The 57,671-nt window shown below is 66.8% G+C and carries 30 protein-coding genes and 2 tRNA genes (2 of these 32 only partly in view); 14 read left to right on the top strand and 18 right to left on the bottom strand.

Going from position 1 to position 57,671, the window contains the following annotated elements:
• Positions 1 to 11,599, bottom strand: the 5' portion of a protein-coding gene (locus tag QGN32_RS21000) for a non-ribosomal peptide synthetase (RefSeq protein ID WP_442791742.1). 8,612 nt of this gene lie to the left of the window's left edge; only the first 11,599 of its 20,211 coding nucleotides appear in the window; the start codon lies at positions 11,597 to 11,599; the stop codon falls past the left edge of the window.
• Positions 11,586 to 26,903 carry a non-ribosomal peptide synthetase gene (locus tag QGN32_RS20995; protein WP_442791741.1) on the bottom strand — a complete coding sequence of 5,106 codons (15,318 nt, stop codon included), beginning with the start codon at positions 26,901 to 26,903 and terminating at the stop codon, positions 11,586 to 11,588. Before QGN32_RS20995 ends, QGN32_RS21000 begins: the two co-directional genes overlap by 14 nt.
• Positions 26,904 to 27,382: 479 nt before the next feature.
• On the opposite strand from QGN32_RS20995, the gene QGN32_RS20990 reads away from it, so the two are divergent.
• The 6 genes from QGN32_RS20990 to QGN32_RS20965 all read left to right on the top strand — a co-directional run bounded on the left by QGN32_RS20990 (position 27,383) and on the right by QGN32_RS20965 (position 34,262).
• Positions 27,383 to 28,294, top strand: a complete 912-nt coding sequence (locus QGN32_RS20990) for an ABC transporter ATP-binding protein (protein ID WP_326546173.1) — start codon at positions 27,383 to 27,385, stop codon at positions 28,292 to 28,294.
• The gene (locus tag QGN32_RS20985) at positions 28,291 to 29,922 is read left to right on the top strand and encodes an ABC transporter permease (protein ID WP_326546172.1); all 1,632 of its coding nucleotides are present in this window, start codon (positions 28,291 to 28,293) and stop codon (positions 29,920 to 29,922) included. Before QGN32_RS20990 ends, QGN32_RS20985 begins: the two co-directional genes overlap by 4 nt.
• Before the next feature lie 257 nt (positions 29,923 to 30,179).
• Entirely contained in the window at positions 30,180 to 30,365 is a 186-nt protein-coding gene (locus tag QGN32_RS20980) for a hypothetical protein (RefSeq protein ID WP_326546171.1), read from the top strand.
• A gap of 375 nt (positions 30,366 to 30,740) precedes the next feature.
• A complete protein-coding gene (locus QGN32_RS20975; RefSeq protein ID WP_326546170.1) occupies positions 30,741 to 31,988 on the top strand; it encodes a cytochrome P450 in 1,248 nt (415 codons plus the stop codon).
• Between the two features lie 55 nt (positions 31,989 to 32,043).
• Positions 32,044 to 32,853, top strand: coding sequence for a Type 1 glutamine amidotransferase-like domain-containing protein (locus tag QGN32_RS20970; RefSeq protein ID WP_326546169.1), 810 nt, complete (start codon positions 32,044 to 32,046; stop codon positions 32,851 to 32,853).
• Between the two features lie 332 nt (positions 32,854 to 33,185).
• Entirely contained in the window at positions 33,186 to 34,262 is a 1,077-nt protein-coding gene (locus QGN32_RS20965) for a hypothetical protein (RefSeq protein ID WP_326546168.1), read from the top strand.
• A 286-nt stretch (positions 34,263 to 34,548) separates the two neighbouring features.
• Here QGN32_RS20965 and QGN32_RS20960 read toward each other — a convergent pair whose 3' ends face one another.
• Positions 34,549 to 35,349, bottom strand: a complete 801-nt coding sequence (locus tag QGN32_RS20960; protein ID WP_326546167.1) for a mycofactocin-coupled SDR family oxidoreductase — start codon at positions 35,347 to 35,349, stop codon at positions 34,549 to 34,551.
• Positions 35,350 to 35,392: 43 nt separating this feature from the next.
• On the bottom strand, positions 35,393 to 36,199 hold the full coding sequence (locus QGN32_RS20955; protein WP_326546166.1) for a crotonase/enoyl-CoA hydratase family protein: 807 nt from the start codon (positions 36,197 to 36,199) through the stop codon (positions 35,393 to 35,395).
• Positions 36,200 to 36,548: 349 nt separating this feature from the next.
• On the opposite strand from QGN32_RS20955, the gene QGN32_RS20950 reads away from it, so the two are divergent.
• Positions 36,549 to 37,013: a DUF6197 family protein gene (locus QGN32_RS20950; protein ID WP_326546165.1), complete on the top strand. Its 465-nt coding sequence runs from the start codon at positions 36,549 to 36,551 to the stop codon at positions 37,011 to 37,013.
• Positions 37,014 to 37,129: 116 nt separating this feature from the next.
• Here the strand turns inward: QGN32_RS20950 and QGN32_RS20945 are convergent, their stop codons facing one another.
• The 7 genes from QGN32_RS20945 to QGN32_RS20910 form a co-directional block, all read right to left on the bottom strand.
• A complete protein-coding gene (locus tag QGN32_RS20945; protein ID WP_326546164.1) occupies positions 37,130 to 37,417 on the bottom strand; it encodes a P27 family phage terminase small subunit in 288 nt (95 codons plus the stop codon).
• A gap of 550 nt (positions 37,418 to 37,967) precedes the next feature.
• Complete coding sequence (locus tag QGN32_RS20940) at positions 37,968 to 38,687, bottom strand: integrase core domain-containing protein (protein WP_326546163.1); 720 nt, start codon at positions 38,685 to 38,687, stop codon at positions 37,968 to 37,970.
• A gap of 207 nt (positions 38,688 to 38,894) precedes the next feature.
• Positions 38,895 to 39,164, bottom strand: coding sequence for a hypothetical protein (locus QGN32_RS24325; RefSeq protein WP_442791740.1), 270 nt, complete (start codon positions 39,162 to 39,164; stop codon positions 38,895 to 38,897).
• Positions 39,165 to 39,571: 407 nt separating this feature from the next.
• Positions 39,572 to 39,648, bottom strand: a tRNA-Ile gene (locus QGN32_RS20925).
• A gap of 68 nt (positions 39,649 to 39,716) precedes the next feature.
• Positions 39,717 to 40,523 (bottom strand): carboxymuconolactone decarboxylase family protein, encoded by an 807-nt coding sequence (locus QGN32_RS20920; RefSeq protein WP_326549188.1) that lies wholly within the window; start codon positions 40,521 to 40,523, stop codon positions 39,717 to 39,719.
• Positions 40,524 to 40,575: 52 nt separating this feature from the next.
• Complete coding sequence (locus tag QGN32_RS20915) at positions 40,576 to 41,949, bottom strand: metallopeptidase TldD-related protein (protein WP_326546162.1); 1,374 nt, start codon at positions 41,947 to 41,949, stop codon at positions 40,576 to 40,578.
• Positions 41,946 to 43,466, bottom strand: coding sequence for a TldD/PmbA family protein (locus QGN32_RS20910; protein ID WP_326546161.1), 1,521 nt, complete (start codon positions 43,464 to 43,466; stop codon positions 41,946 to 41,948). Before QGN32_RS20910 ends, QGN32_RS20915 begins: the two co-directional genes overlap by 4 nt.
• Positions 43,467 to 43,512: 46 nt before the next feature.
• Here QGN32_RS20910 and QGN32_RS20905 point away from each other — a divergent pair, with 46 nt between their 5' ends.
• The 3 genes from QGN32_RS20905 to QGN32_RS20895 are packed head-to-tail and all read left to right on the top strand — an operon-like array spanning position 43,513 to position 46,521.
• The gene (locus QGN32_RS20905; RefSeq protein ID WP_326546160.1) at positions 43,513 to 44,382 is read left to right on the top strand and encodes a carbohydrate ABC transporter permease; all 870 of its coding nucleotides are present in this window, start codon (positions 43,513 to 43,515) and stop codon (positions 44,380 to 44,382) included.
• On the top strand, positions 44,369 to 45,196 hold the full coding sequence (locus QGN32_RS20900) for a carbohydrate ABC transporter permease (protein ID WP_326546159.1): 828 nt from the start codon (positions 44,369 to 44,371) through the stop codon (positions 45,194 to 45,196). The genes QGN32_RS20905 and QGN32_RS20900 overlap by 14 nt, the downstream gene beginning before the upstream one ends.
• Positions 45,193 to 46,521, top strand: a complete 1,329-nt coding sequence (locus tag QGN32_RS20895) for an ABC transporter substrate-binding protein (protein ID WP_326546158.1) — start codon at positions 45,193 to 45,195, stop codon at positions 46,519 to 46,521. Before QGN32_RS20900 ends, QGN32_RS20895 begins: the two co-directional genes overlap by 4 nt.
• On the opposite strand, the gene QGN32_RS20890 is transcribed toward QGN32_RS20895, so the two are convergent.
• Together QGN32_RS20890 and QGN32_RS20885 are read right to left on the bottom strand one after the other, a co-directional pair.
• Positions 46,522 to 47,370 carry a CbiQ family ECF transporter T component gene (locus QGN32_RS20890; protein WP_326546157.1) on the bottom strand — a complete coding sequence of 283 codons (849 nt, stop codon included), beginning with the start codon at positions 47,368 to 47,370 and terminating at the stop codon, positions 46,522 to 46,524.
• Entirely contained in the window at positions 47,367 to 49,409 is a 2,043-nt protein-coding gene (locus QGN32_RS20885; RefSeq protein ID WP_326546156.1) for an ABC transporter ATP-binding protein, read from the bottom strand. Before QGN32_RS20885 ends, QGN32_RS20890 begins: the two co-directional genes overlap by 4 nt.
• 95 nt (positions 49,410 to 49,504) lie before the next feature.
• Here QGN32_RS20885 and QGN32_RS20880 point away from each other — a divergent pair, with 95 nt between their 5' ends.
• Both QGN32_RS20880 and QGN32_RS20875 read left to right on the top strand, forming a co-directional pair.
• The gene (locus QGN32_RS20880; protein ID WP_326546155.1) at positions 49,505 to 49,945 is read left to right on the top strand and encodes a MarR family winged helix-turn-helix transcriptional regulator; all 441 of its coding nucleotides are present in this window, start codon (positions 49,505 to 49,507) and stop codon (positions 49,943 to 49,945) included.
• Positions 49,946 to 49,968: 23 nt separating this feature from the next.
• Positions 49,969 to 51,177: an MFS transporter gene (locus QGN32_RS20875; RefSeq protein WP_326549187.1), complete on the top strand. Its 1,209-nt coding sequence runs from the start codon at positions 49,969 to 49,971 to the stop codon at positions 51,175 to 51,177.
• Between the two features lie 69 nt (positions 51,178 to 51,246).
• Here QGN32_RS20875 and QGN32_RS20870 read toward each other — a convergent pair whose 3' ends face one another.
• Complete coding sequence (locus QGN32_RS20870; RefSeq protein ID WP_326546154.1) at positions 51,247 to 51,975, bottom strand: VIT1/CCC1 transporter family protein; 729 nt, start codon at positions 51,973 to 51,975, stop codon at positions 51,247 to 51,249.
• Between the two features lie 101 nt (positions 51,976 to 52,076).
• Between QGN32_RS20870 and QGN32_RS20865 the strand changes: the two genes are divergently transcribed.
• On the top strand, positions 52,077 to 54,050 hold the full coding sequence (locus tag QGN32_RS20865) for an acyl-CoA dehydrogenase family protein (RefSeq protein ID WP_326546153.1): 1,974 nt from the start codon (positions 52,077 to 52,079) through the stop codon (positions 54,048 to 54,050).
• Between the two features lie 51 nt (positions 54,051 to 54,101).
• Here the strand turns inward: QGN32_RS20865 and QGN32_RS20860 are convergent.
• Positions 54,102 to 54,174: transfer RNA gene (locus QGN32_RS20860), tRNA-Asn, on the bottom strand.
• A gap of 147 nt (positions 54,175 to 54,321) precedes the next feature.
• Here QGN32_RS20860 and QGN32_RS20855 point away from each other — a divergent pair.
• On the top strand, positions 54,322 to 54,573 hold the full coding sequence (locus tag QGN32_RS20855; RefSeq protein WP_326546152.1) for a hypothetical protein: 252 nt from the start codon (positions 54,322 to 54,324) through the stop codon (positions 54,571 to 54,573).
• Here the strand turns inward: QGN32_RS20855 and QGN32_RS20850 are convergent.
• The 3 genes from QGN32_RS20850 to QGN32_RS20840 form a co-directional block, all read right to left on the bottom strand.
• A complete protein-coding gene (locus tag QGN32_RS20850) occupies positions 54,570 to 54,869 on the bottom strand; it encodes a DUF7155 family protein (protein WP_326546151.1) in 300 nt (99 codons plus the stop codon). The genes QGN32_RS20855 and QGN32_RS20850 overlap by 4 nt on opposite strands.
• Before the next feature lie 65 nt (positions 54,870 to 54,934).
• Positions 54,935 to 56,866 carry a DNA primase gene (gene dnaG, locus QGN32_RS20845; protein ID WP_326546150.1) on the bottom strand — a complete coding sequence of 644 codons (1,932 nt, stop codon included), beginning with the start codon at positions 56,864 to 56,866 and terminating at the stop codon, positions 54,935 to 54,937.
• 31 nt (positions 56,867 to 56,897) lie between these two features.
• Positions 56,898 to 57,671 carry the 3' portion of a deoxyguanosinetriphosphate triphosphohydrolase gene (locus tag QGN32_RS20840; protein ID WP_326546149.1) on the bottom strand. 483 nt of this gene lie beyond the right edge of the window, so the window shows 774 of its 1,257 coding nt (coding positions 484-1,257); its start codon lies beyond the right edge, outside the window — the gene reads right to left on this strand; the stop codon is at positions 56,898 to 56,900.

Below are 57,671 nucleotides of genomic sequence, written 5' to 3'. Positions count from 1 at the left end.
CGATCGGGGTACCCAACGCCACGTCCTCACCGGCCCCAGCCCGATGCAACACCACCGCCACCAGCGCCTGCATCACCATCGAGGCCGTCGCGTTATGCGCCGCCGCCACCCGCTTGAGCCCCGCCCACAACGGCGCATCGATACGCAGCCCCACCTCATCACCGCGGTAACTGGGCACCGGCGGACGCGCCCGATCCGTCGGCAACGACACCACCTCGGGCAGATCGGCCAACTCCTGACGCCAATAGGCCAACTGCCCAGCGATCACACTATCGGGATCCGACTCCACACCCAACGAATCATGTTGCCACAACGTGTAATCGGCGTACTGCACCGCCAACGGCGCCCAACCAGGGACCCGGCCCTGACGGCGCGCCCCATACGCCTCGGCCACATCACGCACCATCGGAGCCAACGACCAGCCGTCAAAAGCGATGTGGTGCACCACAATCACCAACACATACCGCTGCGGGCCCACCGCAAAGATCTGCGCACGAATCGGGATCTCGTTGGCCAGATCAAACCGATACCCCGCCAGCGCCACCACCTCACCGACCACATCCCCCTCGGCCAGCGACACCACCGCCGCACCCCCGCGCCGCCACATCCCCGCCCGCACCGGCAACACCCTCTGGAACGGCACCCCATCAACATCGGGAAAAACCGTGCGCAACGACTCATGCCGCGCGATCACATCATCGAGCGCCGCGCCCAACGCATCCACATCCAGCGCCCCGCTGATCTGCAGTGCGGACGGCATGTTGTAGGTCGCCACCCCGCCCTCGAACCGGTTCAAAAACCACAACCGCTGCTGGGCGAAGGACAACGGTACGACTGCGGGCCGCTGTCGCACCCGCAACGGCTTGCGCCGATGCGAGCCCTCATCGACCCGCGGCGCCAACTGGGCGACCGTGGGTGCGTCGAACAAGGTACGCACCTCAAGGTTCGCGTCCAGGCCGGTGTTGACCGCGTTGATCACCCTCATCGCCAACAGCGAATCCCCGCCCAGGTCGAAGAACGAGTCGTCGACTCCGACCCGCTCGAGCCCGAGCACCTGGGCGTAGATGCCGGCCAGGATTTCCTCGACGGCGTTCGTCGGGCCGCGGTATCCGCCGGCGGCGTACTCCGGTGCCGGCAGGGCGCGCTTGTCGAGTTTGCCGTTGACGGTCACAGGAAGCTTGTCCACCACCACCACGGCGGCAGGCACCATGTAAGCCGGCAGCCGGTCGGTCAACGCGCTACGCACGTCGGCCGGATCGGCAGTGCCTGTGACATAACCCACCAGACGTTTGTCGCGGGGGCGGTCTTCGCGGGCGATCACCACCGCCTGCTCGACTCCGTCCATCGCCGTCAGCGCGGTCTGGATTTCCCCGAGCTCGATACGATATCCGCGGATCTTGACCTGCTCATCGGAGCGCCCGAGATACCGCAGCTCGCCGTCAGCGTTCCAGCCGACCAGATCCCCGGTGCGGTACATCCGCGCCCCGGCTCCTGCGAACGGGCACGCCACAAACCGCGCCGAGGTCAATCCGGCTCGACGCCAATACCCCATCCCGAGGCCGGAACCGGCCACATACAACTCACCGACAACACCCGCCGGCACCGGACGCAACCATCCGTCGAGCACAAAGAAGCCGAGATGGGCCAACGGCACCCCGATGGGGCTGGCATTGCCGGCGGCGTCGCCGTCGACGATCTGCCGAATCGAGGCGTGCACCGTCGTCTCGGTGGTGCCGTACAGGTTGAGCAGACGCGGTGATTTCGGATGGTGGTCCAGCCACGTCCGAAGGCGTTGCGGCTCAAGCGCTTCACCGGCGAACAGCACGGTTTCGAGTGCCAGCCGCTGCCCCCGCTCCTGCTGCGTGGCGTCGGCGGTTTGCAGCGCATAGAACGCCGACGGCGTCTGGCTCAACACGCTGACCGATTCGCCGACCAGCAAGGCGTGGAAATCGTCGGCGGACCGCGTCACCGGCTCGGGCACCACGACCAGCCGGCCACCGGCCAGCAGCGCACCCCAGATCTCACACACCGAGACATCGAAGGCGTAGGAATGCCACTGCGACCACACGCCCGCGCGTCGCACGTCGGCGTCCAGCGACGCCAGCAGCCCGGTCACGCTGCGGTGTGTGATCGCAACTCCTTTGGGCACACCGGTGGTGCCCGAGGTGTAGGTGAGGTACGCGACGTCGTCGGCGGTCGGCGGCGGTGGCGCCGTACACGGTTGGCCCCCCACAGCGGGATCGGCGACGTCGATGACCGGCAGGTCATGCCCGTTCAGCCGCTCGGCCAGGCCCGCCGTGGTGACCGCCGCCATCGGCGCGGCATCGGCGATCATGAAATCGATCCGGGCCGGCGGCAGCGCCGGGTCGATCGGCAGGTACGCCGCCCCGGTCTTGAGCACGGCCAGAATCGCCACAATCGCTTCGGCCGACCGCGAAACCATAAGCGCCACAAACTCGCCCGCCCCGGCCCCGCGGCCGGCCAACAGGTGGGCCAGCCGGTTGGCTGCCTCGTCGAGCTGTCGATACGTCGTAGCGTCGCCGTCGAAGCTCACCGCCACCGCATCCGGTGTCTTGGCCGCCTGCGCGGCGAACGCCACCGGAAGGGACACCGATGTGGGTGCGGGCTGGGTCAGCACGGCCCGATTGCCCCAGCTGTCCAAGCGGGCGTGTTCGTATCCGTCGAGCAGGTCCACCGATGACAGCCGCCGAGTGGGCTCAGCGGTCATCGCCACCAGCACTCGCTCCAACCGCTCGATCAGCGCGCCGATGTCGGCCGCGGTGAATACCTCGGTGTCGTATTCGACGCGAATGCCCAGTCGGGCGCCGGGCGTGACTTGGACCGTAAGCGGGTAGTGGTTGAACTCGCGGCTGGTGAACTCGGTGACGGCCACATCGTGGTCACCGGACATGGCGGCGGTGTCGATCGGGTAGTTCTCGTAGACGAACAGCGTGTCGAACAGCTGTTCGCAACCGATGATCCGGTGAATTTCGCTGAGCGCCAAATGCTGATGGTCGATGGTGTCGTTGTGAGCGCGCTGCAGTTGGTCCAGCAGGTCGACCGCCGTCGTCGCCGGCGTCATCGTCGCCCGCACCGGCACCGTGTTGATGAACAGTCCGACCATGGATTCCGCGCCGACGACGTCGACCGGCCTACCCGAGACCGCGGTACCGAAAGCGACGTCGTGCTGTCCGGTCAGCCACATCAGCAATTGCGCGTAGGCGCACTGCAACACGGTGTTGACCGTGGTGTGACGCTTGCGCGCGAGCTCGTTGACGGCCCGCGTCGTTTCTTCGGGCAGCCGAGACGATGCAATGCCGCGGGCGCCCAGGCCCAACCTTTGAGCGGATCCCACGAGGGTGGGGGTGTCAAAGCCGGCGAGCACCTCGCGCCAGGCGCGGTGGGCGGCGTCAACGTCTCGATCGGCCAGCCAGGTGAAGAACCTGCGGTACGGCGCAGCCGCGGGGAGGCGATGACCGTGATAGCCGGCGAAAATCTCGCCCAGCAGGATCGGCAGCGACCAGCCATCGAGCACGATGTGGTGATTGGTCAGCACCAACCGGTGCCGATCGGGGGCGCTGCGGGCCAACGCTGCACGGAATACCGGTCCGGCGGCGAGATCGCATGCCGCGGCACGTTCGGCAGCGCACAGCTGCTGCATTTCCCCGTCGGCATCGTGGGTCGTCAGCTCGACATAGCGCCACGCCGTCACGGGATCGGCGGGGATGATCTGCACCGGCTCGTCGAATTGGCCGTAGAAGCGGGACACCAGGTTCGGATGACGGTGAACCACCGTACGCACCGCATCGTGCAGCCGGTCGGGGTCGAGAGGGCCGCTCAACGCGATATCCACCTGCACGGCATACACATCGTCGTCGTTGTCTTGCGCGGTGCTGGCGTGGAAGAGCAGGCCCTGCTGTAAGGGAGTCAACGGCAAGATGTCGGCGAGATCGTATTGCCGTGCAAGGTAGTCGATTTGGTGTTGACTCAGACGGGCAGGCGTGATGTCCGACGGGGTCAGGCCGCCACCGCCCCGCCGCACGTGGGCGCAGATGCCGGCCAGCGCGTCGAACCACAACCGGCTCAGGCGACTGACTCGGGTGTGATCCAGCACCGAGGGCGCCCACGTCCAATTCGCGTGCAGTTGCGGGCCGGCCTCGGCATCGAGGGTGCCGGCGCTGAGTTCTACGGTGTGCGCCATGGGGATGGGCACCGCCGTGGCGGCGGCCAGTGACATGTCGTCCTGGTCGACCCGCCAAAGGTCACCGGAGGCTTCGCCGGCCGCGCCACCGAGCCGCCCCAGATAGTTGAATCCGATTGACGGGTCGGACTCGGGCAGGTCCACGTCGGGGTTCAGATAGCGCAGCAGACCGTAGGTCAGCGGGTCGGGCAAGGCGCGCAACTGCTCTTTGGCGTCCTTGACCAGTGCCCCCAGCGCCGCCTCGCCGTCGGTGACCTGCGCCCAGCGCAGTCCGCCGACGGTCATCGACACCGGGTACTTGGCGGTGAACCACCCCACCGTGCGCGACAGGTCGACGCCTGGGGCCAACTCCTCGTCTCGCCCGTGGCCTTCCACGTCGATGCCGATCGGCACTACCCCGTTGCCTACGAACTCCGACCACGCCAACCCCAAGCCGATCAACAAGATCTCCTGGATGCCCGCATGAAACGCCGCCGTCACCTCACCCAGGAGCAGCCTGGTGGTCGCGGCGTCCAGCGACACCGACAACTGACCGGCGGTGGCGTACGTATCGGCGTCGGGACGTATGGCCGGCAACGCCGCCGGTGCCGCCGCCACCTGCTTCCACGCCGCCGCTTGGTCCACCACCTTTTCGGCACGAGCATGCTCGGTGAGCAGCGACGCCCACCGGGCGAACGACGTGCCGCCTGCGGGCAGCGCCACCGCCTGACCGGCCCGGTACTGGGCCCAGGCGATGTTCAAGTCCTCCAACAGAATTCGCCATGACACTCCGTCGATGGCCAGGTGGTGGATGATCAATACCAGCGCACGCGCCGAGGTTACCCACAACGCGCTGAGCATCACTCCTGCGGCCGGGTTCAACCGCGAGCGCGCGGCCACCAGCGCCTCGTCGGACAACACGTCGACGGTCTGCAGACACGTCGCGGCATCCACCGCACCGGCTTCGGGCACCGTCAACGACCAGTCGCCGGCGGCATCGCCCGCAGCCCGCAGCCGCAACATGGCATGCCGATCCAGCAGGGCCTGCAGCAGCACCAGCACGTCGGCGTCAGACACCCCGGCCGGAGCCGACACCACCACCGTTTGGTTGAACTCGTCGATAGGGCCGTCCACACTGGCCAGCCAGCGCATGATCGGGGTCGCCACGACCGGGCCGATGCCCTCGTCGACCACGCCGGCGTCGCCGGCCCCCACCGCGGCCACGCCGGCGAGCCGGGCCACGGTCTGCTCGACGAAGACATCGCGCGGCCGACAGTGCAATCCGGCGGCGCGGGCGCGGGCCACCACCTGCATCGACAAGATGCTGTCACCGCCCAGATCGAAGAAGGAGTCGTCGACTCCGACGCGCTCCAGTCCGAGGACCTGGGCATAGATGCCGGCCAAGATCTCCTCGACCGCATTGCCGGGTGCACGGTATCGATCCAGGTCGACGTATTCGGGGGCGGGCAGGGCCCGTTTGTCGAGTTTTCCGTTGACCGTCAGTGGCAGTGCCTCGATCGCCACGATCGCGGCTGGCACCATGTAGGCGGGTAGCCGCTCGGCCATCGCCGCGCGAATACCGGCCGGGTCCGCCGTCCCGGTGAGGTAGCCGACGAGGCGTTTGTCGCCGGGGCGGTCCTCGCGGGCGATGACGGCGGCCTGCTCCACCCCGGCCAGCCCGGCCAACACCGCCTGCACCTCACCGAGTTCGATTCGGTAGCCACGGATCTTGACCTGCTCGTCGGCGCGGCCCAGGTACTGCAACTGCTCATCGGGACCCCAGCGCACCAGATCGCCGGTGCGATACATCCGCTGTCCCGGCGCTTGCGCACCTGCGAACGGGCACGCCACGAACCGCGAACCGGTCAGCCCCGCCCGGCGCCAATACCCGCACCCCACACCGCGACCGGCCACATACAACTCACCGACCACCCCGGTCGGTACCGCACGCAACCATTGGTCCAGCACGAAGAGTGCCGCCCCGGGCACCGGCCTCCCGATCGGAACCGGCCCCGACCCCGGCTGTAGCGGTGCGCTGAACGTGGCGTACACCGTGGTCTCCGTGGGGCCGTACCCGTTGATCATCACCCGGCCCGGTGCCCACCGGTCCACCACCTCGGCGGGACACGGCTCAGCAGCGATGACCAAGGCCGACGCATCCACCTCCGACGCTGAGAGCATCCCCACCGCAGAGGGGGTCTGGCTCAGCACGCTGACTTCCTCGGTCGCCAGCAAGGCCTGGAAGTCCTCCGGTGAGCGTGCCACCGAATCGGGCACCACCACCAGCCGCCCGCCGAACAACAAGGCGCCCCACATCTCCCACACCGAGAAGTCGAAAGCCAGGGAATGAAACTGGGTCCACACCTGTCCCGGCGCCAACGGCACGCCGACATCCAGGGCGTCGAACAGCCGCGTGACGTTGTGATGGGTGACGGCAACGCCTTTGGGCACACCGGTGGTGCCCGAGGTGTAGATGATATGGGCCAGATCGTCAGGAGCCGGCGGCGGTAGCGCCGTGTTCGGTTGGCTGTTGATCCCTGGGTCGTCGACATCGAGGACCGAGACCTCGCAATCCTTTAGCCGCTCGGCCAGCCCCGCGGTGGTGATCGCGACGAGCGGTCGGGCATCGCCGATGACGAACTGTATCCGCGCCGCCGGCTGAACCGAATCGATCGGCAGATACGCCGCGCCAGTCTTCAGAACCGCGAGAATCGCCACGACCGCCTCGACGGAGCGGTCCAACACCAGCGCGACACATTGACCCGCGCCGACACCTCGCCCAATCAGCAGATGCGCCAACCGGTTAGAGACCTCGTCCAGCTCGCGGTACGTCAGGCAGCGGTTTTCACAGCTGATCGCGACCGCCTCGGGGGTGCGCGATGCCTGTTCGGTGAACATCGCCGGTATCGATACCGGTGTGGCGGGTTGGGTCAGCACGGCGCGGTTGCCGATCTCGTCCAGGCGGACATGCTCGGCCGCGTCGATCAGATCAATCGACGACAACCGCCGCGCCGGATCGGCGGTCATGGCGTCCAACACCCGCGCCAACCGCTCGATCAGCGCCTCGATGCTGGCCGCGTCGAACACGTCGGTGCGATACTCCACCGCTCCGCCGATTCCGGCAGGCTCACCTTCCGGGGTGAAGCGCTCACCCAGCGAAAAGGTCAAATCCATTCGAGCGGAACGGGTGTCCACCGGTACCGGGGTGACCTGAACATCGCTCAACGCCCCCGCCGCGGGCTGCGCGCCGAAGTCCTGCCAGGCCAACACCACCGAAATCAGGGGCTGATGGGAGAGCGACCGGGTCGGGTTGAGCCGCTCCACAAGCACTTCGAATGGCACGTCTTGGTGCTCGTAGGCAGCCAGACTGCGGTGACGCACCTGACCCAACAGTTCAGCGACCGCCGGATCGCCCCCCAGATCGACCCGCAGCACCAAGGTGTTCACGAAGAATCCGATCAACTTGTCCAGCGCGGGATCGCGCCGTCCGATGATCGGAAAACCAACCGCCACATCAGAACTGGCGGTGAGTTTCGACAGCAGCACCGACAGGGCGGCCTGAACCACCATGAAGCTGGTGGCATTGTGCTGCCTGGCCACCCGAGCCACCCTCTGCTGCAGCTGCGCCGCCCAATCGACGGCCACGGTGGCGCCGCGCTGATCGGCGTTGGTCGGATAAGGCCGATCGGTGGGCAGCTGCAGCCGTTCGGGCATTCCGGCCAGAGCCTGCTCCCAATAGGCCAGCTGAACGGCGATGGTGCTCCCACTGTCGCCCAAGTCCCCCAATTGGGTGCGCTGCCACAACGTGTAATCGACATACTGCACCGGCAACGGCGCCCAGTCGGGAGCATGTCCGGCACACCGACTGGCATACGCCGCGCTCAGATCGGCCATCAGCGGGGTGACCGACGATCCATCTGCGGCGATGTGGTGCACGACGGCCACCAGCACGTGCTCATCGTCGGTGAGCCGGAAAAGGATTGTCCGCAACGGCATTTCGGTGGTCAGGTCGAAACTGTGACGCACCGCCACGCCGATTGCCTCATCGAGTCGGGCCGGGGACCACCCGCCGGCGTCGACGACCTCCCAACCGAGGTCGGCACGTTCGGGCGGCATCACCAGTTGCTGCGGTATCCCGTCGGGCGCGACGTACAACGTCCGCAGGGTCTCATGACGGCCCACCACGTCGGCCAGCGCCGCATGCAACGCCTCGACGTCCAGCCCGCCGGTCAACCGCAACGCGGTGGCCATGTTGTACACAGGCGACGGCCCCTGCAACTGGTCGATGAACCACAACCGCTGTTGGGCATACGACAACGGCACCACCGCGGGCCGCTCGACCGCCACCAACGGCTCAAGCCGACGCGAACCGACAGCGACACGCTGCGCCAACTGAGCGACCGTGGGCGCCTCGAACACTGTGCGCACCGAGAGTTCGCTGTCCAATGCGGAATTGATGGCCGCGATCAGCCGCATCGACAAGATACTGTCGCCACCCAGATCGAAGAACGAGTCGTCCACCCCGACGCGCTCGATTCCGAGGACCTGAGCGTAGATGCCGGCGAGGATCTCCTCCACGGCACCGGCCGGGGCGCGATACTCACCGGCGGTGTATTCCGGTGCCGGGAGCGCACGGATATCCAGTTTGCCGTTGACCGTCAGCGGCAGTGCCGGCAACACCACCACCGCTGTCGGGACCATGTAGGCCGGGAGCCGCTCGATCAGCTTCGCGCGTATCCCAGCCGGGTCTGCCGCCCCGGTCGCGGTCTCGGTGACATAGCCGACCAGGCGCTTGTCGCCGGGGCGGTCCTCGCGGGCGATCACCACCGCCTGGTCCACCCCACCCATTTCGGCGAGAGCCGCCTGCACCTCACCCAGTTCGATGCGATAGCCGCGGATCTTGACCTGCTCGTCAGCGCGACCCAGATACTGCAGCTGCCCATCGGTGTCCCAGCGCACCAGGTCCCCGGTGCGATACATCCGCTGTCCGGGCGCTTTCTCGCCGGCAAACGGACAGGCCACAAACCGCGATCCCGTCAACGCGGGGCGGTGCACATATCCCACGCCCACGCCGCGACCGGCCACGTACAACTCACCGACCATCCCCGCCGGCACTGGTCGCAACCATCCGTCCAGCACGAACAACGCCGCGGTCGACACGGGCGCACCGATCGGCACCACCCGCAGGCCTGGTGTCAGCGGCGCACTGATCGCCGCGTACACCGTGACTTCGGTCGGGCCGTAGGCGTTGATCAGCACTCGCCCGGATGCCCATCGATCCACCACGTCGGCCGGGCACGGCTCGCCGCCGAGCAGCAACGCGGTCGACTCCAGCCCCTGGGGCGACAGCGTTCCCACCGCCGACGGCGTCTGGGTCAGCACACTGACCCGTTCGGCGACCAATAGGTCGTGGAAGTCCTTCGGTGAGGCCGTCACCGATTCGGGCGCCACCACCAGCCGGCCCCCACTGAGCAGCGCAGCCCAGATTTCCCACACCGAGAAGTCGAAGGCATACGAATGGCACTGTGTCCAGACCTGTTGCGCCGGTAGGTGTCTCGGCATTGAATCCGCCAGGTGGGTCACGTTGCGCTGGGTGATCGCCACACCTTTGGGCGCCCCGGTGGTGCCCGACGTGTAGATGAGGTAGGCGATGTCATCGGCGCTCGGCGCGGGCAACCCCGTCTCCGGATAGGTGTCGATCCGGGGGTCGTTGACGTCGACGACGACCACGTCGAACCCGTCCAGTCGCGCACCCAAATCAGCCGTGGTGATCACCGCTGCCGGCGCGGCGTCGGTGAGCATGAACTCGACGCGCGCCGCCGGGAGGGCCGGATCGATCGCCAGATACGTCGCCCCGGTCTTGAGCACCGCCAGCATCGCCACAACCGCCTCAGCCGAACGCTCCAACAGCAGCGCAACACACTGTCCGCTGCCCGCACCATGCGTAATCAGCAAGTGCGCCAGACGATTTGCCGCCTCGTCAACCTCCCGGTAGGTCCACGAATACCCCGTGCACACCAGCGCCACCGCATCCGGTGTCTGCGCCACCCACGCAGCGAACAACTCCGGAATCGACACCGCCGGCGCCGGCAGAGCCAACGCCGCCCGGTTACCGATCTCATCCAGGCGGGCACGCTCCGGCGCATCGAGCAAGTCCATCGACGACAACGGCCGGGCAGGCTCGGCGGTCATCGCCGCCAGCACGCGCGTCAACCGCGCAATGATCGCCTCGATGTTCGCGGGATCGAAGACGTCGGTGTCGAATTCGACGCGGAGGCCCATCTCGCGGCCCGGTTGAGCTTGCACCGTCAGCGGATAGTGGTTGTGTTCGCGGGCGTTGAACCCGGTCACGGCCAACTCGTGGGTGCCCAACGCCGCAGCGGCATCGATCGGGTAGTTCTCGTACACGAAGAGGGTGTCGAACAGCCGCTGGTGTCCGGTGATTCGGTGGATCTCGCTGAGCGCCAGATGCTGATGCTCGAGCAGGTCGTTGTGAGCGCCTTGCAGCTGGCCCAGCAGGTCGACGGCGGTGGTGGCGGCGGTGATTCGCACCCGCACCGGTACCGTGTTGATCAACAGCCCCACCATCGAGTCCGCGCCCACCACCTCGGCGGGCCGAGCCGAGACGACGGCGCCGAACGCGACATCGTGGTGGCCGGTCAGCCACATCAGCACCTGCGCGAACGCAGCCTGTAACACGACGTTGACGGTGGTGCGGCGCGAGCGCGCCAACTCGCCAAGCGCCTTCGTGATCTCTTCCGAAACCCGAAACGATCCAACGCCTCGACGCCCCGGCTCCAACCGGTCCGACGGGGCCACCAATGTGGGAGTATCGAAGCCTGCCAATGCCTCTCGCCACGCAGTGTGTGCGGCAGCGTGATCGCGACCGGCCAGCCAGGTGACGAAGCTGCGGTACGGTGCGGGCGGAGGCAGCCGCTGCTCGTAATAGCTAGCGAAGATTTCGCGTAGCAGGACCGGCATCGACCAGCCGTCCATCACGATGTGGTGACTCGTCAGCACAAAGCGATGCGAATTCGGCGCGGTGCGGATCAAGGCGGCCCGGAAGGCCGGTCGGTCGCCCAGGTCGCATACCGCGGTGCGTTCGTCGGCGCAGACGCGCTGGGTTTGCTCGTCGACGTCCGCGTCGGGTTGCAGTTCGACGTACCGCCACTGAATTGAGGGATCGGCCGGAATGATCTGCACCGGCTGGTCGAGCCCGCCATGGAAGCGGGCGGCCAGGTGGGGATGACGGTTGATCACCGCGTCCACCGCGTTGTGCACCCGTTGCGCGTCGAGCGGACCCGCCACGGAGATATCGAGCTGCACCGCGTACACGTCGCCGCCGGCGTTCGCGGTGCTGGCATGAAAGAGCAGCCCCTGCTGGAGGGGCGTCAGCGGGAGAACGTCAGCGATCCGCATATTGCCGCTGGAGTTCGTCGATTTGCTGTTGGCTGAGGGCGACAGCGATATCGGAGGGCGTCAGCCCGCCTCCGCCGCCTTGCACGTGCGCGCAGATGCCGGCCAGCGCCTCGAACCACAACTGGCCGAGCCGACTGACCTCTGCGCGACTTAGGGCCGAGGGCGCCCAGGTCCAGTTGGCGTGCAACTGCGGCCCCGTGTCGGTGTCCGCGGTAGCGGCGTTGAGCTCCACGGTGTGCGCGAGGGGCATGGGCACCGCCGCCGCGGCGGGGGCGGCGACCGACAGGCCCTCTGGGTCCATCCACCAGATGCCCTCGGGTGCCACGGCCGGGGCCGCGCCCAGCCGGCCCAGATAGTTGAATCCGATCGACGGATCCGACTCGGGCAGGTCGACCTCGGCGTTGAGGTAGCGCAGCAGACCGTATGTCAGGGGGTCAGGCAAGGCGCGCAACTGTTCCTTGGCGTTTTTGATCAAGGCTCCAAGCGCGGACTCGCCCGCGATCACCTGCGCCCAGCGCAACTTACCGACGGTGATCGAGACCGGGTACTTGGTGGTGAACCACCCCACCGTGCGGGACAGATCGACGTCGCCGGCCAGTTCTTCGGCTCGGCCGTGGCCTTCGACATCGACGCCGATCGGTGTCGCACCGTTGCCCAGGAACTCCGACCACGCCAGCGCGAAGGCGATCAACAAGATCTCGTGGATGCCTGCGCGGAATGCGGCCGGCACTTCGCCCAACAGCACCCGGGTGGTCTCGACATCCAGCGACACCGACAACTGGCCCGCATTGGCGTAGGTATCGCGCTCGGGCCGAACCGCCTGCACCACCGCTGGGGCCGCCGCCACCTGCTTCCAGGCATCGGCCTGCTCCACCACCGCCGCGGCATGCGCATGTTCTGCCAGTAGCGACGCCCACCGGGCAAACGACGTCCCCGCCAGCGGCAGTGTCACGGGTTGGCCGGCTCGGTGCTGAGTCCAGGCGATGTTGATGTCCTCCAACAGGATTCGCCATGACACTCCGTCGATTGCGAGGTGGTGGATGATCAGTACCAGCTGGTTCGTGGACGTCACCCACAAGGCACGCAGCATCGAGCCCGCGGCCGGGTTCAACCGCGACCGCGCGGTCACCACCGCCTCTTCGGAGAGCACCTCCACCGCGTGCAGGCATTCGCGCGCGTCGACCGAACCAGCCTCGGGCACCTGCAAGGACCATCCGCCGGCACCGTCGTCGTCGACACGCAACCGCAGCATGGCGTGCCGATCCAGCACGGCCTGCAGCACCACCACCACGTCGGCGTCGGTCGCCCCGGCCGGCGCCGACACCACCATCGTCTGGTTGAACTCGTCGACCGGCCCGTCAACGCTTGCCAGCCAATGCATGATCGGTGTCGTCGCCACCGGCCCGACACCTTCATCGGTCGCGACCGCACCCTGCGCCACCACCGCCACTCGCGCGAGTCGGGCGACGGTCTGCTCGACGAAGATGTCGCGCGGCCGACATTGCACCCCGGCTGCGCGGGCGCGAGCCACTACTTGCATGGACAGGATGCTGTCTCCGCCAAGGTCGAAGAATGAGTCGTCGACCCCGACCTGCTCCAGACCGAGCACCTGCGCATAGATATCGGCCAGGATCTCCTCGATCGCGCCGGCCGGGGCGCGGTATTCGCCGCTGGTGCCGGCGTATTCGGGTGCCGGCAGAGCGCGGGTGTCCAGCTTGCCGTTGACCGTCAGCGGTAGCGCGTCGATCGCCACCACCGTGGCCGGAACCATGTAAGCCGGCAGCCGCTCAGCCAGCTGCGCGCGTGTCCGGGCCGGATCTGCGGTGCCGGTGAGGTAGCCCACCAGGCGCCTATCACCGGGGCGGTCCTCGCGGGCGATCACCGCTGCTTGCTCGACACCGTCCAATCCGGCCAGTGCGGCCTGGATTTCGCCGAGTTCGATGCGGTAGCCGCGGATCTTGACCTGCTCATCGGCACGCCCCAGATACCGCAGCTGACCGTCGGCCCCCCAACGCACCAGATCCCCGGTGCGATACATCCTCTGTCCGGGCGCTCCCGCGCCTGCGAACGGGCAGGCCACAAACCGCGATCCCGTCAACCCGGCACGTCCCCGATACCCAACGCCCACACCGGCACCGGCCACATACAACTCACCGACCACACCTGCCGGCACCGAGCGCAACCAGCCGTCCAGCACAAACAACGCCGCCCCCGGCACCGGCGCACCGATCGGTGCCGCTCCCGACCCCGCTGCCAGCGGCCCGGTCCTGGACGCACATATCGTCGTCTCGGTGGGGCCGTAACCGTTGATCATCACCCGCCCCGGCGCCCACCGATCCACCACCTCACCCGGGCAGACCTCGCCGGCCACCAGCAGCGCCACCGACTCCAACCCTTCGTGCGGGAGCATTGCCGCCGCAGACGGGGTTTGACTCATGAAGCTGACTCGTTCGCGGACCAGCAGCGCGTGGAAATCCTGCGGAGAGCCCGCCACCGACTCAGGCACCACCACCAGGCGCCCCCCACCCAACAGCGCGCCGAAGATCTCTTCAACCGAGGCGTCGAAAGCCAAGGAATGCCACTGTGCCCACACCTGCCCGAACGCTGCCAAGCCCGGATCCGGCGACGCCAGCAGCTGGGTCACGTTGTGGTGAGTCACCGCCACTCCCTTGGGCACACCGGTGGTGCCCGAGGTGTAAATCAGGTAAGCGATATCCTCCGGCGCCGGCGCCGGCAGCGCGGTGTCGGGCTGGGCGCCGATGCGGGGATCGTCGACATCGACAACCGCCAGATCCCACCCGGCCAGCCGCCCGGCTTGCCCGGCCGTGGTGATCGCGGTGATCGGCGCGGAATCGGCGATCATGAACTCGATGCGGGCATCGGGTAGCGCCGGATCGATCGGCAGATATGCCGCCCCGGTCTTGAGGATCGCCAGTATCGCTACGATCGCCTCGGCCGAACGCGAAAACAGCAGCGCCACACACTGTCCCGGTCCTGCCCCGTGGTCGGCCAACAGATGGGCCAACCGATTAGACGCCTCGTCCAACTGGAGGTAGGTCATCGAGTGCCCCTCGAACGTCACCGCAACCGCCGCGGGGGTGCGGGCCACCTGTTCGGCGAACACCACCGGAATCGACACCGGCGTGACGGGTCGGGTCAGCACCGCGCGGTTGCCGACGTCATCCAACCGGGCGTGCTCGGGTGCGTCCAGCACATCGATTGATGAGAGGCGGTCGGTCGGGTCGGCGGTCATCGCCGCCAACACCCGCTCCAGCCGCCCGATCAGCATTTCGATGCTGGCGGCGTCGAACACGTCGGTGCGATACTCCACCGTGCCGCCGATCCCCGCCGGCTGACCGGCCTCGGTGAATCGCTCGGCCAGCGAGAACACCAAATCCATTCGGGCGGTTCGGGTTTCCACGGGCAACGGGGTCGCCTGCACATCACCCAAAGGCAGCCCGGCGGCAGCGTCGTTGTCCTGCCGGTTCTGCCAGGCCAACACCACCTGCACCAGCGGGTGATGGGCTAGGAGCCGGGTCGGGTTGAGCCGCTCCACCAGCACCTCGAACGGCACGTCTTGGTGCTCGTAGGCGGCCAGGCTGCGGTGGCGCACCTGGCTCAATAGTTCGGCGCCGGTGGGGTTTGCGGCCAGATCGACACGTAACACCAAGGTGTTGATGAAGAAGCCCACCAAGTCGTCGAGCGCGGGGTCGCGCCGCCCGGCGATCGGGAACCCGACGGCCACCTCGGTGCTGGAGCTGAGCTTGGCCAGCAGCATCGCCAAGGCGGTCTGCACCACCATGAAACTGGTCGCGTTGTGCTCACGGGCAACCCGCGCCACCTGCTGCTGCAATTCAGCCGGCCAGTCCACGGCCACGCTGGCGCCGCGGTGGCCGGCCACCGGCGGATAAGGCCGGTCGGTGGGCAGCGCCACCCGCTCGGGCAGCCCGGCCAACGCCTGCTCCCAGTAGGCCAGCTGCGCGGCGATGGGGCTGTCGCTGTCGTCAAGATCGCCCAGCAGTTCGCGCTGCCACAGCGTGTAATCGACGTACTGCACTGCCAGCGGCGCCCAATCGGGGGCGCGCCCGGCGCACCGGCTGGCATAGGCCACGCCCAGATCCCTGATCAGCGGGGCGATCGACCAGCCGTCGGCTGCGATGTGGTGCACCACCGCCGCCAACACATGGTCGTTCTCCGCGAGCCGGAAAAGCGTTGCCCGGATCGGGATTTCAGATGCCAGGTCGAAACTGTGACGCGCGGCCGCGCCGATCGCCTCATCCAGCCGATCTTGCGGCCAGCCCTTGGTGTCGACGACGTCCCAACCGAAGTCGGCCCGCTCGGGCGACACGACCAGCTGCTGGGGAATCCCGTCGGGCGCAACGAACAGCGTACGCAGGCTCTCATGGCGCTCCACCACATCAGCCAGCGCCGCACCCAACGCCTCAACATCGAGCCCACCACTTAACCGCAACGCCACCGGCATGTTGTAGACCGGCGACGGTCCCTGCAGCTGGTCGATGAACCACAACCGCTGCTGAGCGAACGACAACGGCACCACCGCAGGACGCTCCACCGCCGCCAGCTGTTTGCGCGCACCCGAACCCGCACCGACACGCGGCGCCAACTGGGCGACTGTGGGCGCCTCGAACACGGCGCGCACCGAGAGATCGGAGTTCAGTGAAACGTTGATCGCCGCGATCAGGCGCATCGCCGAGATGCTGTCGCCGCCGAGCTCGAAGAACGAGTCGTCGACGCCGACGCGTCCGAGTCCCAGCACTCGGGCGTAGGTGGTCGCCAGGATTTCTTCGATCGCGCTGCCGGGGGCGCGATATGCACCGTTGGTGCGGGTGTATTCGGGTGGTGGCAGGGCGTGGGTGTCGAGTTTGCCGTTGGGGGTCAGCGGCAGCGCCTCGAGCACCACCACCGCGGCCGGGACCAGGTAGCCCGGCAGCCGCTCGGCCAAAGCGGCGCGTATCTGGGCCGGCTCGGCGGTACCGGTGAGGTAACCGACCAGGCGCTTGTCACCGGGACGGTCCTCACGCGCGATCACCACCGCCTGCTCGACCCCGTCCAACCCGGCCAACGCGGCCGCCACCTCACCCAACTCGATGCGATACCCGCGGATCTTGACCTGCTCATCAGCGCGACCCAGATACTGCAACTGCCCATCGGCGCCCCAGCGCACCAAATCCCCGGTGCGATACATCCGCTGACCAGGCGCGCCCGCGCCGCCAAACGGACAGGCCACAAACCGCGACCCCGTCAACCCGGGGCGGTGCACATATCCCACCCCCACCCCGGAACCGGCCACATACAACTCCCCCACCACCCCGGCCGGCACCAGACGCAACCACCCATCAAGGACCAACAACACCGCCCCGGCCACCGGCACCCCGATCGGCACCACCGCGGCCCCCGCGGTCAACGGCGCACTGATCGCCACACACATCGTGGTCTCGGTCGGCCCGTACGCGTTGACCATCACCCGCCCCGGCGCCCACCGATCCACCACCTCGACCGGACAGGGCTCCCCCGCCATCACCAACGCCGCCGACTCCAACCCCTGCGGCCAAAGCAACCCCAGCGCCGAAGGCGTCTGAGTCAACACAGTGACCCCTTCACCCACCAGCACCTCATGCAACTCCTGCGGCGAACCGGTCACCGCTTCTGAGACCACCACCAGCCGCCCACCGCGCAGCAACGCAGCGAAGATCTCCCACACCGAGACGTCAAACGCCAACGAATGACACAGCGCCCACACCCCCGCCGCCGGCAACCCGGCATCCAACGACCCCAACAACTGCGTCACGTTGCGATGAGTGAGCGCCACCCCCTTGGGCACCCCCGTCGTGCCCGAGGTGTAAATCAGATAAGCGATGTCATCAGCACCCGGGGCGGGCAACCCCTTCTGCGCACAGGCCCCGATCCGCGAATCGCCGACGTCGATGACGGCCACATCCAACCCGGCCACCCGCCCCGCCAAATCAGCGGTCGTCAGCACCAACACCGGTGCGGCATCAGCGATCATGAACTCGATACGCGCCCCCGGCAGCCCCGCATCGATCGGCAGATAAGCCGCCCCCGCCTTGAGCACCCCCAGCATCGCCACAACCGCCTCAGCCGACCGCCCCACCAACAGCGCCACCAACCCACCCACACCCACGCCACGATCAATCAGCAAGTGCGCCAACCGATTAGACGCCTCATCGAGCTCCCGATACGTCATCACCCGACCCGCACCCGACACCGCCACCGCATCCGGAACCCGCTCCACCCACACACCGAACAACTCCGGAATCGACACCCCCGGCACCGGCACAGCCAACCCCGCCCGGTTACCGAACCCATCCAGACCGACACGCTCCGCCTCATCGAGCAAATCCACCGACGACAACCGCCGCGCAGGCTCAGCCGTCATCACCACCAACACCCGCTCCAACCGCGCGACCATCGCCTCGATGTTCGCGGGATCGAAGACGTCGGTGCCGAATTCGACGCGAAGGCCCAACTCAGCGCCCGGCTGGACCTGGATCGTCAGTGGGTAGTGGTTGCGCTCGGTCGCCGTGAAGCCGGTGACGGCCAATTCGTGCCCGCCCGACAACGCGGCAGTGTCGATCGGGTAGTTCTCGTAGCCGAACAGTGTGTCGAAGAGCAGTTCATGACCGGTGAGGCGATGGATCTCGCTGAGCGCCAGGTGCTGGTGGTCGAGGGTGTCGTTGTGGGAGCGCTGCATCTGCTCGAGCAGGTCTGCGGTGGTGGTTGCCGCGGTGATCCGCGCCCGTACTGGCACCGTGTTGATGAGCAAGCCCACCATCGAGTCCGCGCCGCCGACCTCGGCCGGCCGCCCCGAGACCACGGTGCCGAACGCGACATCGTGGCGGCCGGTCGACCACATCAGCAACTGCGCATAGGCGCACTGCAACACGGTATTGACAGTGGTGTGAGACGAGCGGGCCAGCTCGCCGACGGCGCGGGTGATCGGTTCTGGCACCCGTGACCAGAGCACTGCTCGCGGTCCCGGCTGCGCATTCGGCGGAGCCACCAGTGTCGGGGTGTCGAAGCCGGCCAGCACCTCGCACCACGCGGAGTGGGCGGCCTCGAGATCGCGATCGGCCAACCAGCTGACGAACCTGCGATACGGAACGGCAGCGGGCAGAGGCTGACCCCGATAGCTGGCGAATATCTCGGTCACCAGGATCGGCATCGACCAGCCGTCCACCACGATGTGGTGACTGGTCAGCACCAACCGATGCCGGTCTTCAGCGATGCAGATCAACGCGACCCGAAAGGCCGGCTCGTCGCCCAGGTCGCACACTGCGGCCCGCTCGTGGGCGCACACCCGCTGGATCTGCTCGTCGGCAGCGACGCCGGGATCGAGGTCGACGCAGTGCCACGCCGCTACCGGATCAGCCGGGATGATCTGCACCGGGTCGTCGAACTGCCCGCAGAATCGCGCCGTCAGGTTGGGGTGCCGGTCAACCACCGCGCGCACCGCATCACGCAGCCGATTCCGGTCCACCATGCCGCACAAGGCGATATCCAGCTGCACCGCGTATACGTCGTCGTCGCACTGCGGGGCGCTGGCATGAAAGAGCAGACCCCGCTGAAGGGGGGTCAACGGCAAGATGTCGGCGATCTCGTAGCGCTGGTGGAGCTCGTCGATCTGGCGCTGGCTCAGCCGGGCCGGGGCGATGTCCGACGGCGTCAGCCCGCCCCCGCCACTGCGTACATGCGCGCAGATTCCGGCCAGCGCCTCGAACCACAATCCACTGAGCCGGCCGATCTCGTCGCCGCTGATCCCGGAGCGCGCCCACGTCCAAGTGGCTTGCAGTCGCGGGCCGACCTCGCTGTCTACGGTGCCCGCGTTGAGTTCCAGTGTGTGCGCCAACGGCGTGGGCACCGCCGACGCGGCGCTGGTCAGCGACACCCCGTCCGAGCCGATCCGCCACATGTCATCAGCGGAGGCAGTCTGCGGTGGGGCACCCAGCCGCCCTAGGTAGTTGAATCCGATCGGCGGGTCTGATGCGGGCAGCTCCACGTCGGGGTTCAGATAGCGCAGCAGACCGTAGGTCAGAGGATCGGGCAGGGCGCGTAGTTGCTCCTTGGCGGCTTTGATCACCGCCCCCAGGGCCGCGTCGCCGGTGACGACCTGCGGCCAGGACAGTTTCCCGACCCTCAAAGCCACCGGGTACTTGGTGGTGAACCAACCCACCGTGCGGGACAGATCGACATCGGAGGCAATCTCCTCGTGGCGCCCGTGGCCCTCCACGTCGATACCGACGGGCACCGAGCCATTGCCCACGAACTGCGCCCACGCCAACCCGAACGCGATCAACAAGATTTCTTGTATCCCTGCGTGAAACGCCCCGGGCACCTCTCCCAGCAGCATGGAGGTGAGTTCGCTGTCCAGCGTGACCGACAACTGCCCGGCACTGGCATAGGTATCCCGCTCCGGCCGCACCGGCCCCAACAGCGCCGGTGCCGCCGCCACCTGCTTCCACGCGTCTGCCTGCTTCACCACCTCCCGGCGGTGTGCGTGCTGAGCTAGCAGCGAGGACCAGCGGGCGAACGACGTCCCCGTCGCCGGCAGCGTGACCGGCTGGCCGGCCCGGTGCTGGGCCCAGGCGATGTTGATGTCCTCCAACAGGATTCGCCATGACACCCCGTCGATTGCGAGGTGGTGGATGATCAGCACCAGCTGGTTCGTCGATGTCACCCACAGCGCGCGCAGCATCGACCCCGCGGCCGGGTTCAACCGCGACCGCGCGGTCACCAGCACCTCATCGGACAGCTCGTCGACCACCTCCAGGCAGCACGCCGCATCCGCCGCGCCTACCTCGGGCGCCGTCAACGACCAACCGTCGGGACCGTCGTCAACCCGCAGCCGCAACATGGCGTGCCGATCCAGCAGTGCCTGCAGCACCACCACCACGTCGGCCTCTGTCACCCGCGTGGGCGCCGAGACCGCGATGGTCTGATTGAGCTGTTCCACCGGGCCGTTCACGGTGGCCAGCCAGCGCATGATCGGTGTCGCGATCACCGGCCCGATGCCCTCGTCGAGGTCGCCGCTGTCGGTGTCGGCGGCCACCGCCACCCGCGCGAGCCGGGCGACGGTCTGCTCGACGAAAACGTCGCGAGGCCTACATGCCAGTCCGGACATCCTGGCCCTGGCGACCACCTGCATCGACAGGATGCTGTCGCCACCCAGATCGAAGAACGACTCGTCGACGCCGACGCGTTCGAGTCCCAAGACGTCTGCGTAGATGCCGGCGAGGGTCTTCTCGATGGCGGTGACCGGGGCCCGGTACGCGCCGGCGGTGTATCTCGGCGCCGGCAGGGCGCGTTTGTCGAGTTTGCCGTTGGGGGTGAGCGGCAGCGCTTCCAGCAGCATCACAGCCGCGGGGATCATGTATGCCGGTAGCCGCTCGCCAAGTAGCGCGCGCATCTCGGCCGGGTTCGCACTTCCGGTGATGTAACCGACGAGGCGCTTGTCGCCACGGCGGTCCTCGCGGGCGATCACCGCTGCCTGCTCGACACCGTCCAATCCGGCCATCGCGGCCTGCACTTCGCCGAGTTCGATGCGGTAGCCGCGGATCTTGACCTGCTCATCGGCGCGCCCCAGATACCGCAGCTGACTGTCGGCCCCCCAACGCACAAGATCCCCGGTGCGATACATGCGGGTGCCCGGCCCACCGAACGGGCAGGCCGTGAATCGCGATGCGGTCAGCCCGGCTCGGCGCACATACCCAACGGCCACCCCGGCACCGGCCAGATACAACTCACCGACCACCCCGACCGGTACCGGGCGCAACCACGCATCGAGTACAAAGAACGCCGCCCACGCAATCGGCGAGCCGATCGGCGGCGACCCAGAACCCGCCGCCAGCGGCGCGCTCTTGGACAGCCACATCGTCGTTTCGGTGGGGCCGTAGACGTTGACCATCACCCGCTTTGGTGCCCACCGATCCACCAGTTCGGCTGGGCAGGGCTCAGCACCGATCACCAACGCCGCCGAGTCCAGACCCTCAGGAGAAAGCACCCCTACCGCCGAGGGGGTCTGGGTCAAGACGGTGACGTGTTCGTTGACCACCAACGCGTGAAAGTCCTCCGGTGAGCGCGCCACCGAGTCGGGCACCACCACCAGCCGGCCGCCGAACAACAGCGCACCCCAGATCTCCCACGCTGAAAAGTCGAAGGCGTAGGAGTGAAACTGCGTCCATACCTGGTCGGGGGCCAGAGCCACGCCGATGTCGAGCATGTCGAACATCTGGGTGACATTGTGATGGGTGACGGTCACCCCCTTGGGGACACCGGTTGTGCCCGACGTGTAGATGATGTGCGCGAGGTCATCTGGGGCGGCCGTACTCGGTATGGGGGTACCGGGTTGAGCGGATATGCGGGGGTCGTTCATCTCGATCACCGACAACGTGCAGTCGGCCAATCTCGCGCGCAGGCCGGCCGTGGTGACCGCGGTGATCGGCGCGGAATCGGCGATCATGAACTCGATGCGGGCATCGGGTAGCGCCGGATCGATCGGCAGATATGCCGCCCCGGTCTTGAGGATCGCCAGTATCGCTACGATCGCCTCGGCCGAACGCGAAAACAGCAGCGCCACACACTGTCCCGGTCCTGCCCCGTGGTCGGCCAACAGATGGGCCAACCGATTAGACGCCTCGTCCAACTGGAGGTAGGTCATCGAGTGCCCCTCGAACGTCACCGCAACCGCCGCGGGGGTGCGGGCCACCTGTTCGGCGAACACCACCGGAATCGACACCGGCGTGACGGGTCGGGTCAGCACCGCGCGGTTGCCGACGTCATCCAACCGGGCGTGCTCGGGTGCGTCCAGCACATCGATTGATGAGAGGCGGTCGGTCGGGTCGGCGGTCATCGCCGCCAACACCCGCTCCAGCCGCCCGATCAGCATTTCGATGCTGGCGGCGTCGAACACGTCGGTGCGATACTCCACCGTGCCGCCGATCCCCGCCGGCTGACCGGCCTCGGTGAATCGCTCGGCCAGCGAGAACACCAAATCCATTCGGGCGGTTCGGGTTTCCACGGGAAGCGAGGTGACCTCGAGATCCTCCAACACCAGTTGCGCGGCGGGATCGCTGTTCGCGGCGAACTGCCATCCGACCATCACCTGAACGAGGGGATGATGAGCCAACGACCTGACCGGGTTGAGCCGCTCCACCAGCACCTCGAACGGCACGTCTTGGTGCTCGTAGGCGGCCAGGCTGCGGTGGCGCACCTGGCTCAATAGTTCGGCGCCGGTGGGGTTTGCGGCCAGATCGACACGTAACACCAAGGTGTTGATGAAGAAGCCCACCAAGTCGTCGAGCGCGGGGTCGCGCCGCCCGGCGATCGGGAACCCGACGGCCACCTCGGTGCTGGAGCTGAGCTTGGCCAGCAGTATCGCCAAGGCGGTCTGCACCACCATGAAACTGGTCGCGTTGTGCTCACGGGCAACCCGCGCCACCTGCTGCTGCAATTCAGCCGGCCAGTCCACGGCCACGCTGGCGCCGCGGTGGCCGGCCACCGAAGGATAGGGCCGGTCGGTGGGCAGCGCCAGCCGCTCGGGCAGCCCGGCCAACGCCTGCTCCCAGTAGGCCAGCTGCGCGGCGATGGGGCTGTCGCTGTCGTCGAGATCGCCCAGCAGTTCGCGCTGCCACAGCGTGTAGTCGACGTACTGCACTGCCAGCGGCGCCCAATCGGGGGCGCGCCCGGCGCACCGGCTGGCATAGGCCACGCCCAGATCCCTGATCAGCGGGGCGATCGACCAGCCGTCGGCAGCGATATGGTGCATGACGGCGACCAGCACATGGTCGTCATGGCTGAGCCGGAAAAGTGTTGCCCGGATCGGGATTTCAGATGCCAGGTCGAAACTGTGACGCGCGGCCGCGCCGATCGCCTCATCCAGCCGATCTTGCGGCCAGCCCTTGGTGTCGACGACGTCCCAACCGAAGTCGGCCCGCTCGGGCGACACGACCAGCTGCTGGGGAATCCCGTCGGGCGCGACGAACAGCGTACGCAGGCTCTCATGGCGCTCCACCACATCAGCAAGCGCCGCGCGCAGTTCCTCGAGATCAAGGCATCCGCCCAGCCGCAACGCGGCTGCCATGTTGTAGACCGGCGACGGTCCCTGCAGCTGGTCGATGAACCACAACCGCTGCTGAGCGAACGACAACGGCACCACCGCAGGACGTTCCACTGGTATCAAGGGCTGAAGCCGACGTGAACCCGAACCGATGCGACGCGCCAACTGGGCGACCGTGGGCGCCTCGAACACGGCGGGTACCGAGAGATCGGCGTCCAGCGAAACGTTGATCGCCGCGAATAGTCGCATCGCCAGCAGCGAGTCCCCACCCAGGTCGAAAAACGAGTCGTCGACACCGACGCACTCGAGTCCCAGGACGTCGGCGTAGATGGTCGCGAGGATCTCCTCGACCGCGGTCTCCGGGGCGCGGTAACCGTCAGCGCCCTGGGTCTCCGGTGGTGGCAGGGCGTGGGTGTCGAGTTTGCCGTTGGGGGTCAGCGGCAGCGCCTCGAGCACCACCACCGCGGCCGGGACCAGGTAGCCCGGCAGCCGCTCGGCCAAAGCGGCGCGTATCTGGGCCGGCTCGGCGGTACCGGTGAGGTAACCGACCAGGCGCTTGTCACCGGGACGGTCCTCACGCGCGATCACCACCGCCTGCTCGACCCCGTCCAACCCGGCCAACGCGGCCGCCACCTCACCCAACTCGATGCGATACCCGCGGATCTTGACCTGCTCATCAGCGCGACCCAGATACTGCAACTGCCCATCGGCGCCCCAGCGCACCAAATCCCCGGTGCGATACATCCGCTGACCAGGCGCGCCCGCGCCGCCAAACGGACAGGCCACAAACCGCGACCCCGTCAACCCGGGGCGGTGCACATATCCCACCCCCACCCCGGAACCGGCCACATACAACTCCCCCACCACCCCGGCCGGCACCAGACGCAACCACCCATCAAGGACCAACAACACCGCCCCGGCCACCGGCACCCCGATCGGCACCACCGCGGCCCCCGCGGTCAACGGCGCACTGATCGCCACACACATCGTGGTCTCGGTCGGCCCGTACGCGTTGACCATCACCCGCCCCGGCGCCCACCGATCCACCACCTCGACCGGACAGGGCTCCCCCGCCATCACCAACGCCGCCGACTCCAACCCCTGCGGCCAAAGCAACCCCAGCGCCGAAGGCGTCTGAGTCAACACAGTGACCCCTTCACCCACCAGCACCTCATGCAACTCCTGCGGCGAACCGGTCACCGCTTCTGAGACCACCACCAGCCGCCCACCGCGCAGCAACGCAGCGAAGATCTCCCACACCGAGACGTCAAACGCCAACGAATGACACAGCGCCCACACCCCCGCCGCCGGCAACCCGGCATCCAACGACCCCAACAACTGCGTCACGTTGCGATGAGTGAGCGCCACCCCCTTGGGCACCCCCGTCGTGCCCGAGGTGTAAATCAGATAAGCGATGTCATCAGCACCCGGGGCGGGCAACCCCTTCTGCGCACAGGCCCCGATCCGCGAATCGCCGACGTCGATGACGGCCACATCCAACCCGGCCACCCGCCCCGCCAAATCAGCGGTCGTCAGCACCAACACCGGTGCGGCATCAGCGATCATGAACTCGATACGCGCCCCCGGCAGCCCCGCATCGATCGGCAGATAAGCCGCCCCCGCCTTGAGCACCCCCAGCATCGCCACAACCGCCTCAGCCGACCGCCCCACCAACAGCGCCACCAACCCACCCACACCCACGCCACGATCAATCAGCAAGTGCGCCAACCGATTAGACGCCTCATCGAGCTCCCGATACGTCATCACCCGACCCGCACCCGACACCGCCACCGCATCCGGAACCCGCTCCACCCACACACCGAACAACTCCGGAATCGACACCCCCGGCACCGGCACAGCCAACCCCGCCCGGTTACCGAACCCATCCAGACCGACACGCTCCGCCTCATCGAGCAAATCCACCGACGACAACCGCCGCGCAGGCTCAGCCGTCATCACCACCAACACCCGCTCCAACCGCCGCACCAGATCGCGGACATCGCAGTTCGAGAAGAACTGGCCAGAGCCGACCGTGCTGAGAAAAAGCTGATCACCGTCTGGGAAAAACACCAGCCCGAATTCGATGGGCCCAGCATGGGTCAGGGTTCCCGTCGTCGGAGCACCGGCAAGCTCCGCTGTATGAGTAAACGGAATGAAGTTGACCACTACTCGATTCGATGCCTGCCCCGAGCCGCGCAGACCCGCACTGTGGTCAATGGTGTGGACTGGGAATCGCTGATGCTTTAGCGCCTCTCGCATTTTCGTGTCGACATGCCGACAAAACTCCGCAACTGTGGATCTGGGCGAAGTTTTCAACACCAGCGGCACGAATCCGGAAATCATTCCCGGCATCGACTGCATCTCTGCACGCACCCGCCGGCTCACCGGAAAATCGAGAACGACGTCAGGACTTTCAGTGTCGAAAGCACGGGCCAAAAGCGCGCACGCCGCGGTGATCACTGACGTTTGGCGCACTCCCAGATTCTGGGACAGCGCCCGAACCCGGCGAATAGCGCTGGGGTTCAATTGGATCGGCGCGGAGGACACTTTCTCACAACGGTCGTCTTTCCGCGGCGCCAACCGATAACGCGATTCGCTTTCCGATGGCAAATTGTTCGCCCAATACGCGTGATCGTCGAGATAATCGGTGGACGCTTCGTATGCTGACTCGCATTCAATGAGATCACTCAGCGAGCCGAAGAAAGCCGGCGGAACGGGCTCGCCCACAGCGACTGCAGAGTAGATTTCCGCAATGCGGTGACAAACCAGGGTGAGGCCGATTCCGTCTGTGACGATGTGATGGCAGCACGCGAAGAAATAGAATTCATCCACCCTGGTCTGGAACAACGCAAATTTGAACAGTGGGCCACTAAGCGGCATCAACGTGCGTTGGATCGATGACGCCAGCCGATAGGCGTCCTGGGCGGGGCGCTTCGAGTCGAGGAGATCAAAGCGAGCCAGCTCGACACACGGGTAATCGATCAGCTTTTGGAAGACCTGGCCATCCACCTCGAAGAAGGCGGCTCTCAGTGGCTCGGCCTCGCGCACCGCTTGAACGATCGACCAGTCGAGCAACGCGGCGTCTACTGCTCCCTCGGCCCGCAAGAGCTCGCCCAGCTGCCATTCCGCGCCGAAGCTGCCCGTTTTCTGCGCAAGCCAGATGTCGAACTGTCCCCGCGTCAGCGGAAGGGTCCGGTCCCCGAGTTCCATCCGACCACCCCAAACCCGAAGGGCACCAGGTATCGAAGGGTGGCTTCCCCCAGCCAACCAACATGTGGTGCCGCAACTTCCAAACCCTACTTCTGCTTCAGCCCTCCCGGCTAGGTGTTTGGGCAAAGTTTTTCATTCGGCTCTCGAAGCGACTCAGTAACGCCTGCGCGAGTTGCAGGAGCGGTCGCCAATCGCGGCTTCCTGCTGAGACTGCGGTGACTTATCTGCCGGTTACGGGCCATTACTGTTGACCCAGGCCGGACTATCTCACGATGACGTTTGCCCGCTCGCTAGAGGTAGTAGCGAATAATCGGTTCCCAAGGCAAACATGGATCGGCAATGCGCAGTGAGTGTCGAACGCCGGGCGTCCCTGCCTCACTGTTGATTTCGAAACGACTGGCTAAGTTCTTGCCGAATCTGCCCGAACTGCGTTCTCACTAGCCGGGGTATCTCGACCGCAGGTGACTTACTCTTCAGACGTGGAAGCCCCGGCGCGCGCTGCTATTGGCCTCGCGATCCTCGCCGAGGGTCTGACCAAACGGTTCGGTCATGTGGTGGCCGTCGAGGACCTGAGTATCACCGTCGCTCCCGGCGAGGTGTTCGGGTTCTTGGGCCCCAACGGCGCCGGCAAGTCGACGACGATCCGCCTGCTGCTCGGATTGAGTCGCCCGACCTCGGGCAGTGCAAAGATATTCGGTTGCGCTGCCGGTGATGTCCGTCGCTCCCATGGCCACCTCGCATACGTGCCGGCCGATGTTTCCTTGTGGCCGAGACTGACTGGTGCCGAAATTCTCGAACTGCTTGGCTGCGTCGGCCCGGGTGTCGACGCGGCATACCGCAATGAGTTGGTCGACCGATTCGATCTCGATCTCAACAAGCCGGCCCGGACCTATTCGACTGGCAACAGGCAGAAGGTGGCCCTTGTCGCCGCGTTCGCGACACGGGCTCCGCTTCTCGTGCTTGACGAGCCGACAAGCGGTATGGATCCATTGATGGAGAGGGTGTTTCGCGGCTGTGTCGCAGAAGCACGCGAGCGGGGCCAGGCGGTGTTCCTCAGCTCTCATCAGCTGGACGAGGTAGAAGCCGTCTGCGACCGCGTAGCGATTCTGCGCGCCGGGCGACTCCTCGAAGTGGACAGCATCACCGAGTTACGCCGGTTGCGCCGGACCGTCGTCCAGGTGTCCTACAGCGGCGTTCCGCCCTCCCTCGCTGATGTCGCGGGGGTGTCGAATGTCGAGGAACTGGGTGGCGGACGGTTGCGGTTCAACGTGACTGGGCCGCCCGTGGCTGCTCTTGGAGCGCTCGCCAGAGCCGACATCACCGCGCTCGTGATGCACGAACCGACACTCGAAGAGATCTTCCTCGATTACTACGGAGAGGCGCAGCGATGAGAACCGCCACGCTGCCCGGGTCGCCGCTGAGCGCTGCGCCATCACCCGCTGCCGGGCGGGCGGTGAGCCGACTGGCCATGCGTCAAGTTCGACGCGATGCCGTGGTCGTCGCGTTGGTCTGCGGGGTCATGTCGACATTGGTTGCCAGCCAGTACCGGACAATCCGCAGCCTGCTGGATGAATCGGCATTGCGCGCAATGGCTGGAAATCCGGCCGAGAAGATCTTGTTGGGTCCACCGGTCGCTATCGACAATCCCGGCGGTTTTACCGTGTGGCGCACCGGCACCCTCATCTTGGTGCTCGTGAGCCTCTGGATCATCCTCGCCACCACACGAATCACCCGCGGGGAGGAGGACGCCGGCCGATGGAGTCTGCTGCTCGCGGGACGTCTGCGGATCGAAGACGTCGTCATCCGCTGCTTGGCTGCCCTCGCCACATCCGCGATGCTGATCGGCGCGGCCGTCGCGGCGGGCCTCTTGGCGGCGCGCACTGAACCGGTCGGGGCCGTCCTGCATGCAGCCGGAATCGTCCTCGTCACATCGACTTTCGCGACAAGCGCTCTGCTCGCGGCGCAAATCATGCCGGGAAGATCCGGTGCGACGGCATTGTCCGTCGCGGCTCTGGGTGTGGGCTTGACGCTGCGCATGATCGCCGATAGTTCGCCTCAACTGGCATGGTTGGCATGGGCGACCCCGTTCGGGCTGGCGGCACGCTCAGCGCCATACGCGGACAATCGCATCCTTCCGCTGATCGTGCTGAGTCTGCTTCCGATCGCGCTGGCTGGTGCGACCATCCTTGCGGCGCGCCACCGCGATCTCGGTGACGGGGTTGTGGTGGTGCCGACGAGTCGTCGTCCACGAAAGCGCCTGTTGCACAGTATCGGCGGGTTCGCTCTTCGCCGAACCGGCCGGATCACCTTCGGGTGGGCGGTCGGCGTTGCCGCATTCTTCTGTCTGATCGGCGCATTGCTCGACTCAGTTCTCGAGTTCTTTCAGACTAACCCGGACGTCGCTGAATTGGCCGCCGGCGCAGGGATCAGCACCTTCGACTCTGTGAACGTCTTCGCTGCGCCGCTGTTCAGCATGCTCCCAGTGGCCACCGGTCTCTACGCCGCAATGCGTCTCGCCACGATGGTCGCCGACGAGAAGGCCGGTCGCTGGACCCTGCTTTTCGCCCAGCCGATCACACGTATACGCCTGATGTCGGCTGAACTCGCGGTCACCGTTACTGCGATGTTTGCTTTGCATTGCGCTGCCGGAGTCGCGATGTGGGGCGGTGCGAAGATCACCGGCGCACCGCTGCAGTTCCCCGATGCACTTGCGGGTGCAATGAATTCACTCCCTGTGGCGTTACTCGCGACCGGCGCCGCGGCAGTGGGGGTCGGATGGCTCCCATCCGCCGCCGGCCTAATCGGCGCACTGCCGCTTGTGGGCGGATTCTTGGTGAACGCGATCATGCAGGCGACGAACGCGCCGGCCTGGGTGGCCAACCTCTCGCCGTGGGCGCACCTCGCCGCGGTACCCGACGCACCGCCACACTGGACGGCGATCATCATTTTCCTGCTGATCAGCGCGATGCTGAGCGCGATCGGAGTGTGGGGTTACGTCAAGCGCGATGCCGCAACTTAGGCAAGAGACACGACGTCGGGGACTCGGCGCCGTGCGATCCGTGACCTCGCCCATTCTTTGCTGCCGTCGGCTGCAATTCCCCTCGCCCGACGAGGCCGGAAACGTTACCATTTTGGTTGATCCCGCGTATCGATAGTGGGGCGCGGGGGCAAGCTGGTGATCGAAACGCCGATCCGCTGGCCAACGCTGATCCGAGTCAGCAAACGGTATCGAAAAGAACGGCTTGAAGTTCCGGCTCGCAACGGGAGGTAATTCCGATGGGTTTCATACCGAATTTCTACGAATTGAAAGAGACTGCCGAGGAATCCCTCGACCTCCTCAAGCGGGGCGTCGCAGCGTTGGAAAGACTTGCGGCAGAACAGGCTCGGGCCAATGATCTGTACGCCGAAGTGAACGACGCCTCACAGTCACCAGTTCGGCGCATCACCGAGCTGCAGGCCTGAGCTAGACGCAATGGGGCCGTGGGAGCCACGTGTCGCGCTCCCAGTCGCCGATCGGCCGCGCTTGGCAAAGGTTTCCTCACCCGCTGCGGCGCCTTTCCGCTCGCGCACAATCCCGACAAGCCCACGAGGAGCTCGTGGACAGGTGGTGGTGGACGACGGGTTCGACGTCAGCAGCCAGCGGCGACACCGGGACGGTCCCGAACTTGCTGAATCAACAGTCGGTGATCTCGACGTTGCACATCGGCCCCGATGGCCGCGAGTCACCAGTGGCCGAAATCTTGGCCTCAATCGCGTCGCTCACGGTTTCGAAAGGCAATGTCCGGACATCAGGTGAGCGCATAGCATGCGCGTAGCTACGCGAGGGAGGCGCGGCAATTGGGCGGGGTTGAGAACCTGGACTTCTTCACCGACAAGTCACTTGTCGATGACCCCTACGGGTATTACGACGCGATCCGCCGATGCCCGGTTTGGCGTGAGCCGGCGCATGGTGTGGTGCTGGTGTCGGGCTACGACGAGGCCGTCGCCGTGCAACGCGACCCCGACGAGAACCTGTCGGTCTGCAATATCGTCAGCGGACCGTGGTCGGGGATTCCGGTCGACGCCGACCGTGACGACATCTCAGATCTGATCGAGCAACACCGCCACAGGGTTACGTTCGGCGACTACTTCATCACATTTGACCCTCCCAGGCACACCGCGCACCGCTCCCTGTTGAGCCGGTTGTTCACGCCCAAGCGGCTGAGGTACAGCGAGGACTTCCTCTGGCATCTGGCCGACGAACAAATCAACCGCTTCGCCGAGGAGGGCAAGTGCGAGATCGTCGTCGACTACAACTTCCCGTTCACGCTGGATGCCATCACCAACCTGCTGGACGTACCCGAGGCCGACCGTGAGAAATTCCGACGCGCGGCCACAGCCAGCAGGCTCGAAGGCGAACGCAGCGGGTTCGTCGGCGTAAAAGAGGAGTGGTTCGTCGAGTACATCGAGGAACGCCGGCGCGAACCGCGCGACGACGTCCTGACCGAGCTTGCGCTGGCGAAGTTCCCCGACGGCACGACACCCGAGGCAATTGACGTCGCCAGGGTCGCCACATTCATGTTCGCCGCCGGCCACGGCACGACGATCGATCTGCTGAGTCTCGCGATGCTGATGCTCGCGGAGCGGCCGGAACTGCAAGAGCAGCTGCGCTGCGACCGGTCGAAGATTCCCGCCTTCGTCGAGGAGATGCTTCGCTTCGAAAGCCCGATCAAGTCGAACTTTCGAATGGTGCGACGCACCACCAAGATCGGCGACGTCGATGTGCAGGCCGGTACCAGCGTACTGGTGATGAACGGTGCGGCAAACCGTGATCCACAACGCTTCGACGAGCCCGACGAATTCCGCCTTACGCGTCCAAACATATTGCAGCACATCGCATTCGGTCGCGGCATCCACACCTGTCCGGGTGCCCCGATCGCACGGGCCGAAGCGCGAGTGAGCTTGGCACGCATCCTTGACCGGATGGCCGAGATTCGGGTTTCAGAAGCCAAGCACGGCCCCGCGGGTGATCGCCGCCTCAAATGGGACCGCACCTTTCTGTTCAGACGCCTCAATGAGTTGCACCTCGAGTTCACGCCGATCTAGAAGACGAACGCCGGCACGTGAGGAGCGCCGGCGCTCTCGCCGATAGAGTGCCTCTATGTCCGACGCCGATCGGGGATGGATCACGAATGGGGAGCGACCGCGAACGTCCCGAGAACCGACGAATGAGAAATCGGCGCGAGACTCGGCACTGCCGGCGGTGACTGAGAGGGCGCCGCAACTTCAACCGCTTTATCTGCTGGCGGACAGTCAACTGCTGTTCTGGAAGCGCCAGGATCGGCTGCTGCTCGAGACAGCCCTCGAAGAACTCTCATCGGGCATCCCAGTGAGCGCGGCCTACATCGGTGCCTCTAACGGGGATCGTCCGGAGTATTACGAGATCTTCGAGGCGGCGATGGATGCCATTGGAATCATTGACCGTCGCATGATCGCGTCGTCATTCGGTGCAGACGACCGCTCTTGGCTCGACCGCGCCCAGTTGATCGTTCTCGCGGGCGGCAACGTGCGTCTCGGCTGGAACACGTTCGAAAGTACCGGCATGAAGGATGTGATCCTGGACAGATACGCGCAAGGCGCGATCCTGGTGGGCGTCTCAGCCGGCGCAGTCCAGCTCGGCCGCTACGGCATCGTCGAGACGCCCGAGCCCTCCTCGACTGAGCTGCTCGAAGTGTTCCAGCTCGTCCCCTCGATCATCGACACGCATGACGAGCGAGCCGAGTGGGCTCGGCTTACGCGGACGATTCAGTCACTGGAGGGAGCGGCCACCGGACTGGGCATCCCTTCCGGCGGCGGAGTCGTTGTCCACCCGGATACCAGCATCGAGCCGCTGCGGCGTCCGGCGCACGAATTCCGTTTCGAGGGCACTTGCGTCACGCACTCGCTGTTGTGCGCCGACGACGACCGTTGACGGCGACCTCCTATCCGGCCGGCTCCCCAAGCGCGACAAGCCACAAGAGCAACTCCTTGCCGGGGCGGACCGCCCACCGGGTTCGGGCCCCCTGCGGGTGCCGGCGTCATCGTGCACTTGTCGTAAAGAAACGCGGGTGCGCTTTGAAGATTTCATCCTTTCGGCGCGGTCGGCGTCCTTCCGTTCAGCGCTTGACGTCCACTGCTTCCGATTCGAGTTCGCCGCGACACGACTGCGACAAACACCCGATTATCCGCCCCGCGGTCCCGGTGTCGGTCACAATGCATATGGCAACGCCTCCGCGAAGGGACGGATCGTGGGGTCCTCGAGAAATGGTCATTAGCAGGTCGGATCGCCAGTTGTGGATCACGCGGGCGATCACGATGCGGGCGACGGTCCTCCAATTCGGCGACCGGTATCCATGGGCCGTGGCGATGTTGGCGGTGCCGCTCACGATCTTCTGCCTAGGCGGGGTGGCCACCCAGCCGGTGGTCTTCATTCCGTTGCTGATGCTGACCGCGGTGACTTTAGTCGGCGTCGAAACCCTCGTCGACCAGCAGAGCGCGGGTAAGAACGTGGTGGTCCACGCCGGTATCCAGAAGCGAAACCGCGCACCGCAGATCGACCGACGAAAAGACCGGCCCAAGCCGACTCCGCCGCAACCGGAGTTGGAAGCGCGGGCGCGCGCAGAAGCCGCGGAAGCCAAGACGCTCGCCGCCGAGACGCGGGCGCGGGCAGAAGCCGCCGAAGCTCAAGCCTTCGCCGCCGAAGCCCAAGCCCTGGCGGCGGAGGCCGAAGCGCTGGCCGCCGAGGCGCTGGCGCAGGACAAGGCCACCCAAGTCCGGGCCCTGGCCGCAGAAACTGAAGCGCTGGCCGCCGAGGCCAGGGCGAAGGTGGACCTGGCCGAAGCCGAAGCTCGCGCCGCCGAGAGCAGCGCGTGCTCGCGGGCGAAGGCGGAAGCCGCCGAAACCGAAGCCCGCGCCGCCGAGACGAGAAAGCAGGCAGAAGCCGCCGAGGCCGAACTCCGCGCCGCCGAGGTATGGGCACAAGCACAAGCCGCCGAAGCCCAAGCCCGCGCCGCCGAGACGAGAAAGCAGGCAGAAGCCGCCGAAGCCCAAGCCCGCGCCGCCGAGGCATGGGCACAAGCCGAAGTCGCCGAAGCCCAAGCCCGCGCCGCCGCGGTGCGCGCTTGTTTGCAGGCGCAATCAGAAGCCGCCGAAACCGAAGCACGCGCCGCAGAGGCGAGAAAGCGGGCGGAAGCGGCCGAAGGCCAAGCTCGCGCCGCCGAGGTGTGGGCGGCGGCTAAAGCCGCCGAAGCTCAGGCCCGCGCTACCGAGGCCCGCGCGCGAGCAACCCAACTTCGGCTCGAGGCGGAAGCCAAGGTCAACCGGTTCCCGAAGGTGGATTGACACGGGTGACCCACGGCCGAGCTTTCGGCATCCAACAGGAGATGTCAGTTCTCGCCACACCCGCTGATACCGCTGCTCGGCCACGCTCATCCCCTTCATAGAGGGAATGCCTTCGTATTCGCGCGTTGCCGGTACGGGCGCGGTACGTCTCGGGGTGCTCCCTCAGAACGCCCCGGACGCCGGGGTGAAACGTCGGGGTGGTTAGCGAAGACACGCCGAGAACTGTCTGAAGTCGCGTCGGCCGGCTTGTTGGTGGCTGGACGCGGCTGACGCGATGCGCGGACTGTCAATGCATTCGGGCGCTGCCGCCAAGGCCGATCTCGAGGACGCTACCGGTGATGACGCCCGGGTCGGTGACCAGATACAGAAGTCCGCGGCTGACGTCCTGGGGCGAAATCCACGGCTGGGGAATCGGATTCGCCTTCATCATCCGACGGACCAGGTCGTCGGGGACGTCGTCGCCGCCCTCGGGTTGCACCATCGGTGTCTGCACCGTGGTCGGGCAGATGACGTTGACCGTGATGCCGTCCTTTGCGACCTCCAGGGCGACGGACTTCGCGAGTCCGATGACGCCCCATTTGGTGGCGTTGTATGCCGCCAACTCTGGGATGCCCATGCGGCCACCCATGGACGACGTCACCAGGATCCGGCCGAAGCGCTGCCGTCGCATCACCGGTATCGCTGCTCGCAGCGTGTGGAATGCGCCCGTCAGATTGGTGTCGACGAGTTGGTGCCAGGTCTCGTCTGTCACTTCTTCCAACGGCCCGGTGCTCACGATTCCGGCGTTGACCACCACGATGTCGAGGCTGCCCAACCGGTTCACGGTTTCCGCGACGGCTGCGTCCACCGCCGCTGCGTCGCGCACATCCAGCGCGATGGGAATGCAGATGCCGCCGAGCTCCTCGACACGCTTGGCCGTGCGGCGCAGATCGTCCTCGGTGCCGAGGGGATACGTCAGGTTCATCGGGCGGGGCACGTCAGCGATGACGATGTTCGCCCCCTCCGCGGCCAGCGCCAAGGCATGGGACCGGCCCTGCCCACGCGCTCCCCCGGTGATGAAGGCGACCCGACCGTCTAGCGCACCCATGGTTAGCTACAGTAACGCTTGCCGGGCAACGTGTTTCGCCGGATCAGGAATCGGGGTCGGAGAAGACCGGCCGCTCGCCCGACATGCCGGCCACCACGGCGGCGATCTGATTGGGCTTGCCGATCAACCCGGTCTGCAACTCGGATTCGAGCGACAGGGCAGTCCCCGCGTCGTTGCTGGTCCAGGTCTGGTTGTAGAGACGCTTGGCGGCCCGCACGGCATCCGGCGATTTCCGTGCGATCTCCTCGGCGAGCGCCAACGCCGACGAGAGCGGGTCGTCAGCAGTGCGAGTGACCAGGCCGAGCGCACAGCCGTCGCTCCCGGAAACTATGCGGCCAGTGAACGTCAACTCCTTTGCGACGTCGACGGATACCAGCCGCGGCAGTGTCTGCGTGATGCCCATGTCGGGGACAAGGCCCCATTTGACCTCCATGACGGACAGTTTCGCGTCCGGGGCAGCGATGCGGATGTCGGCGCCGAGCGCGATTTGCAGACCGCCCCCGAAGCAGTTGCCGTGAATCGCGGCGATTACCGGTGCCGGCACCAACGACCAGTCATAGGTCACCCGCTGTGCGAAATTGGCCAGATGGTCGTCGCCTCGCTCCAGGAGCACACCCGTGCCGCCGGACCCGGCCATGAAACTTGCCACGTCAAGACCGGAGCAGAAGCTCTTGCCCTCACCGTGTAGCACCACCGCTCGAACAGATGTGGCATCGGCCAGTTGCTCGGCGGCGTTCACTAGGCCTTCGAACATGGCTCGGTCCAGCGCGTTGTGCTTGTCGGCGCGAACCATCGTCACCGTCGCAACGCCGGTCTCGCCGATCTGCACCCGAACTCTCTCTTCGCTCACGGTGGCAAACTTACCGCGATGAGCATCTGGGGGCTGCCGTCCAGAGAGGACGCTCAGCGCTGCTCGGGCCTGTTGCGATCGCCCACAAAGCTTCCGGCCACGCGGTAGTCCGAGGCATCGACACTCCTCTGTGCACCGCGTCATCGCGTCGGCGCCGCGCCAACGGCAGCGCACCTCCAGGTTCTCGGTCACCAAACCGGAACGCTACTCCCAATTGGACCATAGTCCAGTTAGACACAGGGTTGCTGACGACGCTTAAGGCTGAACCCGTGCCAAGGGGGGTAAACCCCCCATCAACTTGGAGGTCAACCTCGTGGTGTCGCGTGGCGACACTTCGTACTTTGAAGGCATGGCTGACATGAATACCGACCGCGACGTAATCGAGGGCGCCCTGGCGCTCATCGAGGCTGACGGCGGGTGGACGCAAGGCACCTACTGCCGCGACGCCGAAGACAACGAGGTGCAGCCATCAGTCGACTCGCCGGGCGACTGGGTGCGGGTGCGCACCGAGCACGTCGGCGCGGGAGGCTACCGGGTACGCACCGAGCCTGTCGCCGCCCCATGCAGCTTCTGCCTGGGAGGGGCGCTACGTACGGCGGCTGGCTATTGGCACAGCGGGCAGCCTTACGCGGCGCAAATGCAGGTCGATCGGCTGGAGTTACTACTGGTGCGGCTCGCCAACTCCGCCGACGCAATGAACTGGCCGAACCTGGACGCCTTCAACGATGACGTACACACCACCGCGGCCGACGCGGTGCTGATGCTCAAGCGCGCCGCCGTGCATCTCGACGCCCAGATGCACGAGCGGCCGTAAGCAGCCCAGTTTTCAGGAAATCTGCACGATGCGGATGCCCATGTCCTGGCGGCTGCTGTTGAGGCCAACTCGGGCGGATAGTCGCAGTCCACGCGTTCGCTTCTGAGTGTCGCCACCTATGCGCCCTTCCCGTTGCGCCAGCGGGCCTGCGCCGCGATCCTCGCCCCCGCCGACCGCTTGCGCCCCACCGACTCACCCACCACCGGCAACGCCAACGCCGCGCTTAGGCTCTCAGCCAACTTCCGATGCAACCGAATCTCACCCAGCAACGGATGCGACTTCGGTTGACCAGTCGAACCCTCCACCACCGGCTCCGCATCCTTCATCGCCGCCGTCAACCGATCCAACTCGTCAACCGTGCGGCACAACGCCGCCAACAACGCCAGCTCAGCCGGGTCCAGCACTTAACCCGATGTAACTTCCCGCCACATCGAGCGGCCCCGCGTCTTCAAACCCGCCGGGACCGGCCTACTTTTCGCTGAACCGACAGCCTGAGCGGTTGCCTGACCACATAGACCAAGCGATTGCCCACCAGTCATCAGCACCTCCAAATCTGTTGCAAATCACTATGATCCAACCGCAACACAACACCATTCGACACGCGAAAGTTGTCGCAGCACAACACCGCAACCTCCCAAAAAAAATGGAACCCGCACGCATGAAGGACACCTTCCGGCGACAGGCGCGTGTCCAGCAGTGCGGTTCGCGGTGGCGTCCGCTCCCCTGTATGCCCTTGTGTTACAACATATTTCGTATCTCCGGACGGTGCTGAATGTTGTTGTGCGAGTGTAGGTGGTGGGGTTGGCGCTGGTGTCGGCTAGCGGCTGCAGCTCGAGGACCGCCTTGCCGCGGGTTCGCAGTATCGCGGCGAATATATGGCGAGCAACGAGCTCGGCGAGCGTTGTGGTGTCTCGGGACATCGCTGACACTTATGTCTCGGGACATCGCTGACACTCATGATGCCGGTTTGGGCTCGCGGGTGCGATAGGTGCGGGTGGTCTTGTCGATGGACTGGTAGTTGCGTGTGGGATCGGCAGTGAGAGTGCGCACGAGTCGGTTGCCGCTGAAGATGGTGATGTGCTCGCCGTCGCGGATGACATCGCAGTCGTGGCCGGCCCAGCGCAGCCCGACGTTGACCTTGTAGGGCGCGACGAACACCTGTCCCGACTTCTCTCCGACGGTGCGGCGGCTGACGAACACCGGTGCGGGCAGTGGACGCTCGGCGGGGCGGGCCATGACGGTGGCGCTGAATGCCTCGGCCGGGGTGGCGCCACGTAGCGCGCGGTGCGGCCGTTGGTGGTTGTAATAGGTGCGGAACTGCTCGAGCAGGGCGTTGAGTTCCTCGACAGTAGCCGCCGGATCGCGGGCAGACAGCCACTTCTTCAGCGTCTGCCAGAACCGCTCGATCTTGCCGCAGGTCTGCGGGTGAAACGGCGTCGAGTTGATGGTCCGCACCCCGAGAGCGCGCAGATTGACCTCGAAAGCTGATTCATGCGCGTGGAAGCGGCCAGTGTAGACGATTCCGTTGTCCGACAACGACATCGATGGTATCCCGCACTCGTCGATGCCTGCCAGCATCACCTCCCAGACAAGCTCGGCGTCCGCGTCATCGGCACCCGCGCGCAAACCCACCACATACCGGGAGTGGTCGTCGAGACTGCCCGCGATGCCCACCGCGCTGCCGTCGGCCAGCGTCCATCCGGTCCAATCGGACTGCCAACACTCGTTGGGCCGATCGAAGCAAAACCGTTTGGTCGCCGACTTCGGCCGCGGACGCCGCGACCGATCCTGCAGACCCGTGACTTCGCCGGGGCAGACCCCGGTCGAGGTGGAAGACCTGATCGTGTTGCGGCGTAAGCAGTTGATCGAGGATGGCCGCGATCACGGTGCACAGTCGATCGTGTGGTCGTTGCAGCGCGAGGGTATCGCGGTGCCGTCAGTGTCGACGGTGTGGCAGATCTTGACCCGTCGCGGGGCGATCGTCCCGCAGCCACAGAAGCGCTCGATCCCACCGTCACGGAAACGCTTGCGGAACTTGTAATACGTCTGTCGACTGATCGCGCTGTCCCGGCAGAACTGCGCCACGTTGTCGACCTGGCCGGCCAACGCCGAAGCCATCCGAATGTCCATCGCCGTCACCTTCTGAGCCATGAGCCATCCTGGCCCAGGCCCTACTCAAGTGTCAGCGATGTCCCGAGACATACAACTGTCAGCGATGTCCCCGAACAGAACAGAGCTCGGCGAGCGTTGCATCCTGACGCCATCACGTCGCGGGGGGAGAAGATGCTCACGAAGCTCGGCATCCCGGCCGTGCGATTGCACGACGCCCGTCATTCGTGCGCCACGTTGATGCACCTGCAGGGGGTGCCGATAGCGGTGATTGCGTCGTGGCTGGGGCACGCGAGCGGCGTTCACGATGGCCACCTACGCGCATAGCCAGGACGATGCGTTGAAGGCGGCGGCGAGCAGTTTCGGGCGAGTTGTGACAACTCGTGACACCCGAGACGGGCACTACCTGACGACCGGAGGCCGCGATAGCTGGTCTTAGCTGGGCTTTTTGGTGGGGCGGGCGGGACTCGAACCCGCGACCAACGGATTATGAGTCCGCGGCTCTAACCAACTGAGCTACCGCCCCAGCGCGACGTGCGGCACCATGGTCCCATATCGCTTCAGCCGGCCAACCACGCTCCAAGCCGGAAATCGTCACGCGATGTCGGCGTACACCGGCTGCCCGTCGTGGCCGATCGAGTAGCGCTCGGTGCCCGACGCCACTCGCGGGGCGTCGGCCCCCAGCGACACCGCGATTTTGTTGCACGCGTTGCGCATGACGTCCAGCGTCAGCTCCCACACCTGCTTCTCCGAGAAGTGCCTCCGGACGCCCGCGGCCACATCCGCCTCGATCCGTGCCGGCGACCAGATCAGCGCGTCGACGTATCGCAGTGCCGCCTTCTGCGCGTCGGTCAATCCCTCGGCGGACTCATAGCGCTCGATCTGCCCGTACAGCTCCTCGGACCCACCCGCGTCCAGCGCGTTGTCATCCCGTAACGACTTGCACAGCCGGCAGTTGTGCTGAATCGCCCCGCGCAGCCGGACGATCTCCGTCGTCACCGGATCGAGTTCCCGTAACCGCGCCACGGCGGGCGCGAAGCCGTTGAGCAGGGCATCGACCGGATCGGCCTCGTGGTCCCACTCGACGACGCTGCAGTGGCCGGGTCGGCCCAGACCCAGTGCCTCGCAGCCCGCCCACACTCGCGGCACGAAGTCGGCGATGAAGATCGCGACCACCGTTCGAAAAGCGTTGTCGCCCAGCGTCACCGACAGTCGCTTGCGCTGATTTTCGCCGATGCCCGAGACGTCGATCGCGAACTGCTCGGCGAACGCGGCCACCACCCGATCCGCTTCGGTGGCCTCGTCGAGCAGGTCGCCCTCCACGGTCAGCGGCGGTAACGCCAGCGCCCTGCCGCACGTCAGCCGGATCAACGTGTCCAGTCGGCCGTCACCCGACGACATCGCCACCAACCCGGCGATCCGATCGGCAAGCTCGTCAGTGCCCACCCACGGATTATTGCGCCTGACTGACCGACGACATGTGAAAGTCGGGAATCCGCAGTGTCGGCATCGCCGCCCGCGTGGCCCAGTCGCCCCACTCCCGCGGCAAAGTGACCTCGCTGGCACCCGCCTCCGTCGTCCGGCGCAACAGGTCCAACGGGCTCTCGTTGAACCGGAAATTGTTGACGGCAGCCGTCACCTCGCCGTCCTCGATCAGGTAGACACCGTCGCGGGTGAGTCCCGTCAGCAGCAGCACCGCCGGATCGACCGCGCGGATATACCACAGCGTGCTCAGCAGCAGTCCCCGCTCCGTGCCCGCGATCATGTCCGCCAGACCGCCTTGCCCCCCGGTCATCAGCAGGTTGTCCGCAGGCGCGGCCGGGGTCGCGCCGAACTCCGCGGCCGACGCCCGTGAATACGCCAACGCGTTGATCGCGCCGTCGCGGACCCAGTCCACCCGGCTGATGTCCATGCCGTTGTCGAAAACCGAAATCCGTTCCGACGAGGTGGATGTCGCGACAAACGGGGTGCACGCCAGCCCTGCGGCGAGCGGATCGGAGTACAGCGTCAACGGCAACTCGGTGAGCTTCTCCCCCACCCGCGTGCCGCCGCCGGGCGCGGAGAACGCGGTGCGACCCTCCTGCGCGCCGCGGCCGTCCATCGCCCATGTCAGGTAGATCATCAGGTCGGCCACCGTCGATGGCGGCAGGATCGTTTCGTAGCGCCCGGCCGGCAACTCCACGGTGCGTTGCGCCCAGCCCAGCCGAGTCGACAACTCGTCAAGCATCGAATCCGTTGGTACGTCGGCAAAGTCGCTCGTGCTGACGCCGACCCACGCGCTGGCGTCGGCACGCTTGGCGTTGATCTCCACTGAACCGGTCGGCTGCGTGTACCGCCGCCGCAACCCACCCGAGGTCGCCAGGAACGTGGTCTCCACAATGTGCCGCGCATACCCGTACAACCTGTCGCCGCGGTGGAAGCCACGGGCGAGTCCGTCCGCCATCGCCAAGAACACCTCCGCGCCGGTGCCCGGCACCGGGGCATCCCAATCCGGGGGTACGTCACCGCCGGCGAGCAACGGCGCGCTGTCGCGAGCCTCGGGCGCCGAGCGCGCCGCCTCCTGCGACGATGCCACCAGCGCCGCGATCGTCGATGGGTCGACCTCGCTGGACCGCACCGACCCGACATGCGACTTGCCGCCCCTGTGCACCACCGAGACCACCGTCGTGTAGCGCGTCGTCGACTCCCCGTTGGTGGTCATCGAGTTGCCCGCCCACCGCAGCGCCGCGTCGGAGCGGTCGGTCACCAACACGATCGTCTCGTCGGCCCCGCCCAACCGAACAGCTTCGGTCAGCGCGATCTCCACGACCCGCTGTGCGCCGATCATGACCGCCCTGCCTCTTCGCGGGTGTTGAGCACGTTCACCCCGCGGAACAACGCCGACGGGCATCCGTGGCTGACCGCGGCCACCTGCCCCGGCTGCGCCTTGCCGCAGTTGAACGCCCCGCCGAGCCGCCATGTCGACGGCCCGCCGACGGCCTCCAGCGCCCCCCAGAAGTCCGTCGTCGTCGCCTGATAGGCCACGTCGCGCAGCTGGCCGTCGAGCCGGCCGTCGCGGATGCGGAAGAACCGCTGACCCGTGAACTGGAAGTTGTAGCGCTGCATGTCGATCGACCAACTCTTGTCGCCGACGATGTAGATACCGTCGTCCACGCGGGCGATGAGATCGTCGGTGCTGACGTCCTCGGCCGCCGGCTCCAGCGAGACGTTGGCCATCCGCTGGATCGGCACGTGATGCGGCGAGTCGGCGTACGCGCAGCCGTTCGACCGGGCCACACCCAGGCGCGGTGCGAACACCCGGTCCAGCTGGTACCCGACGAAAACACCGTCGCGCACCAGGTCCCACTTCTGCGCCCGCACCCCGTCGTCGTCGAAACCGATGGTCGCCAGGCCATGTTCGACGGTCCGGTCGGCGGTCACGTTCATCACCGGCGAGCCGTAGCGCATCGTGCCGAGCTTGTCGGGCGTGGCGAACGAGGTGCCCGCATACGCCGCCTCGTAGCCGATCGCCCGGTCGTACTCGGTGGCGTGCCCGACGGATTCGTGAATGGTCAGCCACAGGTTCGACGGGTCGATCACGAGGTCCGTCGGCCCGGCGCTGACACTGGGGGCCTTGACCTTCTCGGCCAGCCAGGTCGGCAGCGCGGCCAGTTCCTCGGTCCAGTTCCACGCTTCGTCGCCGGCGACGTACTCCCAGCCCCGGGCAGTCGGGGGGGCCAGCGTGCGCATCGTCTCGAAGGTGCCCGCCGCGGCGTCGACGGTGACTGCCTCCAGCGACGGCTGCACCCGCACCCGCTGCTGGGTGATCGTCGAGCCGAACGTGTCGGCGTAGAACGTCTGCTCCTTGGCCGTGTGCAATCCCGTCGAGACGTGGTCGACGCCGTCAGCGGCCAGCAGCCGACCGGAGTACTCGCCGAGCACGGCCAGCTTCTCGGTGGTGCCGACACTGAACGGGTCGATCCGGTAGTCCGAAAGCCAAGTGGCCTCGGTGTAGACGGGTTCGTCGGCCAGCTCGATCCGCTCGGCGTTCAGCTGCGCCAGCGTCCTGGCCACTCCCACGGCGCGGCGTGCGGTGTCGGCGGCGACCACCGGGCGGAGCTCGGCATGCGAAGCGAACCCCCAGGTGCCGTCGACGATCACCCGCACCGCCAGGCCGATCTCCCGATCGACGACCGCGGTCTGCAGTTCACCGTCTCGCAACTGCACGAGCTCCGAAGTGATCGCGTGAATGCGAAGATCTGCGTAGCCGGCGCCGGCGGCCGACGCCGCCGACAGCGCCGCGTCGGCCAGCGCATGGCGAGGCAAATCGAGGAAGTCGGCGTCGACTCGTCGGGTGGCGCTCACGTCACCACCGTAGTGGTGGCGCCCTCGGCCCGCTTTAATGACTCGGATGGCACAGCATCGCCGCATGACCGCAACCGGGTACGCGCTCCTGGCGCCGAGCCTGTTCGGAGTCGTCGCGTTCATGTTGCTGCCCATGCTCGTGGTGCTATGGCTGTCGTTGCACCGGTGGGACCTGTTGAGGCCGATGGAGTATGTGGGACTGCACAATTGGCAGTCGGTGCTGACGGATCCGTCCTTCGGCACGTCGCTGGTGGTCACGGTGTCGTTCGTCGCGTTGGTGGTGCCGACGCAGACGCTGTTGGGATTGGCCGCGGCCGCACTGTTGTCCCGCGGACTGCCCGGCAGCGGGATCTTCCGGACGCTCTACGTGCTGCCGTGGATCTGCGCGCCGCTGGCGATCGCGGTGCTCTGGCGCTGGATCCTCGCCCCCACCGACGGCGCGGTCAGCGCCCTCCTCGGCCGCCAGATCGGATGGCTCACCGACCCGACGCTGGCGCTGCCGGTCGTCTCGGCGGTGGTGGTGTGGACCAACGCGGGATACGTGACGCTGTTTTTCCTGGCCGGGATCCTCAACATTCCCGAGGACATCCACAACGCGGCACGCACTGACGGGGCGACGACATGGCAGCGATTCCGGCACATCACGCTGCCGATGCTGCGGCCGACGCTGTTCTTCGTTCTGGTGACGGGGATCATCAGCGCGGCACAGGTTTTCGACACCGTGTACGCGTTGACCGGCGGCGGACCGCAGAACCGGACCGACCTGCTGGCGCATCGCATCTACGCCGAGGCGTTCGGCGCGGCTGCGGTGGGACGGGCCGCGGTCATGGCGGTGGTGCTGTTCGTGCTGCTGGTCGGTGTGACGATCGTCCAGCAGCTCTACTTCCGGCGACGGACCAGCTATGACGTCGCCTAGCCGGGCCGCATCCGCGGTCCTCATCTATCCCGTCTTGCTGGCCGGGGCGCTGATCACGTTGGCTCCCTTCGTGCTCGGTGTGCTGACCTCGCTGCGAGACCCGAGTCGGTTCGACACCGAGTCGCCGTTGTCGCTGCCCACCACACCGACCCTGCAGAACTACGCGGATCTCGCCGACGCTGGGTTCGGCCGGGCGCTTGCGGTGACTGCGCTGATGACCGCGGTCATCCTGCTCGGCCAGCTGACCTTCTCCGTGCTGGCGGCATACGCGTTCGCGCGTCTGCGGTTTCCCGGCCGTGACGCGTTGTTCTGGGTGTACGTCGCGACGCTCATGGTGCCGGCGACCGTGACGGTCGTGCCGCTGTACCTGATGATGGCCGAAGCCGGCCTGCGTAACACGTTCTGGGCGTTGGTGCTCCCGTTCATGTTCGGCTCGCCGTACGCGATCTTTCTGCTGCGTGAGTACTTCCGCACCATCCCAGGCGATCTCATCGACGCTGCGCGTATCGACGGCGCCAACACGCTGGATGTGATCGTTCACGTCGTGCTGCCGGCGAGCAGGCCGATCCTGGTGACGCTGGCCCTGATCACCGTTGTCTCGCAGTGGAACAGCTTCATGTGGCCGCTGGTGATCACGAGCGGCGGCCGGTGGCAGGTGCTGACGGTCGCGACCGCCGGCCTGCAGTCGCGGTACAACGCGCAGTGGACCTTGGTGATGGCGGCGACGACGGTTGCGATCGTGCCGCTGCTCGTGCTGTTCGTCGCGCTGGGCCGCCACATCGTGCGCTCGATCGTGGTGACGGGACTGAAATGAGGTTTTCGACACTTTTCGCGGCAGGTGTGGCGGTAACCGCTGCCGTGTTGCTCGTCGCGGCCGTGCTGCTTGGGCAGTCGACCGATTCGGGCGGGCGCACCGTGGTGACCGTGCGCCTGTGGGACGAGCAGGTCGCCGAGGCCTACCGAAAGTCGTTCGCCGAGTTCAGTCGTGAGCACCCAGACATCGAGGTGCGGTTGAACGTCGTTGCCTACTCTACGTATTTCGACACGCTGCGCACGGACGTCGCGGGTGGTGGCGCGGACGACATCTTCTGGATCAGCAACGCCTATTTCGCCGAGTACGCCGACAGCGGGCGGTTGCTGAACATCGGCCGCCTGCTGGGCGAGGACGCGTCTCGGGCGTGGGATCCGTCAGTGGTCGGCCAGTTCACCCGCAGTGGTGCGCTGTGGGGGGTGCCGCAGCTGACCGACGCCGGCATCGGGCTGTACTTCAACGCCGACCTGCTCGACGCGGCGGGGGTCGACCCGAGCGCGCTTTCCACGCTGCGCTGGTCGCCGGACTCGGCCGCCGACACGCTGCGGCCACTGCTGGCCCGGCTCACCGTGGATCGCGGCGGCCGCGCTGCCGGCACGCCGGGCTTCGACGCCCAGCGGATCCGGCAGTGGGGGTACAACGCCGCCAACGATCTGCAGGGCATCTACCTGAACTACATCGGTTCGGCGGGCGGAGTGTTCTCCGTCGGCGACCGGTTCGCGTTCGACAACCCCGAGGCCGCGCAAGCCTTCGAGTACCTGGTGGGGCTGATCAACAGCGATCACGTCGCTCCGCCGGCGTCGGCCACCAACGACAACGGTGACTTCTCCCGTAACCAGTTCCTGCAGGGCAGGATGGCGCTGTTCCAGTCGGGGACCTACAACCTGGCGGCGGTCGCCGACGCAGCCCCGTTCCGGTGGGGGGTCGCGCTGCTGCCCGAGGGCCCGGCGGGCCGGGTCAGCGTGACGAACGGGATTGCGGCTGCGGGTAATTCGGCCAGCGAGCATCCGGAGGCGGTGCGAAAGGTGCTGGCCTGGATGGGCAGTGCCCGCGGCAACACGTATCTCGGTGCCGGCGGCGCGGCGATTCCGGCGGTGCTTGCGGCCCAACCGGTCTACCACGACTACTGGCGATCCCGCGGCGTCGATGTGAGCGCGTTCTTCGAGGTACTCGGCGGCCCGCGCATCGCGGCCCCCGGTGGCGCCGGCTTCGCCGCGGGATTCGATGCGCTCAAACCCTACTTCGACGAGATGTTCCTCGGCCGTCGCGACGTGCCGGTGACTTTGACCGAGGCGCAGGACGCCGCCAACACCGCTGCGCGGCGGTGATCAACGGGTCGCGGCGCTGGTTCCGAGCACCGTCAACTCCAGCGCAAGCGCCACCCCGCATACCACCGCGACGATGAGAAACGCCCACCAGTCAATGGCTTTCGGGCGTGACGGTGCGGCCGAGATCTGTCCGGCGCCGCCCCGCGCGGTGATCGCATCCCCCATCTCGTCGGCGCGCCGCAGCGCGACGGTGATCGCCGCCGCCAGCAGGTCGATCGCTTCGAGCCACCACCGCCGCCACCGTCCCCGACGGCGCACGGGTAGCTGCTTCGGCCGCAGATTGCGGGCGGCGTAGAGCACCCGGAACTCGTCGATCAGCATCGGGAAGGCCCGCAGCGCCAACGCCAGTGCCACCGCCCAGCCGTCGACGGGGATCCGTAGCACCCGCAGTGGCCGGCCCAATGTGGCGACGGCGGGGGCGATCTCGGCGACGTTGGTGGTCCACGACACCATCGCGCCTAGTCCAAGCAGCACGATCGACAAAGCGGTGATGCGCAGGAAGTTCAGCAGGCCGCCCAGCCCCACGTCGACCGAGCCCATGGAGATGATCGGGCTGCCGCCGGCGAACGTCGCCGTCAAGCCGCCGAAAAACAGCAGGATCCACAACCAGCGCGGCACCGACGGGAGCGCGCCGCGCGGGATGTCGGCCAGTCGCGCCGCGATGAGCACCAGCGCCGCGACCGCGCCGATCGGCACCCATCCTGGATAAAAGGTCATCAGGACGCCGATGGCGGCGACCACCACAAGTTTTGTGCCGGCCCAGAGTTGATGGACGACGCTGTTGCCGGGCACCGGCCGCAGCAGCACGACCGCCCTGCGCTGACGCCGCCTCGTCGGTGCCGCCGTCACGGGAGACCTCCCGCTGCCGTCGGGGCGGGTACCAGCGCGCCGCCTTCTAGATGCAGTGTGCGCGGGCACAGTTGCTCCAGCCCCGCGAAGTCGTGGGAGATCACGACGACAGTCAGCCCGGCGCGGCGGCGAAGGTCCTCCAGCAGACGCAGCAGCCCGCGCTGACTCGTGGCATCCAGACCGGCCAGCGGCTCGTCGAGGATGAGGGCACGCGGCGAGCGGGCGAGCAGCCCGGCGAGGACCACCCGCCGCATCTGGCCGCCGCTGAGCTGGTCGATGCGCCGGGTCGCCAACGTCGGATCCAAGCCGACGGTGGACAATGCGTCGAGAACCCGGGCGCGGTCACGCGGGGAGAAACCGGCGGCCGAGGCGATCTCGCGGTCGACGCGACCGCGCATCAGCTGCAGCCGCGCGGCCTGGAACGAGATCGCCACGGCGCCAACCTGATCCGATGCCGGCTTACCGTCGAGCAGGCATGCTCCCGCGGTCGGCTCGGTCAGTCCCGCCATGATCCAGGCCAGGGTCGACTTGCCCGACCCGTTGAGCCCGTGGATCAACACGCCGTCACCCTCGTGCACGGTGAAGGTGATGTCGCGCAATGCCGTCGCCGCCCATGGGGTACCGCTGCCGTACTCGTGGCTGACGTCTTTTACTTCCAGCACCGGAGCGGTGTCAGCGCCCGGGGTGACAGTCGCGGCCGGAGCGTCGGCGGATTCCACCATGTCGGTGTTGTCCGCGGCGCCGCCGTTCCCCGTCAGGTCGACCGTGCGATCGGCCGCGTCGGCCTCGTCGTTGTAGTGGGTGATGTGCACCAGCGACATCTGGTGGCGACGGGTCAACCCGGACAGTACCGACATCAGCCCATCGCGACCCTGCTGGTCGACCATGCTGGTCACCTCGTCGGCGATCATCAGGGACGGCTCGCGCGCGAGCGCGGCCGCCACGGCGAGCCGCTGCAGTTCGCCGCCGGACAGCCCGCCGGTGTCGCGTTCGGCCAGCCCGTCCAGGCCGACCTCGGCGAGCAACTGATCTACGTCGGTGGCCTTGCCGGGCGGTAACCCCCAGACCACGTCGTCGGCGACACGGGTGCCCAGCACCTGGCTCTCGGGGTGCTGCATGATCACCGCTGTGCCGCCGATGCGGCCCAGTCCGACGGCGCCCGGCCGTTCGATCCTGCCCGCTGTCGGCTCGCGCCCGGCCAGTATCAGCATCAGCGTCGTCTTACCCGATCCGTTGGCGCCCGTGACGGCGAGGTGCTCCCCCGGCTCGACGTTGAGCGAGACCGGGCCCAGCGCGTCGTGGTCGGCGCTTGGGTAGCGGAATCGGACGTCGCGCAGCCGCGCGGGAACCGGGCCAATCGGGGCGGTGTCATCGGGGCAGAACTCGAGCTTGTGCACATCGGGGATGCCGGCCAGCCGTTCCATCACGCGCGACAGCGCCCACCAGCCGACGAGGCTGACGAACGTGATCGACAGCACCCCGAAACCGAAGAACAGCACCGGCCAGTACTCCAGCGCGGTCGCGAAGTCACGTTTGAGTTGCTCGGCGAAACTCTCCATTCCCGGGATGCGGGCGATCACCGCGGCAGCCCCGTCGACGTTCGCGGTGACCGACTCGAAGATCAGGTGACGCAGCCGCGCCAGGATGACCAGCGCCACCACGACGGCCGCGCCGAACACGGCCCCGGCGATCACCGCGGCGAACAAGACGGTCGGCGTGCCGCGGCCACGCCGCCGCACGGTGCCGGTCAGCCCGCCGATGTAGGCGCAGTTGACGACGGTCATGAAGCCGCCCATGCCCGCGATCAAAAACGCGATGATGCCCCCCGCGACCGTCGCCGTGAGCAGGACCCGCAACCGGTAGCGGTACGCCAGCAGACCCATCGGAACCGTGCCGAGCAGAGACAAACCGGCCGCGAACGGGACCACCACCGCGATGATGGCCGTGGCCGCGCACAGTGCCGCGATGACGGAGGCCTGTGCCAGTTCGACGGGACGCATGCGACCGGTGCGGCGAGTTCGGTCCCCGGTCGCGGTCATTGCCCGATTCTGCCAGCCGGGATCGGTCGGCCCGCCACGGTGCTGTGACCGGCGACGTTTTGAAACACATAGAGAAACTATGCAATAGTGGTGGGATGACCCAGACCCTCGGAGCCGATCTGCTGTCCGTGGTCGCCCGGATCAACCGACTGGCTACCCAGCGGGTCCGTCTTCCCCTCGGTTATGCCCAGGCCCGGTTGTTGTCCACGATCGAAGACCAAGGCCAGGCCCGCATCTCCGATCTGGCCGCGCTCGACCACTGCTCACAGCCGACGATGACGACCCAGGTTCGCCGGCTCGAGGACGCGGGCATGGTGTCGCGCACCATCGACCCCGACGACGCGCGCGCGGTGCTGATCCGCATCACGCCCAAGGGTGTCGACACGCTACGACAAGTCAGGTCGGACCGCGGTGCGGCAATCGATCCGTACCTCGAGCGGCTCGACGCCGCCGATCGGGAGACGCTCACCGACGCGGTGCGCGTGCTGCGTCGGCTGCTGACCGACGCGGCCACTCCCGACACCATCACCAAGTGACCATCAAAGGAGAGATCGCCCCCATGTGGCGTCAACCCAAAGCTGTGTGGGCCGTTGCCTTCGCGTGCGTCGTCGCGTTCATGGGCATCGGCCTCGTCGACCCGATTCTCAAGCCGATCGCCGAGAACCTCGACGCGTCGCCGTCGCAGGTGTCGCTGTTGTTCACCAGCTACATGGCGGTCATGGGCGTGGCCATGCTCATCACGGGTGTGGTGGCGAGCCGGATCGGCCCCAAGCGCACGCTGCTGGTCGGCCTGGCCGTCATCATCGCCGGCGCCGGCCTGGCCGGACTCTCTGAAAGCGTGATGGAAATCGTTGGCTGGCGGGCACTTTGGGGTCTGGGCAATGCACTGTTCATCGCCACCGCGCTGGCCACGATCGTCAGCTCGGCCCGCGGCTCGGTGGCGCAGGCCATCATCCTCTACGAGGCGGCGCTGGGCCTGGGCATCGCGGTGGGCCCGCTCATCGGCGGTGCGCTCGGGTCGATCTCGTGGCGTGGGCCGTTCTTCGGCGTGTCGGCATTGATGACGCTCGCGCTTGTGGTGACCGCCGTGCTGCTGCCGTCGACCCCGCGCGCCCAGCGCGTCACCACACTGGCCGATCCGTTCCGCGCGTTGCGGCACCGCGGGCTGCTGGGGGTGGCGATCACCGCGCTGCTGTACAACTTCGGCTTTTTCACCCTGCTGGCGTTCACGCCGTTTCCGCTCGACATGGGCGCACACGAAATCGGGCTGGTCTTCTTCGGCTGGGGCGTCGCGCTGGCCTTCACCTCGGTGGTGGTCGCGCCGCGGCTTGCGCACCGGTTCGGCACCGTGCCCGTGCTGCTCGTCAACCTGGTGGCGATGACGGCGACGCTGGTCGTGATGGCCATTGCGACCGAGACCAGGGCAGTGCTCGCGACGTGCGTGGTGGTGGCTGGGCTGTTCATCGGCATCAACAACACGCTGATCACCGAAACCGTGATGAAAGCCACCCCCGTCGAACGCGGCGTGGCCTCGGCGGCCTACAGCTTCGTACGGTTCTCCGGCGCCGCGCTCGCGCCATGGCTGGCCGGCGTGCTCGGTGAGCAGGTGAGCGTGCACATGCCGTACTGGGTCGGCGCGGGTGCGGTGTTGTTGGGCGCGGGCGTCCTGGCGCTCACCCGGTCCCACCTGGAGGGCATCGACGCCGACGAGGCCGAACTCGACGAGGTGAGCGAGGCGACCGCGATCACCGTCGGCAGCGACAGCTGATCACGGCGCCGAACGTGCGCTTGTGCGCGAGATGTCGCCGGCGGTTTCACGCTAGAGCTCAAAAAAGCGTCACGTGACCACCGATCCGACCAGCAGCCCGACGACATACGTCGCGGCAATGGCCACCATTCCGAAGAAAAGTTGTCGCATCGATGCGAACCACAGCGGCTTCCTGGTGAACCGCGAGGCGACTCCACCCGCAATCATGAGCCCGAGACCGCCGAAGAGCAGCCCCATCCACAGGCTCTCGAACCCGAGGAAGTAAGGGATCAGCGGGGTCACCGCCCCGATCGCGAACGTGATGAACGACGACACCGCCGCAACGAGGGGCGACGGTTTCTCACTCGGGTCGATGCCGATCTCCTGCACCAGGTGGAAGTTGATCGCGCGGTTCTCGTCGCGGTGTATCTCCTCTGTCGCGACTGCTGCGGTGTGCCCCGAGACGCCCATCTGCATCAACATGTCGGCGAGTTCGTCCTTCTCGGCCTGCGGATGTGTACGAAACGCGCGGCGCTCGAGATGGACTTCGGACTCGATCTGCTCGTTGGCGGTCTTGACCGAGGTGTACTCGCCCAGCGCCATCGAAAAGGCGCCGGCAGCGAGACCGGCGAATCCGCTGAGGACGACGGTATGTGCGTCGGCCGCCGCACCCACACCGGCGATCAGCGCGGTGTTGGAGACCAGACCGTCCATCGCGCCGAATGTCGCCGCCCGCAACCACCCGCCGCTGACATCGCCGTGGCGGTGGTCGAAATCGTGCGGACGCGTCAGCCCACTTTCCCCGTTCGGGTTCGTCATGGCCTGATTGAACTCCGGCGCCTGGGTGTGCGTTCACTCAGGTAGACCTTGGTTTGCGACATCACAGTTTGGGCCAGCGCGCGGAGGGCTACCGTCGAGTCATGACCACCACTGCCGAACATCTGCGCAATGCGCTCGACGGTCGTTGGCGCGATGTGAAGAACCGGATGCGCGAGGAACTGTCCACCGAGGTCTTCCGTCCGCACTACACCCCCAACACCGTCATCGCCAGGACCAAGGTCGCCGAGCAGTTGAAGATCATGGCGGCTGCGGGTTCAGCCGAGGACGGGTTCAGGAAGGAGCACGGCGGCAACGGCGACGTCGGCGCAGCGGTCACCCAGATCGAGATGCTCGCGATGTCGGATCTGTCGCTGATGGTCAAAGCCGGTGTGCAGTGGGGACTGTTCGGCGGTGCGATCGAGAACCTCGGCACCGAGCGCCACCACGAGAAATACGTCAAGAGGATCATCGACTGCGACCTGCTCGGCTGCTTCGCGATGACCGAAACCGGTCACGGCAGCGACGTGCAGTCGCTGGAGACCACCGCGACCTACGACCCGGCCACCCAGGAATTCGTCATCAACTCCCCCACGCCGACGTCGCGCAAGGACTACATCGGCGGTGCCGCCGAAACCGCCCGCATGGCAGCGGTATTCGCTCAGCTCATCACCCCCGACGGCACCGGCCACGGCGTGCACTGTGTGCTGGTGCCGATTCGCGACGACGAGGGCAACGACCTTCCCGGCGTCACCACCTCGGACTGCCACTACAAGGGCGGCCTGCCGGGCGTCGACAACGGCCGCATCCAGTTCGACAAGGTCCGCGTCCCGCGCGAGAACCTGCTCAACAAGTATGGCGACGTGGCTGCAGACGGCACCTACAGCTCGCCGATCGAAAATCCCGGCCGCCGGTTCTTCACGATGCTGGGCACCCTGGTCCGAGGACGGGTCACCGTCGGCGGCAGCGCGGCGGCCGCCGCGCGGGTCGCACTCGACATCGCGACTCGATATGCGTTGCAGCGCAGGCAGTTCGAAGCACCCGGCGAGGACAACGAGGTGCTCATCATGGACTACCTCGTGCACCAGCGTCGCCTGCTTCCCCTGATCGCCAAGTCGTATGCGCTGCAGTTCGCGCAGAACGAGCTGGTGGCCAGATGCCACGACCTGCAGAGCGCCGAGGAACCCGACCCGGAGGAGCAACGCGAACTCGAGGCGCGGGCGGCCGGGCTGAAGGCGGTCAACACCTGGCACGCCACCCGCGCGATACAGGAAGCCCGCGAGGCGTGCGGCGGCGCAGGCTATATGGCCGAGAACCGCCTGATCGCGTTGAAGGCCGACACCGACGTGTTCACCACCTTCGAGGGTGACAACCACGTGCTGACTCAACTGGTGGCCAAGGAGTTGCTCACGGCCTACGCCGACGACATCAAGAGCATGAGCCCGGTCGAATGGGTCCGGTTCGCTGCGAACTTCGCCGGCGAGCGGGTGCTCAAACGCACTGCGGCCGAGACGATCATGCAGACCATCCTCGACACGCGGCAGGACAACGAAGAGGAAGGCAGCCTGTTCAACCGCGGCACCCAGGTCAAGATGTTCGAGGACCGCGAGGAATACATGATCTCCACGGTGGCCCGGCGACTGCAGGGTAAGTCCAAGGAGATGGGCGAGTTCGACGCGTTCAACGCGGTGCAGGATCACGTGTTGCACAGCGCGGCGGCCCACATCGACCGGGTGATTCTGGAAGCGTTCGTCGCGGGCATCGACTCATGCCAGGACGAAGAGGCGCGCAAAATCCTGAACATGGTGTGTGACCTCTACGCGCTGTCGGTGATCGAACAGGACCGGGCCTGGTTCATCGAGCACCGGTACATCTCCACCGAGCGCGCCAAGGCCGTCACCCGAGGCATCAACGAACGCTGCCGGTCGCTTCGCCCGTATGCCGAGTTGCTTGTCGACGGGTTCGGCATCCCCGAGCAGTTGCGCTACGCCGAGATGCTGCACCCCGAGCACATTCCCGACGCCGACGAGCACGCCGAGCAGAATGCGATCAGCGCGGGCACGATCGAACCGAAGTAGCCGCGATTCTGGGGGATCGGTAGCCGTCACGGAACGCGCGGCCGATTGCTGCTCCCCCGGCTGGACTCGAACCAGCAACCCTTCGGTTAACAGCCGAATGCTCTGCCAATTGAGCTACAGGGGACTGCTCACCCGCGATCACGCTACCGTGCGGGCCGGGGGTTGACTCTAGCCTACGTGTCGCAGGGGCCGCCAATACGCCGCCACCGCTCGCGCTCTCAGGTAAGTGAGGCAGGATGGAGCGAACGCACCGTCGTCTGGAAGGGACCCCGTGATCGGGTATTTCGTCGTGTTGGGTGTCGGCTATGTACTCGGCTCCAAGGCCGGGCGCCGCCGATATGAGCAGATCGCCGGGACGTACAAGGCGGTCACCGAGAGCCCTGCGGCCAAGGCCGTGATCGACGCCGGTCGACGCAAGATCGCCGACCGGGTGTCGCCCGATCCGCCGATGGTCACATTGTCCGAGATCGATAACGGAACCGCGGTGATCGGTCCCGAAGTGCCGGTGAGAAGGGTCCGTTAGGGCTGGAAGCCGGTCCCGCCGCCGTAGATCCGCCCCGGGAACAGCGGCCCGGTGTTGACGGCCGCGCCACCTTGCTCCAGCCCGAACTCCGGCGTGCCGACGTTGATGCCGTTACCGTTGGAGACCCCCAGGCAATGGCCGTCTTCTTTGTTGCCGAACCACGCCAAGCACTGGCCGAGCGGCTGGCCGGCATCGGAGGCGCTCAGCGCGGACGCCGCGAACGGCGCGGCGACCGCGGCCACCGCGAATGCGCCCGCGGCGACGAACCGCCGCGCCCGGTTGTTGGTCGATGTCACGTGCACGCCTTCCTGAACCGTTCCCACGGTTTTATAGCGCGCCAACCATATCGCGTTACCGATTCCTACGCAGAGATGTCGTCGCCGCTCGCCTGTTCGAGCAGGCTGCGCCGATATGCCTCCATCGCGACCAGGTCACCGAACAGCGCGTGGTACTCATCGCCCTGCTCGACCGGCGACATGCGCTGCAGCTTGGATTTCACCTCGGCGATCTGCCGTCCCACCCACACTTCCTGCAGCCGGGCCAGCACCCCGCCGATGTAGCGGGGCAACCTCTCGTCGTCGTCGACGTTGATGGCCTCCACACCGAGTTCGTTGACCAGATTCGCCGCTGCGGGCGTCTCGGTCTGCGACCGGACCGTCTCGATCCATTCGGCGCCGGACTGGCCGGTCGACGTCCCACCGGCGGCGTCGATGGCCGAACGCACCGCGGCATAACCCGGATGCGTGAAGCTCTCGACCGTCAGCGAATCGAAGACCGGCCCCGCCAGCGCCGGGTACTGCAGCGCGGACTTGAGCGCCTCGCGCTGCGGCCACAGCGTCGGGTCGGCCGGATCCGGCCGCGAGCCCTGGTCCGGGGAGCGGGGCCTGCGTGGCTGCGCCGGCTCGGCCGGGGCACGTCGGCGACCACCGCGCTCGGGCATCCCGCGCTTCTGGGCCTCCTCGCGAACCCGCGTCAACACCTGCGTCTCGTCGGCCCAGCCGACCCAGCCCGACAGGCGGCGCGCGTACTCGTCGCGCAGCATCGGCTCCTTGATGCGCGCCACCATCGGCACGCACCGGCGCAGTGCCGTGACCCGTCCTTCGGCGGTGTCGAGGTCATGTTCGGCCAGCGCGGTGCGAATAGCGAACTCGAACAACGGTGTTCGACGCGCCACCAGGTCGCGAAGCGCGCCGTCGCCGAAATGGAGCCGGATGTCGCACGGGTCCATGCCCGCCAATTTCTCTTCTGAGGCCACCGCGACGAACGACTGCCCGGCCAGGTTCTGCTCGCCTTCGAACGCCTTGATCGCCGCCGCGCGTCCGGCGGCGTCACCGTCGAAGACGTAGATCAGCTCACCGCGAAAGAAGTTGTCGTCCATCATCAGCCGACGCAGCATCGACAGGTGCTCCTCGCCGAACGCGGTGCCGCAGGACGCGACCGCCGTCGTCACCCCGGACAGGTGCATGGCCATCACGTCGGTGTAGCCCTCGACGACGACGGCCTGATGCCCCTTGGCGATGTCGCGCTTGGCCAGGTCCAGCCCGAACAGCACCGAGGATTTCTTGTACAGCACGGTTTCGGGCGTGTTGACGTACTTGGCCTCCATCGGGTCGTCGTCGAAGATCCGCCGCGCGCCGAAGCCGATCACCTCGCCGCCGCTGGCCCGGATCGGCCACAGCAGCCGGCGGTGGAAGCGGTCCATCGGGCCGCGTTTTCCCTCCCTTGACAGACCTGCCGCCTCGAGTTCTTTGAACTCAAAACCCTTGCGCAGCAGATGCTTTGTCAGCGTGTCCCACCCGGATGGTGCGAAACCGCAGCCGAAACGCTTGGCCGCCTGGGCGTCGAAGTTGCGCTCGATCAGGTACTGCCGAGCGGGCGAGGCCTCGTCGGAGTCGAGCGCCGCCGCGTAGAACTCCTGCGCGGCCGCGTTGGCGGCCAGCAACCTGCTGCGGCTGCCGCGGTCGCGCTGCACGTTGGTGGAGGAGGCGCCGGTGTAGGTGATCGTGTAGCCGACGCGGTCGGCAAGCAGTTCGACCGATTCGACGAAGCTGACGTGTTCGATCTTCTGGACGAAGGCGTAGACGTCGCCGCCCTCCCCGCACCCGAAACAGTGGAAGTGGCCGTGGTTGGGCCGGACATGGAAGGACGGCGACTTCTCGTCGTGAAAGGGACACAGCCCCTTCATCGAGTCCGCGCCCGCGCGGCGTAACTGCACATAGTCGCCGACGACATCCTCGATGCGAACCTGGTCACGGATGGCCGCGATGTCGCGATCAGGAATCCGGCCGGCCACCGGGCCAGTCTAGAGCGCCCCGCACCCCCGTCTAGGCGGGTTCCAACCGCTCGAGACGACCCTCAGTGAACGACGCCACCTGGTCGATGACCACCCGCAAGCGGGCGCCGTCGTCGCCTGCGGCGTTGAAGGCCGGCACGAAGATCGGGTCGAGTGTCGCCGGGGCGCCCGCGGCCACCCAGGCGACCACCCGGCGGACACGTTCGCGCTGTTGTGACTGCAGATCCAGATGCCGCGGGTCCGACATGATGAACTGCAGCGCCAGGATCTTGAGCACCGCGACCTCGGCCCGCACCAGTTCGGGAACCCGCAAGTCGGTCTGATAGCGGACCAACGGTCCCCGGCCGGCTTCCTCGCGAGTCGCCGCGATGGCCGCGGAGGCGAACCGGCCGACCAACTCGCTGGTCAACTGCTTGAGTGCGACGGAGGCGGCCAGGGTGGCGTCGTACTTTCCGACCGCGGCGACGACCGGAAGGCCAGACAGCCGCGACGCCGCGGCGACCAGATCGTCGGATCGCAGCCCCGCGCCCATCCCGCTCGACTCCCCGAGCCGGCCCAGCACGGCGGCCGCGTCTCCGTCGGCGAGCACCCGCATGTCGATGCGACCGGACACCACACCGTCCTCGACGTCGTGTACCGAATAGGCGACGTCGTCGGCCCAGTCCATCACCTGCGCCTCCAGGCAGGGCTTTTCGCCGGGTGCGCCGGTGCGCATCCACTGGGCGGCGGGGCCGTCGTCCGAGTAGAAGCCGAACTTGGCTTGCCGTGCGCCGCGCCGCCACGGGTACTTGGTGACGGCATCGAG

It is taken from the genome of Mycolicibacterium sp. ND9-15, from assembly GCF_035918395.1.
Classification (GTDB): Bacteria; Actinomycetota; Actinomycetes; order Mycobacteriales; family Mycobacteriaceae; genus Mycobacterium.
The sequence above is the reverse complement of the archived record's forward strand: the minus strand, read 5'-3'. Positions and strand labels throughout refer to the sequence as shown.

Coding starts and splice junctions, on each gene's coding strand:
- QGN32_RS20995 (WP_442791741.1), bottom strand. CDS start 26,903: ATGGAACTCGGGGACCGGACCCTTCCGCTGACGCGGGGACAGTTCGAC.
- QGN32_RS20985 (WP_326546172.1), top strand. CDS start 28,291: ATGAGAACCGCCACGCTGCCCGGGTCGCCGCTGAGCGCTGCGCCATCA.
- QGN32_RS20980 (WP_326546171.1), top strand. CDS start 30,180: ATGGGTTTCATACCGAATTTCTACGAATTGAAAGAGACTGCCGAGGAA.
- QGN32_RS20970 (WP_326546169.1), top strand. CDS start 32,044: ATGTCCGACGCCGATCGGGGATGGATCACGAATGGGGAGCGACCGCGA.
- QGN32_RS20965 (WP_326546168.1), top strand. CDS start 33,186: ATGGTCATTAGCAGGTCGGATCGCCAGTTGTGGATCACGCGGGCGATC.
- QGN32_RS20960 (WP_326546167.1), bottom strand. CDS start 35,349: ATGGGTGCGCTAGACGGTCGGGTCGCCTTCATCACCGGGGGAGCGCGT.
- QGN32_RS20950 (WP_326546165.1), top strand. CDS start 36,549: ATGGCTGACATGAATACCGACCGCGACGTAATCGAGGGCGCCCTGGCG.
- QGN32_RS24325 (WP_442791740.1), bottom strand. CDS start 39,164: ATGGCTCAGAAGGTGACGGCGATGGACATTCGGATGGCTTCGGCGTTG.
- QGN32_RS20920 (WP_326549188.1), bottom strand. CDS start 40,523: ATGTCGTCGGGTGACGGCCGACTGGACACGTTGATCCGGCTGACGTGC.
- QGN32_RS20915 (WP_326546162.1), bottom strand. CDS start 41,949: ATGATCGGCGCACAGCGGGTCGTGGAGATCGCGCTGACCGAAGCTGTT.
- QGN32_RS20905 (WP_326546160.1), top strand. CDS start 43,513: ATGGCACAGCATCGCCGCATGACCGCAACCGGGTACGCGCTCCTGGCG.
- QGN32_RS20900 (WP_326546159.1), top strand. CDS start 44,369: ATGACGTCGCCTAGCCGGGCCGCATCCGCGGTCCTCATCTATCCCGTC.
- QGN32_RS20895 (WP_326546158.1), top strand. CDS start 45,193: ATGAGGTTTTCGACACTTTTCGCGGCAGGTGTGGCGGTAACCGCTGCC.
- QGN32_RS20885 (WP_326546156.1), bottom strand. CDS start 49,409: ATGACCGCGACCGGGGACCGAACTCGCCGCACCGGTCGCATGCGTCCC.
- QGN32_RS20880 (WP_326546155.1), top strand. CDS start 49,505: ATGACCCAGACCCTCGGAGCCGATCTGCTGTCCGTGGTCGCCCGGATC.
- QGN32_RS20875 (WP_326549187.1), top strand. CDS start 49,969: ATGTGGCGTCAACCCAAAGCTGTGTGGGCCGTTGCCTTCGCGTGCGTC.
- QGN32_RS20870 (WP_326546154.1), bottom strand. CDS start 51,975: ATGACGAACCCGAACGGGGAAAGTGGGCTGACGCGTCCGCACGATTTC.
- QGN32_RS20865 (WP_326546153.1), top strand. CDS start 52,077: ATGACCACCACTGCCGAACATCTGCGCAATGCGCTCGACGGTCGTTGG.